The organism is Robertkochia solimangrovi, assembly GCF_007279655.1.
Classification (GTDB): Bacteria; Bacteroidota; Bacteroidia; order Flavobacteriales; family Flavobacteriaceae; genus Robertkochia; species Robertkochia solimangrovi.
The window spans coordinates 230687-288357 of the sequence record NZ_QKWN01000007.1; the positions used below are offsets into that span (position 1 = coordinate 230687).

The window sequence follows — 57671 nt, forward strand, 5'->3', positions numbered from 1 at the left end:
TTAATCACCGGAAACTGAAAAATCTACAACCATGAGCAATAATTATTATGATCCTTCTGATTTACGAAAATTTTCCAGCATCACTGAATGGAGTGAAGAACTCGGAAATAAGTTCTTTGAATACTATGGAAAGGTTTTTGAAGAAGGTGCACTGACAGCAAGAGAAAAATCACTAATCGCTCTGGCAGTGGCACATGTGGTAAAATGTCCGTATTGTATCGATGCTTATACTAAAGATGGCATGCAAAGAGGAATTACCAAAGAAGAGATGATGGAAGCCGTACATGCCGGCGCTGCAATTGAAAGCGGCGCAACCCTGGTTCACGGAGTTCAAATGATGAATAAGTACAATAAACTATCGATGTAATCACGAATGTCAGTAACACAATCTTTAAAAAAAAGAAACAATAAATTATCAGAAACGGCAAATCAGCTTGAATTGCTTTCAGGAGGTATTTTTACAAATGGGGAACTTCCTACCTTTAGAAAGAAGCTGGAATCCCATGGTAGCTTCCCTCTAAAACCTAAGCAACTTGAGATTCTGCAGATCAATGTAGGCTATATGTGTAATCAGGTCTGCGAACACTGCCATGTTGATGCTGGTCCGGACCGGAAAGAAATCATGACACGCGAAACCATGGAAATGTGCCTTGAAGTCATAAAATCGACAGGCGCCCATACGCTGGATCTGACCGGAGGTGCTCCTGAAATGAATCCTGATTTCCGTTGGTTTGTGGAACAAGCGTCTGCTATTGGAGTAAAAGACCTCATTGTACGCAGTAATCTTACGATTATACTGGCAAATAAAAAGTATCACGATCTTCCTGATTTCTTCAAGGAACATAATATACATGTGGTTTCTTCCCTTCCGCACTGGACCAAAGACCGAACCGATAAACAACGAGGCGAAGGGGTCTTCGACAAATCTATAGAAGCTTTGAAACTTTTGAATCATGTCGGATATGGTGATCCGGAAAGCGGGTTGATCCTCGATCTGGTTTATAATCCTTCCGGTGCGTTTTTACCCTCAGACCAGAAAGCTATGGAACAGGATTTCAAAAAAATTCTGGCTGAAAAGTTCGGGGTGCATTTCAATAACCTGTTTGCACTTACGAATCTTCCGATATCGAGGTTTCTTGATTTTCTGATCGCTTCAGAAAACTATGAAGATTATATGTATGCGCTGGTAGACGCCTATAATCCGGCAGCAACTGAGCATGTGATGTGCACAAACACACTATCTGTTGGATGGGATGGCTCCCTTTACGATTGTGATTTCAACCAAATGCTCGACCTTAAGGTCAAAGCGCCCATAACCCATATCCGTGATTACAATGAAGCGATATTGCAGAATCGGGAAATAATTATCTCACAGCATTGCTTCGGATGTACCGCCGGTGCAGGAAGCAGTTGCCAGGGATCAGTAACTTAAGCTCGGAAAATGAACAAACGTTTACTGATGATTTTCGTTCGCAATCCGGAATATGGAAAGGTAAAATCCCGAATTGCCCGGGACACCGGGCCCGATATTGCGCTGAAAATTTATAATCGACTACTGGAATACACCAGGCAAACAACCATTCAACTGCCGGTCACGAAAGAGATCCATTATTCAGAACACGTTGCATCCCCGGACCTTTGGAACGAGCGCCTGTTCCATAAAACCATCCAACAGGGAGAAGATCTGGGAATACGAATGGAGCATGCATTTCGGGATGCTTTCGAAAGAGGATTCCGTGAAGTGATCCTTATCGGATCTGACTGCTATGAACTTACGGAACAAATCTTGACAGACGCTTTTGAAAAACTAAGCAAACATGATATATGTATCGGACCGGCAAAAGACGGTGGCTATTATCTCATCGGACTTAAGCAGGTTCCGAATGGAATATTTAAAAATAAAATCTGGGGTGAGTCTAAGGTTTTATCAGACACATTAAAGGATTTAGATTCTTATGATGTAGCTTTGTTAAAGGAACTGAATGATATAGATACGATCGAAGATGTACGCTCTCATCCAGATCTGAAACTTTATTTAAATCGATAATTATGATCAATGCACTGAAGGAAACAACAGCGTATTTAAAGAACAAAGGATTTGAAGATCCTGAAATAGGGATCGTACTGGGTACCGGACTCGGTAAAATCGTTGATGATATTGAAAATCAAATAGTAGCACATTACAATCATATCCCTCATTTTCCGCTGGCAACGGTTGAGTTTCACAAGGGAAAACTGATCTATGGTGATCTCTATGGAAAAAAGGTAGTGGTGATGCAGGGTCGTTTTCATCATTATGAAGGATATGATTTTATCGACATCACCTATCCGATACGGGCAATGGAAGCTTTGGGCATAAAAAAATTACTCGTTTCGAATGCTGCCGGTGCCATCAACCTGGAATTCAAAAGAGGAGAATTAATGCTGATCGAAGACCATATTAACCTTCAGGGAGGGTCCCCGCTGGCATTTAAGGAAGTATCTGCCTTCGGAGAAAGATTTGTCGACATGAGTGACCCTTATGACAAGGAGATGTGCGATCAGGCGAAGGCTATCGCAAAGGAACACAATCTTCCGATGAATACAGGAGTGTATGCCTCTGTGGTTGGGCCGCAACTCGAAACCAAAGCAGAATATCGATATCTGAAGATCATCGGTGCCGATGCTGTAGGCATGAGCACCGTACCGGAAGTGATTGTTGCAAACCATCTCAAACTACCGGTATTTGCCATCAGCGTACTGACGGATGAATGTGATCCCGATAATCTGAAACCGGTAAACGTACAGGAGATCATTGAAGTTGCCGGCAAGGCTGAACCGATCATGATCAAACTGTTCAGGGAGCTCATACAACTCCAATAGTCGGCTTTCCTTTTGAATCAGGAATAAACATAAAATGGAAAAGTATTTTGAAATATTTAAAAACTCCTATTCGGGTTATTTCAATTACCTGATCAGTGAGATCACCACCTTCCACTGGAGTAATTATTTCTATGGATTGATCGTGATATCATTACTGGTATGGGGTCTGGAGATACTTTTTCCATGGCGCAAAGATCAAAAGATCTTCCGAAAAGACTTCTTTCTGGACACTTTCTACATGTTCTTTAATTTTTTCCTGTTGAATCTGATTGTACTCATCATGCTGTCAAATACTGCAGCTCAGATCTTTGATGATTTCCTCGGGTTGTTCGGCCTAAAACTGGATGATTTACAACTTCTGGACATCGGCAGTCTGCCCTACGGACTCGGACTGCTGGTTTTCTTTCTCATCTCTGATTTCGTACAATGGAACACCCATCGATTATTACACAGAGTACCTTGGTTATGGAACTTTCATAAAGTACATCATTCGGTAAAGGAAATGGGATTTGCTGCACACTTGCGTTACCATTGGATGGAACCTGTTGTCTACAAATCGATGCTCTATCTGCCCATCGCCATCATCGGAGGTTTTGAAGCAAATGATGTTGCCCTAATTCATTTCTTCAATATTACCATCGGTCATCTAAATCATGCAAACCTGGGCTGGGATTATGGCCCTTTAAAATATATACTCAATAACCCTAAGATGCATATCTGGCATCACAGTCGGAAGTTGCCGAACCGGTACGGAGTCAATTTTGGAATCACACTGAGTCTTTGGGATTATCTTTTCAGAACCAACCACATACCTTATAACGGACGTGATATTGAACTTGGCTTTGAAGGTGACGAGGAGTTTCCGGTAGATTTTGTAGGCCAGGAACTATATCCTGCGGATATCGGACACAATCCAAAAGATTAGCTTTAACCCGACCTAAAGTTAGCTGAGAATATGGCTGATCTAAATCCAAAATATTTATATTTGATAAGTTTAAAATTTCAAAGGAATGGCGAGTAATAAAATTCAGGATAAAATTGATGCTACCTTGCTTGAAGAACGCAAGGTATTTTTATGGGGACAGGTAGATGATAAATCGGCGAAACATGTGATCGACCGCCTTCTCTATCTCGACGCATTGAGTAACAAAGAGATCAAACTGATCATAAACAGTCCGGGCGGCTATGTTACTTCCGGATTTGCGATCCATGACACCATGAAATCATTAAAAAGTCCTGTGTCTACGATTTGTACAGGATTGGCTGCATCGATGGGTTCTATTCTGCTCTCAGCCGGTGAAAAAGGGAAGCGATTTATTTACCCTTATGCACGTGTCATGATCCACCAACCCAGTGGGGGTGCTCAGGGTCAGGCTTCTAATATTGAGATCCAGGCGAGAGAGATCATCAAAACTAAAGAAATCGGCGCTAAAATTCTTGCCGATAATTGTGGTCAGACCGTTGAAAAGATCATGAAGGATTTCAACCGTGATTACTGGATGGATGCTGAGGAATCTTTAGAATACGGAATCGTTGACGGAATATTAAAATAGTAGCATTCCGGCTATTCATAAAATCAAAGGTGGGCAACAGCTCACCTTTTTTTATACAATGATTTTATCACCATTTCAGCAGGCTTGTTCTGTACGGTAAATCGATTGTCTGCAAGTCCGCCGACACGGCTGCGATCCGGAAACCATTTCCACAGGAATCCACCGGCAAACCAGTTTTCATTCCAGAACGATTCATGTATAGCCTCTAAAGCCACCGATTGAGCGGTATGATTGACCCTTCCGGTAATGCGTTTCGCGTACCAGGGTTCCCGGGTTGAATGATCCATACTGCGATAACCATATTCGGTAAACAAAACCGGTTTCTCCTCTTTATAGCTCAGATGCTTCAATTTTTTCTTATAATTCTTCCAGGAATCGAACAATTCCTCCTTTAACGGAGTTTGATTCTGTGATAATGGATAATATGCATTCACACCGATATAATCGAGATCTTCCCAGAAATCCACAGACTCAAAACTGTCCCAATTCTCCGCATAGGTAATCTTTCCTGAATACAGTACTCTCACGGAGGCGATCAGCGTTTTAAAATACTCACTACGCTGCACAGCAAACTTATTCAATTCGTTCCCGATACAGAAGACTTCTACTCCTTCATCTTCCGCCACTCTAGCAAAATCGAGAATGTATTTGGTATATTCATCTTCCAGTTTTTGCCAGGCCTTTTCAGAATCCGGCTCCATATCTCCGGTAAAAATTCCATGCTGCACCCATACATGAGGCTTCAACATGACCTTGAGACCGCCCTTCTTTAAACACTGAATATATTGTCGAATCCCTATTTTTCGTTCCCCGAACCATTGGCGGTTGGTATCATAGTATACCTGAGGATCTTTCACATCTGCAATAAAAGCATAAGGCATCACCGCTACATAATTAGCGTTGATATTCTTTATATCAAGGGCTTGCTGATCTGCCAGTGAATCACGCGTCGATACAAGACTGATACCATTCATCTTCTCTTCTATCCTGAATTCAGGAGTACAACCAAAAACGAAGCAGCAAATCAAAAAAACCACGCTCAATAACCTGAGGTACATATATCTGAAATTTAGCCAGTTAATATAATGAATTCCGAACAATTCCTATCCTATTAATTTATCGGTGTCTTCTAAATTATGGTCTTGATTTAAGTTCTTATCTTGTGGTTCGACAAAAAGAAGCAACCTCTACCCGCAAATGAAACATATCGTTATCATAGGCAATGGCATAGCCGGTATAACCGCAGCCAGACATATCAGAAAACGAAGTGACAACCGCATTTCGGTTATCTCTTCCGAAAATAAATACTTCTTTTCAAGAACAGCATTGATGTATGTCTATATGGGGCATATGAAGTTCGAACATACGCAACCCTATGAAAACAACTTTTGGGAATCTAACAGGATAGAATTAGTAGAGGATCATGTCAACTCAGTGACTCCTTCTGAAAACAAACTAGTGCTTCGTAAAGGAAAAAGTCTGGATTACGATGTGCTGATCATAGCAACAGGATCTAAACCCAATCGGTTCGGCTGGCCCGGTCAGAACCTGAAAGGGGTTCAGGGACTTTATTCAAAACAGGACCTCGAACTGCTGGAGAAAAATGCCCCTAACGCAAAAGTTTGTAAACATGCCGTGATCACCGGCGGTGGACTAATCGGCATTGAACTTGCAGAAATGCTGCATTCAAGAAAGATCCCCGTTACCTTTCTGGTGCGTGAAAGCGGATTCTGGAGAAATGTTCTTCCCAAACCGGAATCGGAGATGATTAACAGACATATCCGTAAACACGGTATCGATCTGCGACTAAATACGGAATTGAGTTCGATAACCGGCGACGAGAACTCATGTGTCGCTTCTGTAATTACCAATCACGAGGAAAGAATACCTTGTGATCTTGTAGGGCTAACTGCTGGTGTTTCCCCGTCCATAGAATTTCTAAAGGATTCAGGTATTGAAACTAACAAAGGTATATTGGTGGATAGCCACCTCAGAACAACTATTGAAAACATATTTGCTATCGGTGATTGTGCGGAACTCAGAGAACCACTCCCTCACCGAAAAGCCGTGGAAGCCGTTTGGTATGCCGGAAGAATGATGGGTGAAACCGTTGCCTGTACCGTGTGTGACCAACCCGTTGCATACCGGCCCGGTCATTGGTTCAATTCGGCTAAGTTCTTTGATATTGAATACCAGACCTATGGAAAGATCCACGCGGAGAAGACCGCTCAGGAAGAACAGCTTTACTGGGAATCGGAAGATGGCAATAAATGTATTCGCATAGCTTTCGAAAAAGAAACCGGTGTCTTTATCGGAATGCATGCTCTAGGGGTACGCCTAAGTCATATGACCATAGACCGATGGCTTACCGAAAAACTGATGATCAACGATCTGCTACCACAACTGGAAAAGGCAGCCTTCGATCCGGAGTTGTTTGATAAATCTCTGAAAAAGGCCAAAGCACATTTTCAGCAAAAAATGATAAAACTCCAATTCTGAAATGATGAATTACGGAACACAAAAAAATATGGCACTGACCGGGGAACCTCCGGTTCAATTGAACAAAACTCAAAAATTAGGCACCCTGACCGGACTCACCGGATTGTTTATTCTTTTACTGGCAACGTTTAATGTTCAATTTCCTGAACGCACTTTCTGGCTAAGTGGATCACTGGTCCTTCTTTCAGCCGGAATACTGATCTTTTCAATTGCTGCGTACAAGGATAAAACAGCCGGAATCAAGAATGACGGAGTATGGTTCAAAAGCCTGACCTCCAGAGGCTACCTTGCCTGGTGTCTTGGAATATTTCTGACGCTCTTTTATATTGTACTCTATTTTTACCCATCACTCCTCGGGCTTCGCGAGAACGGTGTGAATACCGGACTTATCGGATTTTTCGACCCGCTTAGTAAATTTCTCAGCGGGAATCCTGCCAGTCAATGGTTTGTTTATGGAGTTCTGTATACCCTCGCAATCCTCACCTTCGGAATAAAATTTATATTAAAATACAGACATAATCGGTATGAAATGATCAGAACGATTAGCGTAATGTTCTTCCAAACCTGTTTTGCTTTTATCATTCCGGAATTGATGGCAAGGTTGAATTCACCTGATTTTTCACTACCGTATTATGATCTTAAAAATATTTGGCCACTCAATTATTATAACTTTGATCAATACAGGATCGACAGTTTTATCAGTTCCGGTGATATCGGACTGGCCTTACTCATCTTCGGGATAATTTCCATTCTGATCATCACCCCGGTACTTACTTATTTCTACGGAAAGCGATGGTATTGTTCGTGGGTCTGTGGTTGCGGCGGACTGGCAGAAACCATCGGGGATCCTTTTCGCCAGTTATCAGACAAAAGTATGTTCGCCTGGAAAGTAGAACGATGGGTGATCCATAGTGTGTTGGTATTCGTGGTACTAACGACCACGGCAACTATTTATTCCTATCTCAGCTATGATGCTCAAAAATACTGGCTTAACAAGGATGTTTTTCTGATCGGCACCGGTGTAACACTTACCTTATTGTTCCTGCTCATCTGGATTTATAAACGAGAAGAACTTAGAAAGGATGCCCGATATGGTGCCCTGGCATACCTGAGCATAATGATCGGCCTGATCCTGATCCATTACCTCAGCGGCATGAATGTATTTATCTTTGATGCAGGAACGCTGAGAACCTGGTATGGATTCATGATAGGTTCGATCTTTTCCGGTGTGATCGGAACTGGATTTTACCCTATCTTTGGCAGTCGGGTCTGGTGTCGTTTCGGATGTCCGATGGCAGCAATTTTAGGTCTGCAACAACGTTTGTTCTCACGTTTCAGAATAACGACCAACGGAGGTCAATGTATCTCTTGTGGAAATTGCTCCGTTTATTGCGAAATGGGAATCGATGTACGTTCCTACGCCCAGAAAGGAGAAAACATCCTAAGAGCCTCTTGTGTTGGCTGTGGGATTTGTTCAGCCGTATGCCCCAGAGGAGTGCTTAAATTGGAGAACACTAAAAAAAGTGATCAACGGATCGATCCGGATGCCGTTTTAACCGGAAATAATCCGGATCTGCTGGATCTGCTTAAAAAAAACCAGTAATAACCTATTAAGTTATGGGAGGAAATCCCGACGAATACCAAACGGGTATAATGATCGATGTGATCATACCGGCTTTTAATGAGGAGAATGCTATAGGAAAAGTCATTCAGGATATCCCGAATGTAGTCAGAGAGATCGTGGTGGTTGACAATAACAGCACGGACAGTACTTTTGAAACTGCTCGTGTGGCAGGTGCTACAGTACTGAAGGAAGCGCGAAAAGGATATGGGTATGCCTGCCTGAAAGGAATAGAACATCTCATCCAAAAGCCACAACGACCTGATATCATCGTTTTTCTTGATGGTGATTACTCTGATTACCCGGAAGAGTTACCCCTGCTGACCGAACCTATAATAAAAGAGAAATTCGATATGGTAATCGGAGCGAGAAATGCTGCATATCGCACCAAGGGTGCCATGACCCCACAACAGGTTTTTGGTAATTGGTTGGCGTGTACCCTGATGCGAATGTTCTATAATGCGCACTATACAGATCTGGGACCATTCCGGGCTATTCGAACCGACCGGTTACTGGATATGAAAATGGAAGATAAGACCTATGGCTGGACGGTTGAGATGCAATTAAAAGCTCTGAAACATCGTTTAAAATATACCGAAGTACCGGTTCGCTATCGCGCTCGAATCGGTGAATCTAAAGTATCAGGAACTGTGAAAGGAACAATCATGGCCGGATATAAGATTCTGGGATGGATTTTTAAATACAGTATACAATAAAATGGAAGTAGTTCTGGTCTATATAGTAGTGGTCATATATATCATCGCGCTATTGATGATCTTTATCTATAGTATTGCTCAGCTGAACCTATTGCTGAACTATCTAAGCGCTACGACGAACCGATTAAAGGATTCATATCCTGAAATAAAGTCTACTCAATATCCCAATGTAACCATCCAGTTACCAGTTTATAATGAACTTTATGTTATAGATCGATTACTGGATTGTATCGCAGCAATCGACTATCCTCACGAACGGTTACAGATTCAGGTATTGGATGATTCCACCGATGAATCGCTGGAACAAACCCGTTTAAAGATCGAAAAACTTAGGATCACAGGTCTGGACATCGTGCACGTTACCAGAACAGACCGAAATGGTTTTAAGGCAGGTGCGCTTAAAGAAGGATTAAAATTTGCTACCGGAGATCTAATTGCAATTTTCGATGCAGATTTTATGCCTGCAAGTGATTGGCTAAAAAAAACCGTTCCGTTTTTTGTCGACCCGGAAATCGGAGTCGTACAGACACGTTGGGGGCACCTGAACAGAAACTATTCTTTTCTCACCAAAGTTCAGGCATTTGCACTTGATGCCCATTTTACCATTGAACAGGTGGGAAGAAATTCAAAAGGCCATTTCATCAATTTCAACGGCACTGCCGGCATCTGGCGAAAGGAATGTATTATCGATGCAGGTAATTGGGAAGGAGATACTTTAACCGAAGATCTTGACCTGAGCTACCGTGCTCAGTTAAGAAACTGGAAATTCAAATATTTAGAAGAAGTTGAAACACCCGCTGAACTTCCCGTACTGATCAGTGCCGCCAGATCGCAACAGTTCCGCTGGAATAAAGGAGGTGCAGAAAATTTCAGAAAAACTGCAGCCAGTGTGGTACGGGCCAGAAATATCGACTGGAGATCTAGGGTACATGGTATATTACATCTGCTCAACAGTTCGATGTTCCTTTTCGCATTCATTATCGCCATTCTAAGTATCCCTGTGATGTTCATTCAACATTATTATCCGGAGTTTAAGCCCGTATTAAAACTTACAGGCTTTTTTCTTGTCAGCTCTGTCATTCTATTCCTTACCTACTGGATAACTTTTAAAAGGATAAAGGGAGGTGGATTCCTAAGTTTTCTTAGCTATATTCCAATGTTCTTCGGGTTCTTTGCAGTAGCTCTGGGCTTTTCACTGAACAACAGCATCGCGGTTATTCAGGGACATCTGGGCAAGCGCAGTAGTTTTGTCAGAACTCCTAAATTTAATCTATCCGGTAAAAAAGATACTCCGGTAAAGAACAAATATATATCAAGAAGACTTCCAGGAATCAGTATTCCGGAAATGATCCTGACCGCTTATTTTCTATTTGGAATTCTGGGAGCCTGGCAACTCAGTAATTATGGCATGATGTTCTTTTCGGGAATGTTGTGTTTTGGTTTTGGTTTTGTAACTTACCTAACCATAAAAAATGCTTCGTGATCCTAACACTACTGCGTAAAAACACCATTACCTATGTATTTCTTGGGTTTAGCCTGTTATTTTATGCAGCATTTGCTTATGACCTCGACAGAACAGACCTCCCTAAACTATTCGGACTTTACGGAGCGTTATTCTATTTTTTCTATCAGATCTATGGTAAAATTGCAGATGACAATAGGCTGGCTACTGGCTTCGGAATACTCAGTCGACTCATATTCCTGATTGCGATCCCCAACCTTTCTCAGGATTTTTACAGATTCCTGTGGGATGGTCATCTCCTCATAAAAGGGATGAACCCCTATACGGCCACCCCGGAAGCGCTGATCTCGAATACGGACCTGAACCTTGAGACTGCACAACGTCTGATCCAAGGAATGGGATCACTGAATGCAAGTCATTACAGCAATTATCCTCCATTAAATCAACTTTTCTTTGCTATCGCAGCCTTTTTAGGCGGGTCGAACATTTCATTATCTGTGTTCATCCTCAGGTTATTTATCATAGGTGGCGACATCGTATTGCTTCACTTTGGGAAGAAAGTTTTAAAACTACTCGGCAAACCTGCCAAAACCATCTATCTGTATTTTTTAAACCCGTTCGTCATAATCGAACTCACCGGAAACCTTCATTTTGAAGGTGTCATGATGGCCTTAGCTGTAATCTCGATCTATTTCCTGTTGACCAGCTCTCCGGTAAGATCAGCCCTGTTTTTAGGACTGTCGATTCTTGTCAAACTGATACCGTTGATGTTTCTTCCTTTGTATTTCAGTTACTTCAATGGGAAGATAAGTGCTTTAAAAGGGAAAGCTATCGGAAAAGCAACAGGATACTTGATTATAACATCAGGGGTGGTCATACTTGGATTCCTTCCCTTCTATTCGATCACAGATCTTTCCCATTTCAGTGAATCGATAATGCTTTGGTTCGGGAAGTTTGAATTCAATGCAAGTTTCTATTATATATTACGTGGAATCGGGTATATTATAAAAGGCTATAATACGATTGAAACGTTGAGCAAATCGATCGCTTTGGTTGTATTCGTCTCCATCTGCTGGCTAGCACTATTCAATGACAATCGCGAGGTTAAGAAGCTTCTGACTGCGATGTTATTTGCTGTAAGCCTGTACCTGTTTACCGCAACTACAGTGCATCCTTGGTATATAACTGTACCGCTGATTCTTTGTCTTTTCACTGAATATCGATTCCCGGTCGTATGGTCAGGAGTAGTGATTCTTAGCTACCACGCTTATGCCAGTGCACCCTACAATGAAAACTTCATTGTATTGGCACTGGAATATCTCGTGTTATATGGTTATTTGATCTATGAAGTACGAAGACTGCTTAAAGCATCTTTAGGTTGATGACTTCCTGAGCGGTTAGTTTTCTCCAGGTTCCACGCGGAAGGTCCTTTTTGGTAAGTCCGGCAAACACTACTCTGTCAAGTGAAACCACCTGATACCCGAGGTGTTCGAATATTCTGCGGACGATACGGTTACGTCCACTATGTATTTTCACACCGACTTCATTTTTTGATGCATTAGGAATATAGGAAACATCATCTACCAGAATCTCTCCATCTTCGAGTTGTAACCCATTCGCGATCTTATGAAGATCGGAACCACTCAATTTCTTATCCAATACTACATGGTAGATCTTTCGTATACCGTGTTTCGGATGTGTCAGTTTCTTAGCCAGATCACCGTCATTGGTAAATAGTAACAGTCCTGTAGTACCTCTATCCAGCCGTCCCACAGGCAAGATCCTTGAATTCGTTGCATTACTCACAAGTTCCATTACGGTAGACCTTCCTTTTTCATCACTTGTAGTGGTGATAAATCCTTTGGGCTTGTTGAGCAGAATATATTCAGGCTTTTCCGGCTTGATCGACTTGCCATCGAACTTCACCTCATCGGAAATCTTTACTTTATAACCCATCTCGGTGACCACCTTTCCATTGACCATCACATTTCCTGCTGCGATATAGACATCGGCATCTCTTCTGGAACAAATTCCGCTGTGAGCGAGAAATTTATTGAGACGAACTTCATTTTTACCCAACTGATCAGCCTTATCTACCGGATTCTTAGACAGCGGAGAGTTCCCACGTGAATAACTACCCCTCAGCAAATTACCTCCCTGACGTCCACTGTACTTTTTCTTATTTCCACCCTGACGTCCGGATTGCTTTCCTCCATCACTTTTATCCTGTCTGCTCATCTCAAAAATTTTTAGCAAAGATATGGGTTTAGTTTGAAGTTGTTAAATTATTGCGAGTATGTAATCTATTTTTGATCTGCCAACACCATTCATAGTTACGATACTGATCAGATGATCCTGTTCAGCACGAGATCGATATCGATCAGGAGAATACTGAACACCCCCGCAACAATAATGACTTTAAGGATATTATGCAGGAGCAAATAATCTTTCTTATCTCCCGACCTCCATAACAGGATGAGAAAAAACAATAATGCTACCATGCAGAAATAGAAGAAATAAGTCATATGCCCAACTTCGAAATATCGAATCAAGGAATAAGCAGGCACCAGCGTCAACACTACCAGGAGGGTGATGGTGATCTTTGACACCCGTTCTCCATAAAGAACGGGCAGGGTATTGTAGTCGTATACGATATCTCCTTTCATATTCTCAAGGTCCTTGACCATTTCCCTTATGAGTATAATGAGAAAGAGGAAGATCGCATGGACGAATATCACCGGTTCGAAATTCCTATAAAAGATAAAGACCGCAAAGAAAGGAGTGATCGCCAATATGGCTGAAGTGATGTTGCCAACGATCGCAATCCTCTTGAGTTTATGAGAATAGAACCAGATTCCGAAAATATAGAGTGAGAAAAAGATCACTGCCCTAAAAGACACGTAGCTTGCAAAGATCACCGAGATAAAATTCAAAATAAAATAGGTGGATAATTTGAATTGCTGACTTATCTGCTGATCCAGCAAGGTCTTTCTCGGCCTGTTAATAAGATCTTTTTCAGCATCATAGAAGCTATTAATAATATAACCCGATGCGATGGCTACGGCGGATGCTGCTACGATCGCAAAAAGATTTGGATCGAATAAAACCGCTCTCAGTGGTAAATGAGGTGCGAGTATGTAAATGGAAGCCAGGTATTGCGCCAGTACGATGACAAGGACATTATATCCCCGAACTACTGAAAACAGTCCCAATAATTTGAGTATGATCAGTTTTTGCCTTCGGCTGAACATGCAATGGATTTAGAAGTTATAGACAACTTCCAGCTTATAATCCTTCAGAGCATTTTTTGCTTTTTCAATATCTTCGGTAAACCCGAGAATATAACCTCCACCTCCGGATCCACAAAGCTTTAGATAGTAGTCATTAGTTTCGATACCCTTCGCCCAAAGCTTGTGAAACTGAGCCGGAATCATCGGTTTAAAGTGATCCAGAACAACATGTGAAAGCTGTTTGATATTCCCGAAGAGTGACTTTACGTCTCCTTTCAGAAAATCTTCAACACAAGCATCGGTATGTTTAACGAATTGATCCTTGATCATTTTACGGAAACCTTCCTGCTTCATGTTCTCCATAAAGATCTGCACCATCGGGGCAGTCTCTCCTGTAATACCACTGTCGATTAAAAATACCGCCCCCTTTCCATGAGTGGTCTGAGAAGGTATTCCCGTTGGTTCGATATTATCCTTCGAATTGATAAGAATCGGCAAGCTGAGATAACTGTTCAATGGATCGAGCCCTGAAGACTTACCGTGAAAGAAAGATTCCATTTCAGAAAAAATCTGTTTCAGGACCAAAAGTTTTTCCCGGGTCAGATTTTCCAGAACGGTGATCTTGTCATAGGCATACTGATCATAAATAGCCGCTACCAGTGCCCCACTGCTACCCACTCCGTATCCCTGAGGAATAGAACTGTCGAAATACATCCCGTTCTCAATATCCTTCTTCAATTTTGCTATATCGAAACGTACAGGAGTGTCTTCCCGTAATTGAAGCTCTTCGAGAAAAGCTACAAAACGCTTGAGACTTTGATTTGATTTTTCAGCGGTCTCATCGAGTTCTGAGGAGGTTTTCAATGCTCCGTTATAGAAATTATAAGGTATGGAAAGTCCTTTGGAATCTTTAATGATCCCGTATTCTCCGAACAGGAGGATCTTAGAATAAAACAATGGTCCTTTCATAGGCTTGTAACCCCAAAGGGTTATAGATTATTTTGGCGGCACTAATTTTAACAGACTAAAGATAATCAAATTAATCTTCGTTTTCAACAAACTACGTTCCTGAATAAGATAAAACGTACATTTCCACGATAAATTATCAGATCATCGGAGATCTATTTTAACATTTCGGCCCCTTTTCCAACACCGTCGCAAATATACTGCCCATTTTGACAATAACCAACCAGATCGGATTTGATAAATTCCATCACCCTGTCATTCTCCTCATCCGGGAACAGCAGGTGAACATTTGCTCCGGCATCTAGTGTGAAACATAACGCTGAGCCGGTCTCCTTTCTGTATTCCCATACTTTCTCGATAACTTGTAGCGTATTGGGTTTCATCAGGATATAGGAAGGAGTAGATGCCAGCATTACCGCATGTAATGACAACGCCTCACTTTCCACCAATGCCGTAAAAGCACTTAGATCGCCACTTTGGAAGATTGTCTGCAGCAGATCCATATTATTTCGGGCCTGATCAAATCGGGCTTCCGCATACGGATGTCCGCTCATAAGATTATGACCTACAGTACTACTTACTTTCTTAACACCTTTATCCACCAGTAAAATAACATCCCTGTACGTGGTGAACACCTCAGCTACCGGATGCGGATATGGTACCCCGAAAAGATCGGAACTACCCGGAATCGTAACATGCTCCCCCCATTCGATCAATGGACCATCAATACTGCGACAGGCACTGCCTGACCCCAGCCTTGACAAGAAGGATGCCTTTCTCTTAAATTCCCGCTTATCGATGACTCCTGTCAATTCTTCTTCAAGACTCATAAGCGCCAGGGACAGCGCAGACATACCACTCGCCGAAGACGCGATTCCACTCGAATGCGGAAAACTGTTGGAAGTTTCAATTTTAAAATGGAAATCTTCGAGGAATCCAAGGTATGGCTGAACACGTTCCAAAAACTTCTCAATCTTACCGTAGAATGCTATTTTCTTTTCTCCTTCAAAAAAAAGATCAAAGGAAAATCCTTCCGAATCTTTGGGCTGCCATGACAGTTTTGTCGTGGTCGCACATTCTGAAAGAGTAAAACTCACCGAAGGATTCATCGGTAATTGTTGCCCATGTTTACCCCAATATTTCACTAAAGCGATATTACTAGGTGAACGCCAGGTTACAGATCCTGATGTGACCTGCTTCTCATAAACCGAGGGTAAAAAGTCGTTTACGGTCATCTTAACATTTCAATTTGTGCAAATATACTTGAATTGTAAATGGTGAGCAGTATGGTTTTCCAGTGAATACAGATAATTCAATATCCGAATTCTCAACCCGTCAACAATGATTTTCATTTAAAGTCTATTTATCCTTTACTTTGCAATAATCTTCAAGATAACTCATGAACCAATTCGATGTGATCATTGCCGGCGGTGGAGCTGCGGGATTTTTTGCGGCTATCCAGATTGCAGAAAACAATCCTGAGCTGCAGATCGTAATACTCGAGAAAGGCAAAGAAGTACTTTCAAAAGTTAGGATCTCAGGAGGTGGGCGTTGTAATGTTACGCACGCCGAATTTTCACCCGATCTTCTGGCAGGTTATTACCCTAGGGGTGAAAAAGAGTTAATAGGGCCTTTCCATAAATTCTGTAGCGGAGACACCATGGCATTCTTTGAAGAAAGAGGGGTTCCCTTGAAAATCGAAGCGGACGGCAGGATATTTCCTCAATCCGATTCCTCAACCTCTATTATCTCCTGTTTCCTCGATTGTTGTCACGCTTTAGGCATAAAGATCATAACGAGTTGCGGAGTACAGTCATTCAACAAACCCGATAAAAACTGGCTGCTCGAAACAACTTGTGGAAAATTCGAGGCGCCAGATCTGATGATCTGTACAGGCAGCAGCAATAAGACCTGGAAATTATTGAGTTCTCTCGGCCATTCCATCGTGAGTCCGGTTCCCTCCTTATTCACCTTCAATTGCAAGGATCCCCGTATCAATGGTCTCATGGGGTTAAGCTCAGAAGTAAGTATAGATATACCCGGAAGCAGTCTTCAGGCTTACGGCCCCTTACTCATCACACACTGGGGTTTTAGCGGACCTGCCATTCTTCGTCTTTCTGCCTGGGGTGCCCGGGAACTGCACGAAAGGAATTATGAGTTTCGCATCCGTATCAGCTGGACACAAAACATGGATGCCGAAGACGTCTTTACGGAACTCCTCGAACTAAAGAAACAACATCCAAAACAAAGGCCCGCGAACAGCAGAATCGGAGCTATCCCAAAAAGACTTTACCTAAGCTTGCTGGAATATTGCGATCTGCATCAGATCGAACGATGGGCTGATGCTTCGAATAAACAGATTCGTAAGTTAGCAGACGAACTAACCGGTGGTACTTTTGCTATAAAAGGAAAAAGTACCTTCAAAGAGGAATTCGTAACCGCAGGCGGGGTCGACCTTAAGGAAGTGGACATGCGAACTTTTGAAAGCAAACTTCATGACCGACTCTATTTTGCCGGTGAGGTTTTGAATATCGATGCCATCACCGGAGGTTTTAATTTTCAAAATGCGTGGACCGGTGCATTTATAGCCGCGAGGACGATTCTGGACAAAAGACAGGTTAATTCATAACCCAGATACTGCAATTCAGAATAGAAGCAAAACAAACCCAAAGAAAATAGGGCACCAGTAAATAAGCTGCCGTTCTGTTGACCACTTTAAACCACTTTATGGTAAGCCCAATAAGTATCAGTAAAGCGATAATAACCAGCATCGCCCAGAATGGTTTTTGAAATCCAAAAAATACAATGCTCCATAAAGCATTCAACAACAATTGAAATACAAAGTGATACAATGCTGTCTTCACCCACTTATGGTAAAAGCCACGAGCCCATACCATTCCTGCCGCCACCCCCATCAATATATAAAGAAGGGTCCAAACAGGGGCAAATATCCAGTTCGGAGGATTGAAGGAGGGCTTATTCAGAGTAGTATACCAGGTATCAACCGATGATTGTGTGGCAAATCCACTCAAAAAGCCGACCGCAAGACAGATCGCAACTGAAATTATGATTCTGGTAGTAGTTTTTGACATAAATGGCGGATGTGCTCACTAAAATAATAATTTTTTTAACAGGTGTCAGGTAAAATATTTTTGTCTGCAGGCAGATTGAGAAACGTGATCATGCCCGAAGTCATCTAGTGTCGTAGCATACATAAACCTGTTAAAAGGAAGTAGTTATACTTTTAGAATAATTTCTTCTAAGACTCCATTGCATATAATTGCACCAATTCCGGATAGTCAGAAATGATACCATCAACTCCTAAACTCAACATTCGTTTTATCTCATTTGGCTCATTAACGGTCCATGGATAAATTCTGAAACCTAACTGCTTTAATAAGGCAGCATTCCCGGTGATCAGGTTACGGTAATAAGGATGAATGGAAACGGCATCTAAACTCTTTGCAAAATCGATGATCAGTAAGGGATCTTCCTCCGTAAGTACACCGATCGCAATGCCGGGATCCAACTTTCTGAGATCAGCGAGTTCGTCATGAAGGAAACTGGAAACAACCAAATTTGAAGGATTCCAATGGAAAGCATGAGTCTTGCAGTTCAGGAGCACATGTAAAGGCAAAGCAGTGTCAGCTCCTTTTAACTCAATATTCAGGAACACTTTTCCCTGTAACAGAGAAAGCACTTCGGAAAGCAACGGTATACGATAAGTTTTCTGAACCAGAAGTTGACTGAGTTCAGCGTAAGAATGTTCCTCTACTAATCCAACACCATTGGTCAACCGCTCAAGCGTATGGTCATGGAAGACCACAAGTTCACCACTTTTGCAACGGAAAACATCAATTTCGATAGCATCGGCACCTAAGGAAAGGGCAGCACTGATCGATTCCAGCGTATTTTCAGCGATATGACCTTTAGCACCCCGGTGCCCGATCATCAGAGTCGAATTTTTTACGACTCCTTGCAAAAATCTATCCGTCATTCAGCACGTATTAAATCAGGATAATTAACCACATTTTCAATGCAAACGTAAGCTTATTTTTTGATTTCCAGAGTACTAAATTGTGTAGTTAATCTAAAAAAAAAGGATTAAGTGTAGTTATAACAATATTTTTACTACATTAGGACTCCTTTGTCAAGAATATGGTTTCTATGAAAGCAAACTTAAGAAGTAAAAAAACGAACGTAATATTAAGTCTTCTACTGACTTCATTTCTTATTGCATCTGTTTTTATCTTTGATCTACTGCAAGTGAGAGCGAACCATTTTCTGAACATTTTCATCCCCTCATCTTTTTACATAATTCTATCGATCATTAGCACCTATGCATTTACAACGATCCAAAAAAAGCTGGTCACCGTTCGTGTGAAAAAGCACTGATCAATTATTGCATACTTAAGAAACCGATAGAATAACTGAAAATTGCACCCGTAAGGGTTCAATATATTTTGTATATAAAACAAACACAACCTTCAACTAATAACCAACCACTCGAAAAGGGCTCATAAATCATTATGTGCCCTTTTCTATTTTTGCGGTTATCTCTTTAGTTCAAGAATAAGTGACTCAAGACCTTCCAGTGACACATGTAAATCACCGACTCCTTCATTGACATTCAATTCCAGGCTTCTTTTACCATAAAGTTGATCTGTCATCACATATGAACCATCATGGAGCTGCCATTCTTTAAGAAGTTGCGCAGGTATGAGAAGTCTGAAATCTCTTGCAGAAGTATCAAAATTGGTAAGGATTAACAGTTGCTGTTCCTCGTCCCATCGGGCAAAAGAAAATAACTTATCATCATAATTTGCGGTTCCAGTTTCGATATTTGGCCAGTGAACATCCATATATGCTCCGGTGAGAGCAGAACTACTGATGGTAAAGTTCAACAGGTTCCTGTAAAACTCCCGTAATGATCGTTCCTTTTCAGAAAGTTGACCGCCATCGAATTTACCGTTATTCATCCAACGCTGATGATGAGGAACACCGATATAATCAAAGATGGAAGTCCGGGTAGGATCTCCAAATCCGGCATCCTCAGCTCCCGGCTCACCTACTTCCTGTCCGAAATAGATCATGGTCGGGGAAGTGGTCAATGTAGCGGAAACCACCATAGCCGGTTTTCCTTTCTCGGCATTCCCTGCAAAATCAGGGCTTGCAATACGTTGTTCATCATGGTTTTCCAGAAAATGCAACATATGATGTTCGATATCCCGTAAGCCCATTTCAATTGCCCCGATATGTCGCGTTTGTCCATGACCTTGCATAATATGCTTCAATGTGTCATAAAGCTCTACTTTATCATAGAGATAATCCATTTTACCTTTATGGATGTATTCCCGGTAAAGATGTGGCTGATATACCTCTGCGAGCAAAAATGCATCCGGATTTTTCATTTTGATCGCAGAATTCATAAATGACCAGAATTCCACCGGCACCATTTCCGCCATATCGAAACGGAATCCATCCACTCCTTTTTCCGTCCAGTACAATGCAATATCTCTGAACTTTTTCCAGGAATCCGGCACTTCCCTTTCTTTCCAGAAATCGAAATGTGCTTTATAATCCTTTTGATCGAAGTCAGCAGGCAATGAATCAAAATCCTTATTTCCTTCCGGACTCACCCCATAATTGATCTTTACGGTTTCATACCAGTCGTTGAAATGGGGCTTAGCCAGCCTTGAACCATTACCGGTCCATTTCGCAGGATCTTCATTAAACTTATGATCAGCATCCGCTTTCTTTTCACCCCCTAACGGAAGATATCCATTTTCCCATTCAGGCACCTGAAAGGCTTCTCCCGGGATATAATAAAAATTATTGTCTCGCTCATAAACCACCGAATTATCATCAGCTGCTCCAAAATCTGAAATTCCTTCAGGGTTGGTCATCCCTTCATAATTTCGGGCAACGTGGTTTGGCACGATATCTATAATGAGTTTCAATCCGTTATCATGGGTACGATTGATCAGCGCTTCAAATTCTTCGAGCCGCTTTGCGGGATCTGTAGCCAGATCCGGATCAACATTATAATAATCTTTAACCGCATAAGGAGAACCTGCCCTACCTTTTACAACATCCGGATCATCATTGGAGATTCCATAGGCGGTATAATCGGTGATAACTGCATGATGTGGCACGCCCGTATACCAGACATAAGTAACGCCAAGATCCTTAATCGCCTTCAATGCTGTATCATTGAAATCGCCAAATTTCCCAACTCCGTTCTCCTCGATGGTTCCCCATGGTTTATTGGTGGTATTGGTATTACCGAATAATCGAGTGAATACCTGATATACTACTTCTTTTCTTTTCACATCTTTCATGGATACATCCTGATCTTTCTCTTTCGCTTGCTTTTCCTGACAGCCAGCAATGGTTAACACACTAAATATCAGCAATAAATATGAAACTCTTCCCAGCATACGCTTAATTTTTAATGATTAGGGTATAGTCAAATGGCCCCACTTCAACAGGGACACCGAATACTTTCGTTTTAAAAAGGGTATCTTTCTTATTGAAGACCGCCACCACTTCGTTCTCTAAATATTTTCTTCGAATGGCCAGTACTTTTTCTTCAGGAACTTCTATTTCTGTGGTTCCATAAAGCAATGCCATATTTGACCGTCTGATCTCTATCAATTCTGAAACCCTGTTTCTCAGTTCCATTTCAGAACTGGAAAGGCCATCGAATTTCATCTGCCTCCTGTTATCAGGATCATTTCCACCTGGCACTCCATATTCATCTCCATAATAGATACAGGGCACCCCCGGAATAACAAGGTTAAAGGCATGAAGCATTTCAAGATTTCCATAAGCGGTTGAATCAGAGATTTCAACATCCCTGGTCCATCCGGCAATCTTAGCATCTTCATCAAAGGCGATATCTCCGGACGCATAACTTATAAATCTGGCCCTATCCTGATTCCCGGTAATATTCCCCATGAGATGATGGCTTCCATAATAGGCCATACTTTGTTCAATCGCAGCTGCAAGACCTTCAAAACCGGAATTCTTGTCTGCGAAAGCCGGGATAGAGGCATCATACATATTAAAATCGAATTGGGCATCAAGCATACCCGCATTCACATAACTTCTGATCAGATCGTAACTTCCATAGGTTTCACCGATCTGATATACTGGTCTGCTTGTTCTCTTTCTGATCTTTTCCGTCAGGGTTCTCCAGAATTCGGTTTGAATATGCTTGGTTGCATCATGTCTGAAACCATCAAAATCATATTCCGTCATCCAGTACGCTGCAGAATCTGTCATACTTTCCAGCACTTCGGGTTTGGAAAAATCAAGGGTTGGCAGGAAGGTATCGAACCAGGTGGTTAATCGGTGATCGTCCCAGCGTTCTGTATTCATTGTTCCGTCTTCAAGATATAGAGAAGTTGCCCAATCCGGATGCTCTTTGTATACAGGATGTAGCTTATGCACATGATTTGCCACATAATCAAGTATAACGTTCATCCCATTAGAATGAGCCTTACTGATCAACTCTTTCAGAATTTCAGGATCGCCAAACCGGTCATCAACCTTTGTACTGGAAACCGGCCAGTAACCGTGATATCCGGAAAATTTAGTATAAGGCTCTTTCCATAGACCGTAAGCACCTTCAGGATTCTGCGTAATCGGTGATAACCAGATGGTATTAATACCCAGATCGGAAAAATAACCATCCTCTATTTTATCAAGAACTCCTTTCAAATCTCCTCCAAAATAATTGGCGATCGGAAGAACCGTGTCATTTTCAACTTTTCTATTGTTATTGGGATCTCCATCCCGGAAACGATCGACCATAAGGAAATAGAGCACCTGGCTATGAAAGTCGGATCGATCCAGATCCGTGGCCGCGGTTACGACCTTGCCTTGTTTCACCGGCAATAAAAGATCGTTCACGACCCCATCCTGATCATAACCATAGATTCTCAGAAAAGAAGTCTTTGTCGCTTCACCTTTAACTTCAGGAACCTTGAATTCATACATATTATCCCTGTAGCTGATCGCAGTATCTGCTAACAGCCGATCATTCAAATACACAAATAATTTCAGCAAAGGTTGTTCCGATCTCAGGGTAACTCGTTCTTCCTGTATTCCAGCCGGAAATAAGGTATTCTTTCCCCTTTCCTTCCCTACTTTCACGTACGAATTTGTACCTCCCATACCATTACTTACGGTATTAGGATTAGAAGGATCGGTGGTTTCCACCCCATCGACCAACATCAGATATTGATGATTCCCCGGATAAAAAATTGCGCTATAGATCCAATTTCCATCGTTGAATTCCATTACCGATCTGTCAGCCACCCAACCATTGAATGCACCCCTGATCTTGACGGAACGATATTTCCTGTCCGGATCGGGAAGGATAAAATCAACCCTTTCAGCGGTGCTTCTAAATACCGGTATATCGGAAACTTTGCCCGCATCATGATAGACACTCATATTCGTTAAGGGCGGCATTTCATCAAAGCCTCCCCACTTAAATGCTTTCCGGTCATCTGAGATATCAAAACTTCTTCCTTCAGATGAAACAACAGAATCAGCGGTAACCGGAAAAGACAAATGATCTCCGATTAGGATCGTATCTGTTTCCGGAGAAAGGTATATCGGAGTAACCTGATTCAATACTACCGATTGATCCGATTCCTGTGTTTTAGGCGCACATGACACCACTCCAATTACCAGTATCAGGCTGCTTATTATCGATAACTTCATTTTCTAAATTTAAATTTGCAGATCTATGATCATAGAAGACTTCCCTTCAATACTGAGTTGCCCTTCCAGCGGAACTGTCTCCCCTTCGAGTATATTAATTCCTGTATTAACAGCATCGAGCTGTTCTTTATAACGAAGAAGATCCAGCGTAACTTCATCTGTATTGTTATTGATTACGACCATGATCTTTTGAGTCCCGTTGAAGCGAAAAAAAACGTAGACATCATTTACCGGGAGGAAATGAACGGTCTTACCGTTATGGATCGCCGTGGCATTCTTTCTCCAATTAAACAGTTTTGAAGTAAAATCAAAATATGCCTGCTGTTCAGATGTTCTCCCTTCTTTCAAAAAGGCATTGTTCGTATCTCCTTTCCATCCACCGGGAAAATCTCTTCGAATATCTGCATCACCTTTGCCTTTGTCACCTTGCATCCCAATCTCTGATCCGTAATATAACTGTGGAATTCCGCGAACGGTAGCCAGTAAGGTCATAATGAGTTTGTAGTTTTTCAGGTCGGGATAACGTTCGTTGATACGTTGCGTATCATGATTCTCTGCAAAAACCAGAATATTATTGATATCCGGATAGAGATAATCATTGGTGAAATTCTCATAGACCTGAATCATTCCGCGATTCCATGCGGGTTCCTCAACATTAAATGCACTTTCAATGGCATCATGAAGGGTAAAATCCATAACAGAAGGCAAATAGGAATTATAATTCTGAATTTCAGCTAACTTACTATCCTTCTGCCAGAATGCCATTTGAGACTGGTCATGCATCCATACCTCACCTACGATGTTGAAATTTGGATATTCATCCATAATCGCCTTCGTCCATGTGGCGATACCGTTACGGTCATTATACGAATAGGTATCGACACGAAATCCGTCGAGATCTGCATATTCTATCCACCAGATAGCATTTTGAGTGATATAGTTTAATACAAGAGGATTCGATTGATTGAGATCCGGCATCGTAGGAACGAACCACCCATCCATACAATAGCGCTTATCCCATTCAGAAGCATTGGGATCCATTTGAGTGGTCATTCTGTAATTCGATTGTGCATATCCGGGGAACTGATGGATCCAGTTATAATCGGGCAGGTCCTGAATTAACCAATGTTCCATACCCCAATGATTGGTCACGTAATCCATGATCAGCTTCATATCCTTTTTGTGAAGTTCGGAGGCGAGTTCACGGTAATCTTCATTCGTACCATATCGCGGGTCTATCTTATACAAATCGCTTTGCGCATAGGTATGATAAGAATAATGTTCATCATCATCTTCACAAAGTGGAGTACTCCATAACGCGGTAGCACCCAACTCTTTGATATAATCCAGATTATTGATAACTCCTCTGATGTCACCTCCATGACGCCCGCCGGGATTGGCCCGATCTCCTTTTTCCTTAAGTTCTTTCACCGTATCATTAGAAGGATCGCCATTTGCGAAGCGGTCAGGCATGATCAGGTAGATCATATCCGAAGCATCAAATCCAATGCGATCAGCCGAGCCTTTCTTTCTTTCTTTCAACACATAATTAACGATCAGTGGCCTGCCGCGTTTCTTCCCGAATTCGATTTTATATTCGCCCGGCATCAGGTCCCTGGTATCCAGCGTCACAAAGAGATAATTGGGATTTTCAGTTCGGGTCACCTCCATTACAGGAATCTCTTCGGAAGAAGGCTCCAACGAAGCGATATCTTCTCCATAGAACAGCACTTGAATAGTACTGTATTTCATGCCGGACCACCAGAATTCCGGTTCGATCTTTTCGATCTGTCCGAATGTTAGATTTAGGGTAAGACATCCCAGTACAAAGAATATTTTCTTCATATACGTTTATTTTAAATATGTGAATTTCTATCTTATGCAGTGATCAGCACATCCGGCTCCAGGGAGATCTTCTTACCGTGCACCAGTAATTCGATTCCTTCTCCACTTTCGATGTGCAATTCCGTTTTTGATCCGGCAACCCTTACTTTAAGCACGGTTCCTCTGAAATTAACTTTAAAAGAATAGGCACTCCATTGTTCCGGTATCCTTGGCTCGAGAGAGATCTTATCTTCCCTGATCCTCATTCCACCAAATCCTTCAACGATACTCATCCAGGTTCCGGCCATAGATGTGATATGCAGGCCTTCATGCACCTCTTTGTTATAATCATCAAGATCCAGTCGGGAGGTTCTCAAATAGAAGGTATATGCCTGTTCCATACGATCCAGAACAGCCGCCTGAATACTATGAACACACGGAGACAATGATGATTCATGCACTGTGAATGGCTCATAGAAATCAAAATGTTTTTCGAGTTCTTCTTTACTGAAATGATCTTCGAAGAAATAGAATCCCTGAAGTGTATCCGCCTGCTTGATATAAGGGGAACGTAGAATGCGATCCCATGACCAATGTTGATTGATCGGGCGTTGCGTCTTATCCAGGTCACTTACTTTAACCAAATCTTTATCAAGGAAGCCGTCTTGCTGCAAAAACACGCCGTGCTCTTCAGAATAGGGGAAATACATATTATCGGCAACTTTCACCCATTTCTCAATTTCCTGATCCGTCAATTTGGCAACTCCAAATATTCTTGAATGATCTTCAGGGAAGCCTTCCTTCACCTTTTTGATCTGATCTGCCGTATATTTTATACACCATTTTGCAATATAATTGGTGTACCAGTTATTGTTTACGTTATTTTCATATTCATTCGGACCGGTAACCCCGAGGATCACAAATTTATTTCTTGCCGTTGAATAGGTCGCTCTCTGATACCAGAATCTGGCGATTCCGATCAGAACTTCTAGTCCCATTTCCGGAATGTAACTATAATCTCCGGTATAGCGAACATAGTTGAAAATCGCAAAAGCGATCGCCCCGTTTCTATGGATCTCCTCAAAGGTGATTTCCCATTCATTATGACACTCCTCCCCATTCATGGTCACCATAGGATATAGGGCTGCTCCATTGGTGAATCCAAGTTTAGCAGCATTCTCAATAGCCTTTTCCAGATGATGATATCGATAGGTCAACAGGTTTCTTGCAACTTCCTGATCTTTTGTAGCCATATAAAACGGAATACAATAGGCTTCTGTATCCCAATAGGTACTTCCTCCATATTTTTCACCGGTAAATCCTTTAGGCCCGATATTTAAGCGAGCATCCTTTCCGAGGTAGGTCTGATTTAATTGAAAAATATTAAATCGGATTCCCTGTTGTGCTTTCACATCACCTTCAATCGTGATATCGGCCATCTCCCAGATAGCAGCCCAGCTGGCGATCTGTTTTTCAAGTAAAGCCTCGTATCCTAATACCATCGCCTCGGTCAGCACCTTTTCAGACGCTGTAACCAGTTCATCTGCATTGTGGTTCATCGAAGTCACATATCCAGCCATCTTTATCAGCGTAGCCGTAGCTCCTTCACCGAGATTAACGGAATAAGACAGTTTACTTACTGAATCGTTGGTTTCAACAGCACCGGTAATGTCCGACGATTTCCCATCAACCAATAATTCAGAACGCATACCGGTACAAACCTGGAATCCTGTCTTCATAGTTTTGGAAAGTACATATCCGAAATCTGCATGTCCTGCCACACCATAAATATCCCAGAATTTATCATCCCAGTTAGAGTCTTCATTCTTGATACCTCCATCTACATAGGGTGTGAACTTTATATTTGCCGAGCCCTTGATCAGGGTAACATCATATTTAATAGCACCTACTTCATCGAGGTCGAGGCTGAGGAATCTACGGGAAGTAACTTTCACCTGAATTCCATTTTTAAGGGTTGCCTTGAACGATCGCTCATACCATCCTTCCTTCATATTGAGTTCACGGTAGTAGCCGTCAACTTCTGTACAAGTATTGAGGTCGAGGATTTCATCGTTGATCACAACATCGATCCCGATCCAATTGGGAGCATTGAGTACTTTGGCAAAATATTCGGGATAACCATTCTTCCACCATCCCACTCGGGTCTTGTCAGGATAATAAACACCAGCGATATAACTCCCCTGAAAGGTAGGGCCGCTGTATGCTTCTTCAAAATTAGCACGCTGACCCATAGCGCCGTTTCCTATACTAAATAAACTTTCGGAAGATTTAACCCGGTCCTTTTCAAATCCTTTTTCGATCAGGGACCATTCATTCGGTACGATATAATTCTGATTCATTAGTGCTTAGGTTGAAGGTTTAGTATAAAATCTGTCGTTATTAATGTAAAATCTGAAAATACATGATCGGCATGACTCAGGTTGTCCGGACTTCCGATTCCGATGGAGATCATACCGGCATTGTTAGCCGCTTCCACCCCGGCTTCTGCGTCCTCAAAAACCACACAGGCTTCCGGCGCAGTCACGATAGACTTTGCAGCTACAAGGAAAACTTCAGGATCCGGTTTAGCTTTCTTTACACTATTACCATCGGCAATGGCATCGAAATATTCCAGCATCCCGATCTTTTCCAGAATACGGGGTGCATTCTTGGAAGCAGAACCTAATGCAATCGGCAGTCCTTTAGCTTTTAATTCAAGAATAAAATCCTTTACTCCCGGAAGGATGTCTGCAGGAGTCATCTGTTCCACATAGTTGAGGTAATCTTCATTCTTTTCATCCATAAGGCGGTTGAACTTTTCTTCAGAGATCTCTACTCCGGCCCAACCTAATATCTTGTTCAGGGAGTCAACGCGACTCACCCCTTTTAGTTTCTCATTCTGTTCGATCGACAACTCAAACCCGAGTTCTTCCCCCGTCTTCTTCCAGGCGAGATAGTGATAACGGGCTGTATCAACAATAACACCATCAAGATCGAATATAAATCCTTTCATCATATATTTTTTTTTGACGACCACCTATACGGCAGTCGTAGTTTCTTTTTCTGTTTTATCATTTACTTTCAAGGCAAGAATACCTGAGATAATCATGGAAACACCACCGATAAGCATGGCGTAAATAGGCTCATTATTGAAAAATGTAGACATCAGGAATCCAAGGATGGATGCCGCTACCAATTGAGGGATCACGATAAAGAAATTGAACACCCCCATGAAATAACCCATTTTAGCTGCCGGCAGCGAACCAGACAGGATCGCATAGGGAACGGCAAGAATACTGGCCCAGGCTATACCTACTCCGATCATCGGCAACCACTCCAGATTAAAACTGGTCGGATTATCGATAAAATAAATGGAGATGAGCCCGGCTCCTCCACACAACAAGGCTATAAAATGCGTCACCTTTCTGCTGGTCACCTTGGCGATCATCGGCAATAAAAAAGCAGCGATCGCTGCGATCAGGCTATAATTCGCGAACATTTCCCCAACCCGATTAGCTCCGATATTATAAGCTTCGGAGGTGGTATCTGTAGTATGGTAAATATGTTCGGTCACCGCTCCTGTGGTATAGATCCACATAGAGAACAGGGCAAACCAGGAAAAGAACTGGACAACGGCTAGTTGCTTCATCACCTTCGGCATAACCTGGAAGTCATTCATGATATTGATGAAGCCATTATCATACTTTCCTTTTTGTTGCATATAACCGGAAATGATCAGTGCAAGACCACCCACTCCGATGAGTCCGAGTGTCAACACATACAATTCCTTTTTGAGCGCGAAGAAATAGATCCCGTACGATAACACAATCCCGATGATCATCGCTATCCAACCGATCTTGCTGTGAACCTTCCCATTCCTCTGGAACCAGGAAGCCTCATGATCTTCCTGTTCATAGGCCTCGTCATGACTCTCATCAAAGGAGGCAAGCTCCTCCGGGGAATATTCCTTTGAGGTAAAAACGGTCCATAAAACAGTTAGCAGAAAAATAGCTCCCACGATATAGAAAGAATACTTCACAGCATCGGGAATCACCATTTCCGGAGCGGTATTGGAAACTCCGAAGTAGACCAGAATTGAGGGCAACTTCGACCCCAGATAACCTCCGAGTCCTATAAAGAAACTTTGCATGGCAAATCCCATGGTTCGTTGCCGATTCGGAAGGTTATCCCCCACAAAAGCACGAAAAGGTTCCATAGACACATTGATGGAAGCATCCATTATCCAGAGCATTCCAGCCGCAAACCAGAGGTACGGAGAATTCGGCATGACGAACAAAGCCATGGAAGCCAAAATGGCTCCTACCAGAAAATAAGGCCTTCTTCTCCCCAGACGGGTCCAGGTATTATCACTGAAATAACCGATTATAGGCTGAACGATGAGTCCGGTCAACGGAGCTGCAACCCAAAGAATGGGAATATCATCTATCGACGCACCTAATGTTTGAAAAATTCTACTGACATTGGCATTCTGAAGTGAGAATCCCATTTGTATCCCTAGAAAACCGAAACTCATGTTCCAGATTTCCCAGAAACCTAATGTACGCTTTTTCATTATCGTAACATGTTTTTAAAAATTACGATAAGCGCTATGACTTATCAAAACTTATTTAAGGTGAGAAGTAAATGTATAAGTTTTGAGAGGCAAATATATTAATTTTTAATCAGATGCAATTATTTGGTTAAAGATTTTGTGCTTTCCCTTAAATTCAGTGAAGTCTTGATAACTTCCGTCGTAAAATGATCATCTGGTTCTTGTTCTTCAAGCTTAGCGATCAACTTCATCGCAGCATGCTGCCCGATGTCATAACCATGCTGAACCACTGTGGTTAGTGGCGGATTGGCATACTTGGAAATATTCCCATCTGTAAAGCCGATAAAGGAAATATCATCGGGAATTCGGAATTGTTTTCGTTGTGCTTCCCTCATGGCGATCACTGCGAAAATTTCATTAACGGCAAAAATACCGTCAACCACCCTGTATTTTAGCATTTTACGAACTCCTTCCTCACATTCTTCATCCGAATTCGCTTTTACTACAAGGTTTTCGTTAAACTCGATTCCGGCATCCTGAAGGGCATTCATATACCCAAGTGTACGCAGTTTACCGACGCTTACATGATCAGGGGTAGATAGCAGCGCAATTCGACTGCAACCCGTTGATATCAGGTATCTTACTGCATTATATGCTGCTTGTGCATCGTCTACAACTACTTTATCACAATAGATCTCTTCCGAAACGCGATCAAACATGACCAGCGGCATACCCTGGTTGATCACCTCCCGAAGGTGATGAAAGTCACGTTTCAATTGAGTTTCCTTGGAAATGGCGATGATAAACCCATCGATACTGCCATTAGCGAGCATTTCCATATTGATAACTTCTTTTTGAAAAGACTCATTGGATACACAGATAATAACATTATAGGCATTTGCATTTGCTATATTCTCGATACCGCTGATCACCTGGGTAAAGAACATATGCGACAATTCGGGTACGATCACACCAATATTCTTGGATCTGCGGTTCTTAAGGCTAATAGCGATGTTATTCGGTCGATAATTATAAAGTTTAGCGAAGGCCTGGACCTTATCTATGGTATCCTGACTAATTTCTTTACTGTTACGAAGTGCCTTAGAGACCGTAGAAACGGATACATCCAGTTCTCGAGCAATCTCTTTTAATGTTACTTTTCTTTTCATCGATGAAATTCTATATGCCATGCTAAAATTACTCGGAACCTGTTAAACCTCGCCAGTAAGTTAGCTTAAAGATTCGTTATCAGACTCTAATATTGTATTATTAATAAAAAAGTCGCTTCTAAAATGTTGAAACACCAATTAAATACCGCGATTTTTATCATCCTGATCAAAAATAGTTATTAACACGAAAACGGTTTCGTAACTCAAATATGACAATTCTCACCTTTTTGACCTCGATGTTTACATAATTTTAACGTCCGAGAAGTATTTGTATAATATTAACAAGTATAACACTATTTAAACTATTCTAAAATTATATGAGAACATTACACAGATATGCCTTACTGTTAATGCTCATGATTCCGATTGGGATCTTTGCGCAACAAACAGTCACAGGTATTGTTACTGAAGCGGAAACGGGTTATCCGATGCCGGGTGTAAATGTTGTGATCAAGGGCACAACAACCGGAACCGCGACAGATTTTGATGGTAACTTTAGCATAGAAGCGAATACAGGAGACATTCTTGTGTTCACTTATATCGGTTTTGTCGAGCAGGAGATCACTGTTTCCGGCTCTACCGTAAATGTTGCCATGCAGGAAGATGCAGAACAATTGGATGAGGTAGTAGTGATCGGTTATGGTACCGTTTCCAAAAAAGATGCTACCGGAGCCGTGAACACGGTGAGTGCAGAAGATTTCCAGAAAGGACCTATCGTTTCTGCTCAGCAATTGATCCAGGGTAAAGTAGCGGGTGTTTCCGTAGTGAGTGGAAGTGGTGCTCCGGGTGAGGGCCAAACCGTTCGAATCCGTGGAAACAGCTCACTGACCTTAAATTCTGATCCGTTATACGTTATCGATGGAATTCCATTGGATAATGGAGGTGTCGGCGGTAGCCGTAACCCATTGAACACGATCAACCCGAACGATATCGAATCGATGACCGTATTAAAGGATGCTTCTGCAACCTCTATCTACGGAGCACGTGCCGCAAACGGTGTAGTTATGATTACCACGAAAAAAGGTAAGGTGGGAGATCTTAAATTCAACTACCGGGTAAACACTTCCGTTTACGAACCTACGAATTACATCGATGTACTATCTGCCGGTGAATTCAGAGCGTTGACCATGTCAACGGGCAATCAGAACTACATCAATCGGTTAGGAAATGCTTCTACCGACTGGCAGGATCTGATCTATACCACGGCGTACGGATCGGATCATAGTTTAAGTGCCACTGGAGGAATCAAGGGCATTCCATTCCGTGCATCTTTAGGATATACAGATCAGGGTGGTATTTTAAAAGATGATTCTTTTGAACGTATCACCGGAAATTTAAACCTGACTCCACGTCTGTTGGATGACGCTTTGAAATTAGAGATCAACGCACGTTTCTCTAATACCAAGAATAATTTTGCCAACAGAGATGCGATCGGCGCTGCCGTATCAATGGATCCAACCCATGGTGTATATGATGCTGATTCACCTTTCTATGCCTATACCGGTCAGGATGGTGTTGATTACGGATACTTTTCATGGCTGACCAATGATGGTCTTCAAAACAGCAATGCGACTACAAACCCTATCGCATTATTAAACCTTAAACAAGACCAGGCGACCATCAATCGTTTTATCGGTAACATCAAGGCAGATTACAAGGTTCCTTTCCTCGAAGGGTTAACCGCAACGATCAATGCCGGATATGACGTTTCCGACAGTGAAGGTAAAACGATCACCGCCTCCAATATGCCAACTGCATTGGATGGATATGACGGAGCTCGTACAGACTACACTCAGAATACAAAAAACTACCTTTTAGATGCTTATCTTAATTATAAAAAGAGTTTTAATGAAGAAAAGCATACGATAGATGCTACCGTGGGTTATTCTTATCAGCGTTTCGAATATGACAACTGGTCCAGAAACGTAACCCGTATTTTGAATAACGATGGTAGTTTAAATGATGACCCTGCCTATAATCAGGAATTCATCGATAAATCCAGAAATGTATTGCTTTCCTATTTCGGTAGGGTAAATTATGATTACAATAATAAATATCTGGTTACTGCTACTTTAAGAGCAGATGCTTCCTCTAAACTGAACCCGGATGACCGTTGGGGATTCTTCCCTTCCGTGGCACTTGCCTGGAATGTACACAACGAGAATTTCCTTAAAGATGGTTTCTTTGAGCAATTAAAGCTCAGATTCGGATACGGAGAGGTTGGTAATGTCAGCGGACTTGGAGACTATCGATTCCTAACCCAGTATATCGCCAGTACTTCCACTGCAAGATATCAGTTCGGTGATTCTTTTTATCAAACCTATCGCCCACAGCCGATCAATGAAGATCTGAGATGGGAGGTGGGTAATACTATCAATGCCGGTCTTGATTATACCATTTTCGATGGTAAGGTCTATGGTGCATTCAATGCTTACATCAAAACGACCAAAGATCTGATCGCAACCACACTTGTCGATCCGTTTACCAACTTCAGTAACCGTATTGATGCGAACATTGGAGATATGGAAAATAAAGGTATTGAAATCGAAGTCGGGTACAAACCGGTAGATACCGATGACCTGACCATCAATATCAATTACAACGTCTCCTTCAATGAAAATAAGATTACACGTCTTCCGGATACTCAACCGGTAGGGGGAATTTCAGGAGGAACCGGGAATACCATACAGCAACACGAAGTAGGAGTTGCTCCTTACAGCTTCCTGGTTTATAAGCAGATCTATGATGACGCAGGCAACCCTATTGAGGGAGCTGTCGCAGATCTGAACGGTGATGGAATCATCAATTCAGATGACCGTTATTATTACAAAGATCCTTATGCAGATATCATCATGGGGCTAAATCTGAACATGCGTTATAAGCGTTTCGATTTTACTGCAACCAGCAGAGCGAACTTTGGAAATTACGCATATAACAACACCAAAAGTAATTCATCGGTTCTGGGGCTGTATCAAAATGAAGTATTGTACAATACACATTCCAATATCCTGAGCACCGATTTCCAAAACATTTCCGACAGAACACTTTTAAGTGATTATTATGTAGAGAACGCTTCCTTCTTCAGAATGGATAACATAACCTTAGGTTATACCCTTCCTGAAGCCATCAAGGACAATCCATTACGCGTTTATGTATCTGCTAATAACTTATTCGTGATCACGAACTATAGCGGAATTGACCCGGAGATCACCGGAGGTATCGACAACAATTTCTATCCGAGACCGAAAGTTTTTGTACTTGGATTAGATATTAATTTTTAAACTGGAATAGACTATGAAATATATATCTAAAATCTTATTGGGAGTTAGTTTTCTCGGGATTGTTGCCTGTCACAGTGATCTGGACCAATCACCGATCGATCCTGATTCACTCACAGAAGAAGATGTGTACGCTTCAACAGAGGAAGCAAAGAGTGCGCTGGCAAAAGTTTATGCCGGACTCTCATTAACAGGTCAGCAGGGCCCTAGTGGTCAGGCGGATATCTCAGATATCGATGAAGGAACCTCACAATTCACGAGGATGCTCTTCAGCCTTAATGAACTTACCACCGATCATGCTGTTGTAGGATGGGGTGACCCTGGTCTGCCAAACCTGCACAACCTCAATTGGGGAGCCGGAAATGACTTTACGCAGGCGATGTACTACCGGTTAGCACAGGTGGTTACTTTTAGTAACTCATTCATCGCACAGGCATCTTCACTCGCCGACGATGCAGAGGTACAAGCCTATATCGCTGAAGCGCGTTTTCTTCGCGCCTATGCCTACTATAATCTGATCGACCTGTATGCGAATGTACCGCTCGTTACAGAGATAACCACAGTTCTGCCTGAACAAAGTGACAGGGCTACGATCTTCGCTTTTATCGAAAGTGAACTGCTGGAGATCCAGGATCAACTATATCCTGCAAGATCGAATGAATACGGACGTGTTGATGAAGCAGCGGCCTGGGCCCTACTTTCAAGATTGTATCTGAATGCAGAGGTATATACAGGAACGAATCGTTATGCGGATTGTATGACGTATTCAGAAAAGGTGGTCAATAGCGGATATACACTGAACACCAATGATGCGAATGGAAATGGAAGTGCCTATGACGAACTATTCCTTGCAGACAATGACACGAATGGAGCTCAGAATGAATTTATTTTCGCTTTGAATTTTGACGGACAGAGTTCACAAACTTATGGTGGTTCAACCTATCTTATTAAAGCAGCCATCGGAGGTGATATGACACCATCACAATGGGGCGTAAATGGCGGATGGGCTGGAAACAGATCTACCAAATCTCTGGTTCAGAAATTCGATCAATCGATCAACGGAACCGATGAGGACGGGTATCCGATATCCTGGGGTGATGCGAGAGCAAAGTTCTATACTGACGGGCAAACTTATGAGATCGAAACCGTTGCGAATACCTTTGGTGAAGGCTACGCACTGACCAAATTCAGCAACGTTAAAAGTGACGGATCCGGAGGAAATGACACTACCGGTGAATTTACAGACACAGACATTCCATTGATCAGAACGGCTGAGATCTATCTGAATTATGCAGAAGCCGCAGTACGTTCCGGAGGAAACATGGCTACTGCGCTTGATCTCATCAATCAGATCCGTTTAAGAGCCAATGCTGCTCCTGTATCTCAATCGGTGCTGACACCACAATTTGTGCTGGATGAGCGTTCCAGAGAGTTACATTGGGAAGGATTGAGAAGAACAGACCTCATTCGTTTCGGACAATTTACCTCAGCTAACTATTTGTGGCCATTCAAAGGAGGGGTTACCAACGGACGCGGAGTGGAATCTTTCAGAACCATTTTCCCAATTCCGGAAAACGTATTGAACATCAACAAGAATCTAACACAAAATCCAGGTTACTAAAATTAACTATTGACAACAATGAATACGACGATTAAAAACTTAAAGATATGGGCTCTGGCAATCGTTGTCGGAGCCGGATTCACATCCTGCGACAATGAAGATTATCTGGAAATCACGGCTCAGGAGCCTACCGATCAGGTAATGTTTACAAATTCGACCTCATCAGCTTATTTACTGTCTGCACAGACCGCCGATAACGTAGCTGAAAGATTTGTTTGGAATGAGCCATCTTTCGATGCACCAACTCCCGTAAATTATAAACTGGAAGGATCGATCACCGAAACCTTCGATGCTGTTTCTTATGATTCAGGAACGATTCAATTGAACAATCAGGCTGTTCTTGTAAGTGACCTTATGGACATGGCTGAAGAACTCGGACTCGACAATGATCCTGAGACTACAGATGAAGAAGGTAACCCGAACAATAGCGGAACCGTGTATTTCAGAGTAACTGCTTTTGTGGGTGAAGATGGAGCTACCAATGGAGTTAGTTCTGTATCAGAGACGGTTTCACTGAACATCACTCTTCTTGAAAGCGGAGAGGCAGAAGAAATATTGACAAACCTGTATCTCGTTGGAAATGCTACGGCAGCAGGTTGGAATCCTGACAACAACAATACCCCTTTGTTCAGAGATCCTGAAATGACCAGTGTTTACTATTTCACAGGATATTTTGCTTATCCCGGAGGAGACAATACCCAGTTTAAAATGGTGGAAGTACCTGGAATGTGGCAACCACAGTGGGGACTTACTGAGGACGGAACTGCTTTGGCAGTAAATGACGGTACTACTTCTGACCCTGCAGCATTTGAAGTTTCTGCTGACGGATATTATTCTCTTATGCTGAACCTTGAAGACAACACCTATACTTACGAAGCATATGACGCATCAGGAGCGGTGGATTATACTACTCCTGGTATTGGAATCATCGGTGATGCCACTGCCGGAGCATGGGATTCAGATACTGAAATGACACAATCTGTATTTGATCCACATATCTGGTATCTCAATGATCAGGAACTCGGAGATGGTGAAATGAAATTCAGAACTGTTGGTGACTGGGGAATGAACTGGGGTGGTTCAACCGCTCTTAGCGGTCTTGCCGTTAAAGATGGTGCGAACATTCCGATCACTGCAGGAATCTATAATATCTGGTTCAATGATATCGACGGAAGATATATCCTTATCCCGGCCGAATAAGAACCTGTAAAGAAGCTAGTTTGAATTAAGCCGGTCGGTATGGGAGATCTTCTCCTGACCGGACCGGCTTTTCTTTTGCATTACAACCAATACCAAAATGCATGCTTATGAAAAAATCATTACTCTTTCTCTATCTACTCATTTCTCCGTTAATTTTACTGGCGCAACAGCAAACAGCCACTCTGGAGGTCAGCCCGACCTTTTTCGGAGAGAATGAAGAAATAAAACTGACCTTCAGTGACATCAACCCATCTGAATGGGGAGTTACCGACCTCTACCTTTGGGGTTGGTCTTACGATCTTAACGGAGCGAACAGTCAGGACGCACCCGGAAACGGAATCTGGAATGACAGTGGCTCCGGGCAACAACTAACCGACAATAACGACGGCACTTACAGTTATTCACTGACCCCCTCTACATTCTTCAACCGGGAAAACATCGGAAGTATCGGTTTCCTGGTAAAAGCAAAGGACGGAACAGGTGATAAAAAAACTCAGGATTTTATTCTGGAAGTGGGCGGTTATACCATCAACCTGATAAATCCTTCACAGGAAGTAACTCTCACCGAGGCAGGAAGTATTATCAATATTGAAGCAGAAGTTGCAGCAGCCTCTGACTTTGAGTTACAGGCTAATGGTATAGTTATCGCATCTACTACTGGTAGTGCTACCTTCAGTTTTGGCTTTACAGCAAATACTACTACAAACTTTACCCTAACCGCAACCGACGGAGAATTTACTGCAACACATAGTTTCACGATTGCGGTAACTCCTACCGTCACACAGGAAGCGATGCCTGAGGGACTCCGAAACGGACTCAACAGTACAGGAGACGGACAGGCTGTATTCGTATTCCAGGCTCCCGGAAAATCATTTGCTCATATACTGGGTGATTTCAATAACTGGACGATAGATGACGCATACCTTATGAAGCAGGATCCTGCAAGTGGAAAGTTCTGGCTTGAAATAGACGGACTCAGCTCCATGACCGATCATACCTATCAATACCTGGTCGATTTTGACATCGCCGTGGCAGACCCCTTCTCCACGCTTATTCTGGATCCGTATAATGATGGCTATATCAACGAAGACACCTTTGAAAACATACCAGAGTACCCGACAGGAAAGACTACGGAAGCAGTGAGCTGGTTCAGGCTTGGCGACACGGAATTCAATTGGTCGGATGCAACGCTGAACTTCGAAAGACCCGAAAAAACGGACCTCGTCATCTACGAACTGTTAGTAAGAGATTTCGATGAAAAACACAGTTTCAACGCAATCGAGGAACGTCTGGATTATCTGGAGTCCCTCGGAGTTAATGCTATTGAATTAATGCCACTAAATGAATTTGACGGGAATGAAAGTTGGGGTTACAACCCGGCGTTCCATATGGCTCTAGATAAATATTACGGTTCCCCTGATAAATTCAAGTCTCTGGTAGACGAATGTCACAAGAGAGGTATGGCAGTGATTATCGATGTCGTATACAATCACGCCTCGGGACAAAACCCTTATGTGCGATTATGGAATTCTACCGGAGGAACAACCAGTGGCACACCCACTGAAGAGAATCCGTATTTTAATACCGAGGCTAAACATTCTTATAGCGTATTCAATGATTTCAACCACCAGTCCGAATACACTAAAGAATATGTGGATGAAACCCTGAGCTACTGGATCGAAACTTATAAAGTAGATGGATTCCGCTGGGATCTTACCAAAGGCTTCACACAAAATTGTACCGCTAACGATGAATCCTGTACCAATAGTTTACAACAAGACAGAATAGAGGTTTTGAAACACTATGCGGACACACAATGGGGCATCGATCCGGATTTCTATGTGATATTTGAACATTTAGGTACGATACAGGAAGAGAATCAATGGGCTGAATATCGGGCTGATGAAGGTAAAGGAATTATGTTATGGAATAAGTTGACAGCCCCTTACAATGAAGCAACAATGGGATACAATGAGTCAGGAGGCTCCGATTTTTCTTCGGTGTCCTGGATCAAAAAAGGTTTTAACAGACCTGCAGGCGTCTCTTTTATGGAAAGTCATGACGAGGAACGCCTTATGTTCAAGAATCTGGAATATGGAAACCTATCAGGCGATTATAGTGTAAAAGATCTGAACACCGCCTTACTAAGAATGCAAACAGCCGGAGCCTTCTTTTTTACCGTACCTGGACCAAAAATGATCTGGCAATTCGGCGAACTTGGGTATGATGTATCTATAGAATATAATGGCAGAACAGGCAATAAACCCATTCGTTGGGAATATTATGATGACCCGGACAGAAAGGCCCTCTATGACTCCTGGAGTGACCTTATCAAGCTCAGGAAAAGCGAACCCATCTTCAGAACTAACGACTTTACCATAAACACTGCTGCAACAAATGGATTGAAATCGATTCATCTGAATCTTTCAAGTGGAGAAGGTATTCAAAAAGTTACGATCATTGGAAACTTCGGAATGACTGCTCAAAGTATCGATCCGGAATTTCAGGAAACTGGTGTATGGTATGAACCCTTGAAAGAAAACCGAAAGTTCATCGTAACCGCAACTGACATGTCAGTTATGCTGGAACCGGGTGAATACAGAATCTTTACCGACGTACCTTCATCATTATTCCCAGACAGCAATCCACCTGACCAGGACAATGACGGAGTAACCGATGCGAACGACCTTTGTCCGGACACCCCATTGGGAGCCATAGTGAATACCGATGGATGCGAAATATACACATTACCACAAACGAATTACAAGATACTTGCAACCGGTTCAAGCTGCATTGGATCTGATGATGGCTATATTTCGGTAGCCATGGAAACCAACGCCGATTATAATATCTCATTAACCGGAGCTACAGGAACTTCAAATTTCAACATTTCAGGCACTGCATGGAGCATAGATGACCTTAGCCCGGACACCTATACGCTTTGCTTCACGGTTGAAGGGATCTCTGATTATGAAGAATGTTTTGAAATCGCAATAACTGAACCAGAATCCCTTGAGGTTCTGTCTAAAACGGACACCTCCGGAAAAACGGTAACGCTCGAACTAAGCGGTTCTGACCGATATTTCATCGAGGTGAACGGAATCACAGAAGAAACGACAGAGAATTCCTATCAGGTAACACTCAAAGCAGGTAGCAATCTGATCAATGTTCGCGGAGAAAAACTATGCCAGGGCTCCTATAGTGAAACTTTCTATAGTCTATCAGGTAATAAAGTCTTCCCTAATCCTGTAACGGACAGACTCAATATTGAGTTGATGGAACAGGATGGATTTAGTTATCAATTGATCTCCAGCGGAGGGAACGTGATACGATCAGGCAAGATCGATACGGGTGCTAATGACCTTAGACAACTGGACGTTTCCGAGCTGTCACCGGGGCTCTATATACTCATGGTCAAAGGCAATGAATTCCAACAATCTTTTAAAGTAGTTAAGCGATGAAGAAACTGAGATATTCTAAAACTGCAATGCTTCTGATGATCAATGCACTTTGGCTGATCGCCTGCGGAGGTGGCGATAATGGGACGGAAACCCCGGAACCCACCCCCACTCCGGGAATCGCAACGTTGGTTTTGCCGGCAAACAATGAGATCTGTTATGACGGTCAGATCGTCAGTGAAGCGTTAAGTGAGGTCATCTTTGAATGGGAAGCCTCTGAAAACACCGCTTCCTACCAGATTCTGATCAAAAATCTGAACACTCAAAAAGAAACAACGTATTCCGAATCGCAAACCAGCAGGGAGATCAGTCTGGAAAGAAGTACACCCTATTCCTGGAAAATCATATCACTTTCAGAGGATCAAAGTAAACAGACCACCAGTGCGACATGGAAATTCTATCTTTCGGGAACGGGAACCGAAAACTACGCTCCTTTTCCGGCCGACCTGATCAGTCCTAAAAGTGGACAAACCATTAATCCGGATGGTGGAAGTTATACTTTTGAATGGACTGTTTCCGATCCGGACAGTCAAATCCTTACGACAACATTATACCTGGATACAACTGACGGTAAATCAACTGCCATCGCTTCAGAACTGACCGAGGAGACCTATACTGTAGAGAATCTGGAGTCAAATACCCGCTACTTTTGGAGCATAGTTACCCGTGATCCTGAAGGCAATAGTTCGAGATCTGCGATCAGAGATTTCAGAACTGAATAATTTTCACTAAAATGTTGATAAAAAAACCGCTTTGTTGATTTCATTTCAAAGCGGTTTTTTTTCGTTAAATACCCCGGCTTCTTCCTATTTTTTTCTGCTGTTTATTCCTACGCAAATCTCGGTAAACCCCTGCCATTGCTTGTGTTTTTGAATTTTCCAAATATAAATGTACTTTTAACATTTATTCTACACATAATTATGATTATGCTATTTTTAGGCTTAATCAAATAATCATTTTTAATAATTATTCATTTTTTTTACTATATTCACATTGATTTAATATTCGTTAACATTTGTTTTAGAGACAGATTTTAAGAATATAGCTAACTATTTGAACTTAAAATTTTATTGTATGAAGAACTATTTACTTAAGGGCCTGGTCCTTTTGGGTGCATTTCTGTGCTACTCAATGACCCAGGCCCAATCTGTTAGCGGGGTCGTTTCCGATCCTAGCGGTCCGCTACCAGGTGCGAACGTTCTGGTAAAGGGGACAACCAACGGGACCCAAACTGATTTTGACGGTAATTATACATTGGAAAATGTAGATGCAAATGCTGTTCTGGTATTCAGTTATGTAGGTTTCGTAACTCAGGAGGTCCCTGTAAACGGAAGATCTGAGATCAGTATTACACTCCAGATCGATTCGCAATCACTTGAAGAGGTGGTGGTGATCGGTTATGGTACTCAGGCAGTTAAGGATGCAACCGGTGCAGTTGCAGTGGTTTCATCAGATGATTTCAACCAGGGTGTAATTTCTTCCCCGGAACAATTGATCCAGGGGAAAACAGCAGGGGTTCAGATCTCACAATCAAGTGGGGAACCGGGTGCAGGTATCAACATCAGGATCAGAGGTACTGCATCGGTTAGATCGAACAATAACCCATTATTCGTGGTTGATGGTATGCCACTTGCCGGTGACGATACACAAGGCGGGGGTTCTGACCTTGGGGTTGGAGCGACGAATACCAGAAACCCACTTAACTTCCTTAACCCAAATGACATTGAGAGTATGAGTATCCTGAAGGATGCATCTGCAACCGCTATCTATGGTTCCAGAGGTGCGAACGGGGTGGTTATCATTACTACAAAATCCGGTAGAGCCGGTGCTGGAGGGGTATGGAATTTTGATAGTAGTATCGCACATTCCACGCCATCCAAAACATTTGACCTTTTGAATCGCGAGCAGTATTTGCAGGCGATCGCTCAATATGGGAACAACCCATCTGATCGTGATTTCGGATATGATACCGATTGGCAGAATGTGGTTTTAAGAAATACACTTTCTCCTATTTCTAACCTCTCGTACTCCAACAATTACGGAAACGGATATGTAAGAGCTTCTCTGGGTTACCAGAAACAGTTCGGTATCATCCAGAACTCTTCACAGGAACGCCTTACCGGTCGTTTAAATGCCTCACACCGATTCTTCGACGAGCGCTTAAAACTAAACCTGAACGCTACCCTGTCAAGAGTAAATGATGAGGCACCACTGGTTACAAATACCGCAGGATCACAAGGAGACTTATTGGGGTCGGCCTATTTCGCCAACCCTACCTATCCAAATAATCCTTCTTTCGATCCGGGGGGTGGAGAACTCAACCCTGCGAATCTGATGCAAACCTATGAAGATGTCAGCCGCACCAACAGAACACTACTCAACTTTTCTGCGGAATATGAAATCGTAAAAGGCCTTTCAGCGAAGATCAATCTCGGATATGACAACTCTGAGTCGAAAAGAAACCAGTTACTGGATCCAAAAGTGATCGGACTTAACAACGGTACCGTTGGAAATGGTAGAGGAGCATACAGAAGACTGGATGCCACTACCAAACTGATGGATATCACCGTTAACTATAAGAAAGAATTTTCCAATTCGACCTTCGAAGCACTTCTCGGATATTCGTATCAGGAATTCCATCGTAAGGGGATCGATGTTTTAGGATGGGGTTATTCCACTTCCGATCATGGCCAGATGATGGACGACCTTAAGAATTCAGCAAATATTCTTGAAAGCGCGATCGACGGTAGTTATCAGCAATATGTGCTTGATGCTGGCGGACTTGAGATCAACCGTCTTTTCCCGGACATTGTAACAGAATCAATGGCCGTACCACGTGGTATAAGCGTAACTACGGTTGGCGGTGACAAATATGACTATACCGATGAATTACAATCTTATTTCGGTCGTTTGAACTATACCATAGCCGACAAATATTTATTTACCGCAACATTAAGGGTTGACGGATCTTCAAGATTTGGGCCGGATAACCAGTATGGTTGGTTCCCTTCCGGAGCTTTTGCATGGAAGATCAACGAAGAAGATTTTATCGGAGATAACGTTTCCACCCTTAAATTAAGATTGGGTTATGGTATTACCGGTAACCAGGACGGACTAGGGTATGGTAACTTTACCAGAAGACAGCGCTACGCCGGTATCGCAATCGGTAACGATGGATTGATTGCCACTCCGGGACTTGAAACTGTATCTCTGGCACAACCCGATCTAAAATGGGAAGAAACCAGTCAGGCCAACATCGGATTCGATTTCGGATTCAATCAGGACCGCTTGAACGGTAGTATCGATGTTTACTATAAAAAGACCAAAGATCTTCTTTTGAAAAGCGAGGTGGCGCAACCGTCTCCACAGCCTTTCAGCTTCCAGAACGTTGATGGAAAAGTGATCAATAAAGGTATTGAATTCGCTATCAACTATGACATCATCCAGCAGGAAGATATTTTCTGGAACATTGGATTCAACATCGCCTATAACGACAATATGGTAAAAGACCTGACCGGTCAGATTCAAACCGGGGATATCAATGGTAACGGTCTAACCGGAGCATATGCTCAGTTACTCGCTACAGATCAACCCCTGTTCTCCTTCTATCTTCGTGAATTCGGAGGGTTTGATGAAAATGGGATATCGATATATCCAAACGGGGATATCCAGCAATTCGTAGGTGCTTCTGCCTTACCGGATATCACTTCAGGACTATCAACCAGTTTCGGATATAAAAACTGGACATTGAACGCATTTTTTGCAGGACAGTTCGGTCAATATGTATATAACAATACCGCCAATGCCTTCTTTACCGCCGGTATCATCAATGGAGGTAAGAACGTGACCACCGATGTATTAACCAACGGTGAATCACCAGCGAATGCACCTGATGTTTCCACGAGATTCTTAGAGAAAGCTGATTTTGTCAGGTTGCAAAATGCAAGTATCACCTATGATGTACCGCTTAGCGGTGAAGGTACCTTTAAAAATCTGCGTCTATCCCTGATCGGACAAAACCTGTTCGTAATCACGGATTACAGCGGACTCGACCCTGAGGTTAACGTACCAGTGCCTCTTAATGATATTCCGTCTTTGGGAGTTGATTACTCAAGTTTCCCAAGACCACGAACTATTTCATTCGGATTAAATGCAACATTCTAAAAAACAGAAAAACATGAAAACAAATAAAATAAATATCGCATTATTCTGCTTTTCATTTTTGGGAGTTGTAAGCTGTACAGATCTTGAAATTGAACAAACAGATTCACGATTTACGAATCTCACGGGTGAATTTACGGGTGTAGACCCAGCTCAAACGCTCACCAACCTCTATAACAGTGTACGAAGCCAGGTTGAAAACCAGGAAAACATCTACGCACTGAACGAAGTGGCCACAGATGAATTCGTGGTTCCAACCAGAGGAACTGACTGGGGGGATAACGGGGTTTGGAGAACTTTACATTCCCATACCTGGGATGCCAATCACCAACGGGTAAAGAACACCTGGAATGACCAGAATCAGAACGTCTATAATGCGACTACCATTATCGACTCACGAAGTAACGGATCTCCCGCAGAGGTTGCGGAAGCTAAATTCTTAAGAGCTTACAGTATGTTCTGGCTGATCGATCTTTACGGACAGGTTCCCTTCCGAAATATCGATGATGCTCCAGACGTATTACCGATGGTAATGTCTCGTGCCGACGCTTTCGACTTTGCCGTTAAGGATCTCGAGGAAGCTATTCCGAATTTGGAAGACAAAGGACCTAATGGCGGTCTTGATCGTGCCGGTAAAGCGGCTGCAAGATTATTACTGGCTAAATACTATTTGAACAAACATATCTTTACAGGTTCAGGCTCTCCTGCCGCCGAAGATATGACGAAAGTGGTGCAGCTGGTTGACGACATTCAGGATCAGGGTTATGCACTTCATGATGGATACTTCGACATCTTTACCAGTGCCGCAGACAATGAAACGATCTTCTTTACAACAGGAAGTGTTGGAAACCGTATGTGGAATGGACTTCACTACAATCAGAACTCACCGGATAATACCGGAGGCGGATGGAATGGATTTTCCACCATCGCAGAGTTTTACGATCTGTTTGAAGGAGATCCTAATACGAATGTTCCAGGTTCCGGACAGGAAGAAAGAAGAGGTTTCGTACCAACCGATGGATCCCATCTGGGGATCGGATATGGATTCCTGATCGGACAGCAATATGACGCTAACGGAAATAAAATGAAAGACAGACCGGGTAACGACCTTATCTTCACCAAAGAATTACCGGGACTCCTCGGTAATGATGAAAGAGACGGTATCCGTGTTATCAAATGGCATCCTGAAAACGGAGCTTTTGCCGGCCATGAGATCGTTATGCGCTATGCCGATGCGCACCTCATGAAAGTTGAGGCCATCTTTAACGGAGGATCTTCTTCTGAAGATGCGCTTACACTCATGAATGAACTAAGAACAATCAGAAAGGCTACACCACTCTCTTCTTTGTCTGCACAAGACATCATCGATGAAAGAGGAAGAGAACTCTATGGTGAATCCTGGAGAAGAAATGACCTGATTAGATTCGGACAGTTTATCAGTCCGTGGTCTTATAAGGAAGTAACAGGAGACGAGACAAAAAACCTCTTCCCAATCCCTGCTACAGCTATCATTTCCAATCCGAATCTGATACAGAACCCCGGGTATTAATCCGGTTCTCAATTAATAGTGGTTAATTAATAAAAAGCCGCCCGGGAGACTGGGCGGCTTTTTTATTTTAAATATATTCTGAACAAAACCGATAAGTGATACAAAAATAACGCTGTCACCAATCGTGACACTAGCGCTCGACCCTCAAAATAAATCCCTGATTATGGATATTATCAATACTGATAGTTTTATCTTTCTCAAGGTATTTTCTAAGCCTGGAAATAAATACATTTAAGCTTTTCCGGTTAAAATAATCATTCTTCCCCCACAGGGCATTCAGAATGGTCTTATGGGTGCAAACCGTTCCTATATGGGTAACCAACAGGTTCAACAACTCATTTTCCCGGGAAGTAAGTTGTTGCCGATGATCACCATATTTAAGTTCAAGATTCTTATAATCATACTCATAATCCCCTATCTTATGAACCACTACTTTTTCAGGCTCTTTTTCTCTGGGGTGCAGGTTTTTCAACAAGGTCTGAATACGTACCACTAATTCCTCCTCATCGATTGGTTTTTTAAGGTAATCCACCGCTCCCAATGCAAACCCTTTAAGTACATCGATTTTCAATGACCGGGCTGTGAGAAATAAAAATGGTAGTTCAGGTCTGAGTTCTTTCAAATGACCTGCCAGAGTAAATCCATCCATCTCAGGCATCATCAGGTCCAGCACCGCGAGATCGAAATACTGATGTCCTAACGTTTCAAGAGCCTCCTTACCGTTCTTATTCCAGACCACATCAAAATCCTTCATTCCGAGATACTCACTTAGGAGATACCCCAATGACTGATCATCTTCAACCAGTAATATCTTTTTATTGCTTTCCATAATATAACGGTATTCTTACTGTAAAACTACTTCCCTCTCCCGGGGTACTTACCAGGCTAACATTTCCTTTATTTAATTGCACCACTTCTTTCACATAACTCAGCCCAATACCAAATCCTTTAACTTCATGTCGGTCGCCTTCAGAGATCCTGTAGTATTTTTCAAAAATCTTTTGTTGTTCCTCCGGAGCGATTCCGATTCCGTTATCACTGACCTCCACGACCAGCATCTTCTTTTCTGAATGTACTTCTAAAACTACTTTAGCATTGCCATTACTATACTTAACCGCATTATCCAACAGGGTATTGATCGCATTTTCCAACAGATCCGGTTCGCAATTCAACATACAAGACTCCACATCATTCTTATAATGAAATCTAAAATGCTGAATTTGTGAAAGTTCCTGATAGTTATTCGCCAACCTATCCAGATTAGGCCTGAAATCTATCTTTTTTCGACGGAACAAGGCCTTGCCTTTTTCCAAGGTAGCCAGCTCCAGTACTTTATCGATTTGCAATTTCAACCGATCTACCTGAGTACGTATAATACCGATCACCTCCTTATTCTTTTCTTCTCCTTTTTCTTCGAGGATTCGGGTTGCCACGCCAATAGAAAAGACGGGGGTTTTTAGCTCATGGGTTAAATTATTGATGAATTCATTAGTGGTCGTGATCACATTTCTTTGCCAGTACAACGATCGGAGTACCCAGACCACTACAAAAATTATAGCAACCAAAAAGATCAGACTGGGTATGGTCAGTCCGTTCAACTGAAAAAGGAAGTATTGGTTAAGATCTTTGAATTGCAGTTCCAGTATTACATCTTTACCCACGCGATCTTCAAGATATCCTGTAAGTTCAAAAGGATATTTCAACAAAACATCATCTTCTTCAAAACTGAATGGAGCTCTGAGATACGTAATCGTATCTCTCCCTTTCAAAACATAGGAATATTCCGTATTTATGCCATTTACAGTAAGCTTCTCATTGAGGAAATCATTCAAAAAAAACCGTGAGGCATCCTGAACACTATCGATGCTAAGATTAAAAAACTGCTTTTCTTTGGTTATTGCGGTACCTACCAGAAAACTCAAGTCGTTTCTGTCAGCCAGGCCTTCCCGAATATCAGCGATCGCCAATGCGATCTTTTGATTGAACTGTACTTTGGCAAGATTTAATCCCACCCTGAGATACTGATACTGAATAAAGGCTAGTCCGATCACCGAGATGATGAACACTATGATATACCAACGTTTTACTGACATTATCCGCTAATTTCCATAAAATTGTGAATCACCTCTTTTATTTTATCTTTTATTAATCGTATTTACTTTTCATTAACCTTTTTGAACTCTTATTAACCTTAAACAAAGGCTAAAGGGCATAATTTAGCAATAGTTCAAATAACAGTTCAAATTTTCATACAATTTAATTTTACAATTATAAAAAAGCTAACCGAATCAGTTAGCTTTTTTATATCCGACCAACACTAGCTTGATTTTAGACATAAACTAACTTAATGAAATTTACTACAACTAACTTAAACCTGAGTAATTTGATTATTCTGTGTTTACTCCTGGCCTCCGGCTTCCAAACGATAAAGGCTCAGGGATGTGTGGCCATACGTCACTTTTCATCCTGCCACGGAAGCCAGCTTGAAAATAATCTACTTGGCAAGGGAAACTGGATGGCCGGGGTAAACTACAGATATTTTAAATCCTTCCGTCATTTCAGAGGCACGGAAGAGGAACCCGATCGTCTCGCAAATAACACGGAGGTGATCAACCATGCGCATGCCTGGGATTATAATATCAGCTATGGGATTTCAGACAGGTTCTTTGCCATCTTAACCATACCTACCGTAATTAACACGCGTTCATCTTTGTATGAGCATGGCCGAGAAGAACGTCACATGACCTTCTCCAGAGGTCTTGCTGATATAAGAATCGGTGGCGGATACTGGATTTTCGATCCTGCCACACATCTAAAAGGAAATCTTGCGATCGGTGCCGGTATCAAATTACCTACGGGTAATTTCAATGCTTCCGACATATTTTACAATGTAGGTGTAGATGGCCATCCTGAAACCCGCCCTGTTGACCAATCGATTCAACCGGGAGATGGTGGATTCGGTATCACACTCGATTTCCAACTCTATCAGCAGATCGTTGAAAACCTGTTCTTTTACACCAATGGATTCTATTTATTAAATCCAAGAGAGACCAATGGCACACGAACATTTCGCGAAACCCTGAGTCCGATCCTCCAGAATGAGGCCATTATGTCGGTACCTGATCAGTTCGCAATTAGAGGAGGATTCAGCTATTCACTGTCTCCGGCTTTTTCTTCATCGCTCGGAATGGCGTATGAAGGAGTTCCCGTTGAAGACATTATCGGGGGTAGTGAAGGTTTCAGAAGACCTGGAAATGTATTATCAGTGGATCCGGGGATCACGTTTATGACAGGAAACTTCGGAATAAACCTTAACGTACCTGTTGCCGTAAGACGTGAGCGCCCACAAAGTGTCACTGACAAGGAAACAGAAGCCGCTACCGGAAATCCCAGAAACGGAGATGCCGCATTTGCTGATTACCTGATCAATTTTGGAATCACTTACAGATTTAACAAAAAACAAACGGTAAATTTAGAAGATTCTAAATTTGATGCCTTTAATTAATTGCATATATCAAAATAAATTTCAAATATTGTGATAGCGTCAATTCCATAAACTTATTCACAATAAAGCTATGCTCAGATTCGTAAACATATTCGGATTCTTTGTATTCATGTTGGTTCTTTCCGCATGTCAGAGAGAAGAACTGCGATTTAAAGAGCTTGACCCTGAAATTACCGGAATAGATTTCGTCAATGAAATTAAAGACACACCAGAACTGAATATTCTCAATTATCTGTATTTCTACAATGGCGGCGGAGTTGCCGCTGCCGACTTTAACAATGACGGACTTACGGACCTTTATTTCACTTCCAATATGGGAGATGACAAACTTTACCTCAACGAAGGAGATTTGAAGTTCCGGGATATAACTCAAGCCAGCAGGATCAACAGCTCTGGCAAATGGAAAACGGGTGTAACCATTGCAGATGTCAATAATGATAACAAAATGGACCTCTACGTGTGCAGGCTTGGCGATTACAGAGATATTTCAGGCACCAATTCACTATTTATCAATGAAGGTAACGACCCTGATGGCATTCCTCAGTTCAGGGAAGCTGCAAAAGAATATGGCCTGGATTTCAAAGGCTTTTCAACGCAGGCAGCCTTCTTTGACTATGATAATGACGGAGATCTGGATATGTACCTGATGAACCATTCGGTACATCCGAACCGAACTTACGGAAATGGAAGATCCAGAAATGGTTATGATGCCCTCTCTGGGGACATACTCATGAGAAATGATAACGGACATTTCACTGATGTCAGCCAAGAAGCCGGTATCCATCAGGGCAAGATCGGATATGGTCTTGGCCTTACCGTTACCGATATTAATAATGACGGATATGCAGACATTTATGTCGGGAACGATTTCTTTGAAAATGATTATCTGTATATAAATCAGGGCAACGGCACTTTTAAGGAAGTAAATGACAATCCGGAAACCCTGGGACATACCTCTCATTACTCTATGGGTAATGATATCGCTGACTTGAACAATGACCTTCTTCCCGATATCATTTCTGTAGATATGCAACCCGAAGATCTCAAGACTTATAAAACCGCTGGAGTTGAATACAATTACCAGATCTATCAGCAATACCTGAAGAATGGTTACAACCCTCAGTATATGCAGAACACCCTCCATTTTAACCGGGGAACCTCAGCATTCAGTGAAACTGCTTATCTCAGCGGAATTCCGGCTACGGAATGGTCCTGGTCACCTCTCATCGCAGATTTCGATAACGACGGAAACAAGGACATCTATATCACCAATGGGATTTTGGGAGCCACCAATGACATGGACTTCGTAAACTTCATCGCTCATGACAAAATCCAGTCAAAAGTAGACAGCGGACTCAGCAAAGATGACCTCAGTTTTATTCATGAACTTCCCGCGATCAAGGTATCCAACTATTTTTTTCGAAATAAAGGAGATCGGGAATTTGAGAACACCAGTGAAGCCTGGATCAATCCGCATGAATCATTCAGCAATGGAGCCGTTTATGCCGATTTGGACAACGATGGTGATCTGGATCTGGTGGTCAACAACGTCAACGATCCGGCTTTTATCCTAGAGAACCGAACAAATTCCTATAATCCGGAAGCGAACTTTCTTCAAGTACAATTCAGCGGGCCCGAAAAGAACCCTTTTGGAATCGGCACCAACGTAACGGTTTACACCAAAGACCGCACTCAGAATCTTCAAAATTATAGTACTCGCGGGTATCTTTCCGCTACCTTACCCGAGCTTCATTTCGGGATCGGAATTGAAAATACCATCGACTCACTTCGCGTAGTCTGGCCAGGAGGTAAACAACAGGTATTAAAAAACATTAAAACCGGACAAAAGCTCACTCTGGAATACCAGAAAGCAGACAACCACCTAACTTCAGAAACGGATCTGGTTACAGTGATCAGAAATTGTGATTCCCTGTTCTCCTACAAACATAAGGACCAGGCATCGATCGAATTCAACCGAGATCCGCTTATTCCTTTTGCAAGCACTAATCTTGGACCCGCAACTGCAGTTGCAGATATCGATGGAAACGGACTTGAAGATATCTTTATAGGAGGTGGCAAATCACAATCAGGGGCCCTATTTTTACAGCAACATAACGGTTCCTTTACCAAACGAACAATTCCCTTTGAAACGGATGCTCTTGCCGAAGATACCGATGCCATATTTGCTGATTTCAACGGGGACAGCACTCCTGATCTTCTCGTCGTAAGCGGTGGGAATGAATTCAGATCGGGTAAAGCCCTACAACCCCGTCTATATTTGAATTACCAGGGTACATTGAAAAAAGACAGCCTCGTCTTCTCAAACATAGAACTCAATGCTTCCTCTGTAAGTGTTACCGATCTGGATCTCGATGGAGATGCAGATGTTCTCATCACATCAAACCTGATTCCCTGGGAATTTGGAAAATCACCCCATCAGTTTTTGTTCCTTAACAACGGTGATGCCGGTTTCACCGAAGTCACAGAAACCTTAGCCCCTGAACTCGCAACGATTGGTAACGTTACCGATGCTGTTTGGAAAGACATTAACCATGACGATCGCCCTGACCTCATTCTTTGTGGCCACTGGATGCCAGTGACGATCTTCATAAATACACCGGACGGGCTTAAACAGGATAAAACGAAGGCCGGTCAGTTTCCAAAGGGGTGGTGGAATAGTATTATTGTCGAAGATTTCGACGCTGACGGCGACATGGATTTCGTTGCCGGGAACTGGGGACTTAATAGCCGTTTGAGGCCTACTGCAGCACAACCGGTGACGCTATACAGTAATGATTATGATGACAACGGGAGTATTGAACCGGTGATCACCTATTACTACAAAGGGGTAGAAACCACTTTTTCATCCAAGGAGGAACTCACCAAGCAAATGCCTTTTCTGAACAAACGCTTTCTTTCTTATAAAGATTTTGCCAATACAGCATTCAAAGACCTGCTACCGGAAGAAAAACTAAAGAATGCTCATATCAAAAAAGCAGAAGAATTCGCCACCAGCTACTTTGAAAATCTGGGCAACGGTGAATACAAAAGAACAACCCTTCCTTTTGAAGCGCAGATCTCACCGGTATTGGACATACTCTGTGACGATTTTAATAATGATGGATTAAAAGATCTGTTACTCACTGGAAACCTATATGAGATCAGCACTCAACTCAGCCGACTGGATGCATCCAGAGGATGCCTATTGCTTAACAACGGCAAAGGCGGTTTCACAAGCGACCAAAATCCGCATTTCACAGTGAAAGGCCCGGCTCGAAGATCTGCGATTCTAAATCACAGAACCGGAAAGATCTACATAATAACAATCAATAACGAACAACCCGTTTTTTTAGAAAAAACAGAAAATACAGCGACCAATGTACAGACCAACTCTTAAGATAGGTATGATCCTGATGACATCCATAGCGATGTTCACAGGATGTAAAAAGGAGAAAGAACTCGCGATGAACATGTATGACATGAACAGGGAAACGCTATTCACGCTGATGGATCCTGATTCGACCGGGTTTGACTTTCAGAACAAAGTCGAGAATCAGAAGAATTTCAATATATTCAAATACCGTAATTTCTATAATGGAGGTGGTGTTGCCATTGGAGATATCAACAATGATGGATTGCCTGACATCTATATGACTGCCAACATGGGGCAAAATAAATTATTCCTCAACAAAGGGAATATGAAGTTTGAAGATATCACGATACAAGCCGGAGTTGCTGGTCACAAACCCTGGTCTACAGGTGTGAACATGATCGACATTAATCAGGATGGGCTCCTGGATATTTACGTAAGTAATGCCGGGAACATGGAAGGAAATAACCATGATAATGATCTTTATATAAACAATGGCGACCTTACTTTTACCGAAATGGCCGAAAAATATAATCTGGCTAAATCAGGATTCAGTACGCATGCAACCTTTTTTGACTATGATAAAGACGGAGACCTGGATGCATACATCCTCAATAACAGTAATATTCCGGTCAGTAGTCTCGGATATGCCGAACAACGTGAGGTAAGAGCCCAGGATTGGGAAGGAGTTCCCGAAATCTTCCGCGGTGTCGGAGACATGCTGTTAAGAAACGACAACGGAACCTTTACCGATGTCAGTGAGGAAGCCGGAATCTATGGAAGTCTCATAGGTTTCGGGCTTGGTGTTATGGTTACCGACATCAATAAGGATAATTATCCTGACATCTATGTTTCCAATGACTTTTATGAACGAGATTATCTCTACATAAATAATCAGGACGGAACCTTCACCGAAGATATCAAGAACTGGACCTCGCATCTGTGTTTGTCTGCAATGGGCGTAGACATCGCTGACATCAATAATGATGGTAATAATGACATCTTTATAACCGACATGCTTCCGGAAGAAGATCAGCGAACCAAATCGGTAATGACCTTTGAAGGCTACAATGTCTTTAAATTAAAACAGAAAAAAGACTTCTATCAGCAATATATTCAAAACACTCTGCAACTGAACAATGGTAATCAAAGCTTTTCGGAAGTAGCGTATTTCAGTGGAATCGCAAAGACCGATTGGAGTTGGGCCGGATTGATGTTCGATATGGACAACGACGGCTTCAGGGATATCTTCGTTACCAATGGGATCAATCATGATCTTACGGACCTTGACTTTGTTGATTTCTTTGCAAATGACATTATTCAGAATATGGCACTGACCGGCCGAAAGGAATCCATCGACTCCATCATCGCAAAAATGCCGATCACCCCCATTCCAAATTATGCATTCCGTAATAATCATGACCTAACCTTTGATAACGTCGCAGAAAATTGGGGTCTGGAACAACCCAGTCTTTCGAACGGATGTGCGTACGGAGATCTGGATAACGATGGTGATCTCGATCTTGTTGTTAACAATGTAAACATGCCTTCTTTCCTTTACCGAAATAACTCAGATCGAATAAACGGTAATCATTTTATCAAATTACAACTCGAAGGAGTGGCGCCTAATCTCAATGCGATCGGAAGCACTGTAAATGTATATTTTGAGGATCAGGTGATCACGCAGGAAGTGATCCCGGCAAGAGGTTTCCAGTCTTCCATGGAATACAATCTGACCATCGGAATCGGAAAGACCGAAATGATCGATTCAATTCGTGTGATCTGGCCGGATGATCGCACTGATCTGCTCACCGGAATTAAAGCTAATTCCAGCATAAAGCTTACCCAAGGCAACTCTCAGATCAAATACAACCTGCCGAATCCAAAAACTAATAAGACCCTTCTTAAGGAGATCCCTACTACAGAATTGCTCGCTCACAAGGAGAATATGTACAATGACTTTGACCATGAAGGGCTACTCTATAAAATGCTTTCCCAGGAAGGACCTGCAATGGCTACCGGTGACTTTGACAATGACGGTAATGACGATCTTTATATAGGTGGGGCAGCAGGAAGTCCAGGAGCTGTCTATATGCATTATGGCAACGGAAAATTAAAACAATTACCTCAGGAAGTCCTTAAGAAGGATGCATTCTTTGAAGACACCGCCGCTGCTATATTCGATGCTGATGGCGATGGAGATCTCGATCTCATGGTTGGTTCGGGCGGAAATGAAACCACTGATGCCAGAAGTTACCTTCCCCGACTCTACCTTAACGACGGTAAAGGAAATCTAAGTGCTGCACCAGAAAGACTACCCTCGCTATTCCATAATATATCCGTCATAGCTCCGTGTGATTTTGACAAGGATGGCGACCTTGATGTAATGATAGGTTCCAGAAGTGTTGTGGGAACCTACGGCATGAATCCGGAACATCTGTTCCTCGTCAATACCGGAAACGGAAAATTCGAAAACAAGACCAGTGAGGTTGCCTTTGACCTGAACAAAGCCGGAATGATCACTAACGCCACCTGGGCGGATATCGACGGTAATGGCACAGAAGACCTGATAACTGTTTCAGACTGGGGAGCACCCATGGTTTTTACCAATACAGGCCAACAACTGGAATCAACAAAGGGAGATCTGGATAAGATACCGGGGTGGTGGAATGCAGTTAAAACTGCCGATGTTAATAATGATGGTAAAACCGACCTTATTCTCGGTAATATGGGGCTTAATATCCCCTATCGACCCACTATGGAATCTCCTATGAAGATCTGGGTCAATGATTTTGATAACAACGGAAGTATAGAACAGGTTGTCACCCGAACTATCAATGGGAAAGATTATCCCGTACATATGCAAAAAGAACTGACGGCACAGCTCGTATCCCTTAAAAAACAAAATCTGAAGGCTTCTGAATATTCTAACCGATCTATGGAAGAACTATTTTCTGAGGATGTTCTGGGTAAGGCTTTGGTGAAAAAAGTCACACAATCGGCATCAATTGTGGCTCTAAATCAGGGCAACGGGAACTACGAATTCATCGAATTACCTTCAAGGGTTCAACTCTCCTGTGTTTGTGATATCAATTGTCAGGACCTCAATAACGATGGTGCCTTAGACCTCATCATGGCAGGAAATAATTATGAGTTCAAACCTCAAATGAGTCGTCTTGATGCAAATTATGGTAGTGTCCTGATCAATAATGGAAAAGGTGATTTCACCTGGCAGGACTATAACAAAAGTGGATTCTTTGTGAAAGATGAAGTAAAATACCTGAGAACGCTCAACGATCAGTATGGAAATTCATTTTTGGTAGTTGCGATCAACAACAATGAACCTAAAATTTTCATGATCGATAAAGAGACAAAACCTGACAACCTGTAACACCTGGTATTTAATAAATAGTAAACCGGTAAGGACTACCCGATGAAGTATAAACCATTCATAACGGCACTAATTCTGTTACTTTTCACTTCTTGTGAGGAGGAGGACAGACTGTTCAGTACTCCGGATCCCAAAGCTTGCGGAATCGACTTTGAGAACATCCTGACGGAAACGGATGAACTGAATATTCTGGACTACCTTTATTTTTACAATGGGGGTGGTGTTGCTGTGGGAGACATAAACAACGACGGACTTCCGGATATCTACCTTACCGGAAACCAGGTAAAGAATAAGTTATATCTCAATAAGGGAAACCTTCAATTCGAAGATATTACAGAGCAAGCGGGAGTTCAGGGGAATAGTTCCTGGAATACCGCCGCAGTTATGGGAGATCTTAACAACGATGGTTTTCTCGACATATATACCTGTGCGGTTGTAGGTATTAATGATTTTACCGGTCACAATGAACTTTTCATCAACAATGGTGACCTTACTTTCACAGAAGCTTCCAAGGAATACGGACTCGATCATGATTCTTTTTCATCCTCTGCTGCCTTCTTAGACTATGATGGTGACAATGACCTGGATATCTACTTACTTAATCATGCGGTTCACACGCAGGAATCCTATGGCAGTTCCGATCTTAGAACTAAAAGAAATTATGCCACAGGAGATAAATTGCTGCGTAATGATGGTGGACATTTCACGGATGTAAGTGAAGAGGCAGGTATCTTCGGAGGCGTGAACGGTTTCGGACTTGGAGTCTCCATAGCCGATTTCAATCAGGATGGTTACCCTGACATCTACGTCGGCAACGATTTCCATGAAGATGATTATTATTATCTGAATCAGGGAGATGGCACCTTCAAAGAATGTCTGAAGGATGCCTTTGCACATATCAGCAGATTCTCAATGGGCAATGACGCAGCAGATCTGAATCATGATGGC

General features: G+C 42.3%; 39 protein-coding genes (1 of these 39 cut by a window edge). 23 read left to right on the forward strand and 16 right to left on the reverse strand.

The genetic code is table 11. From position 1 onward, the window contains the following. Window positions 1-31 precede the first annotated feature (31 nt). The 6 genes from DMZ48_RS11300 (at window position 32) to DMZ48_RS11325 (ending at window position 4415) form a co-directional block, all read left to right on the forward strand. The gene (locus DMZ48_RS11300; RefSeq protein WP_143955254.1) at window positions 32-367 is read left to right on the forward strand and encodes an arsenosugar biosynthesis-associated peroxidase-like protein; all 336 of its coding nucleotides are present in this window, start codon (window positions 32-34) and stop codon (window positions 365-367) included. Between the two features lie 6 nt (window positions 368-373). Beyond that, window positions 374-1432, forward strand: a complete 1059-nt coding sequence (arsS, locus tag DMZ48_RS11305) for an arsenosugar biosynthesis radical SAM (seleno)protein ArsS (protein ID WP_143955255.1) — start codon at window positions 374-376, stop codon at window positions 1430-1432. A gap of 9 nt (window positions 1433-1441) precedes the next feature. After that, window positions 1442-2047 (forward strand): TIGR04282 family arsenosugar biosynthesis glycosyltransferase, encoded by a 606-nt coding sequence (locus tag DMZ48_RS11310; RefSeq protein WP_143955256.1) that lies wholly within the window; start codon window positions 1442-1444, stop codon window positions 2045-2047. 2 nt (window positions 2048-2049) lie between these two features. Further along, window positions 2050-2862: a purine-nucleoside phosphorylase gene (locus DMZ48_RS11315; protein WP_143955257.1), complete on the forward strand. Its 813-nt coding sequence runs from the start codon at window positions 2050-2052 to the stop codon at window positions 2860-2862. 34 nt (window positions 2863-2896) lie between these two features. Further along, window positions 2897-3787 carry a sterol desaturase family protein gene (locus tag DMZ48_RS11320; protein ID WP_143955258.1) on the forward strand — a complete coding sequence of 297 codons (891 nt, stop codon included), beginning with the start codon at window positions 2897-2899 and terminating at the stop codon, window positions 3785-3787. 85 nt (window positions 3788-3872) lie between these two features. Then, window positions 3873-4415: a ClpP family protease gene (locus tag DMZ48_RS11325; RefSeq protein ID WP_143955259.1), complete on the forward strand. Its 543-nt coding sequence runs from the start codon at window positions 3873-3875 to the stop codon at window positions 4413-4415. 41 nt (window positions 4416-4456) lie between these two features. Here the strand turns inward: DMZ48_RS11325 and DMZ48_RS11330 are convergent, their stop codons facing one another. Next, window positions 4457-5473, reverse strand: a complete 1017-nt coding sequence (locus tag DMZ48_RS11330) for a glycoside hydrolase family 113 (protein WP_143955260.1) — start codon at window positions 5471-5473, stop codon at window positions 4457-4459. Between the two features lie 139 nt (window positions 5474-5612). Between DMZ48_RS11330 and DMZ48_RS11335 the strand changes: the two genes are divergently transcribed. From DMZ48_RS11335 to mptB, 5 genes are read left to right on the forward strand one after another with little or no spacing between them, the layout of a single operon-like run. Further along, on the forward strand, window positions 5613-6914 hold the full coding sequence (locus DMZ48_RS11335) for an NAD(P)/FAD-dependent oxidoreductase (protein ID WP_143955261.1): 1302 nt from the start codon (window positions 5613-5615) through the stop codon (window positions 6912-6914). Window positions 6915-6918: 4 nt separating this feature from the next. Continuing rightward, window positions 6919-8517 (forward strand): 4Fe-4S binding protein, encoded by a 1599-nt coding sequence (locus DMZ48_RS11340; protein ID WP_143955311.1) that lies wholly within the window; start codon window positions 6919-6921, stop codon window positions 8515-8517. 14 nt (window positions 8518-8531) lie between these two features. Further along, window positions 8532-9251 (forward strand): glycosyltransferase family 2 protein, encoded by a 720-nt coding sequence (locus tag DMZ48_RS11345; protein WP_242009183.1) that lies wholly within the window; start codon window positions 8532-8534, stop codon window positions 9249-9251. A 1-nt stretch (window position 9252) separates the two neighbouring features. Continuing rightward, window positions 9253-10734, forward strand: a complete 1482-nt coding sequence (locus DMZ48_RS11350; protein ID WP_143955262.1) for a cellulose synthase family protein — start codon at window positions 9253-9255, stop codon at window positions 10732-10734. Next, window positions 10731-12095, forward strand: a complete 1365-nt coding sequence (mptB, locus tag DMZ48_RS11355; protein WP_242009184.1) for a polyprenol phosphomannose-dependent alpha 1,6 mannosyltransferase MptB — start codon at window positions 10731-10733, stop codon at window positions 12093-12095. Before DMZ48_RS11350 ends, mptB begins: the two co-directional genes overlap by 4 nt. On the opposite strand, the gene DMZ48_RS11360 is transcribed toward mptB, so the two are convergent. The 4 genes from DMZ48_RS11360 to DMZ48_RS11375 form a co-directional block, all read right to left on the reverse strand. After that, window positions 12076-12951, reverse strand: a complete 876-nt coding sequence (locus tag DMZ48_RS11360) for a pseudouridine synthase (RefSeq protein ID WP_143955263.1) — start codon at window positions 12949-12951, stop codon at window positions 12076-12078. The two genes, mptB and DMZ48_RS11360, sit on opposite strands and share 20 nt — an antisense overlap. A gap of 107 nt (window positions 12952-13058) precedes the next feature. Further along, window positions 13059-13964, reverse strand: coding sequence for a geranylgeranylglycerol-phosphate geranylgeranyltransferase (locus DMZ48_RS11365; protein ID WP_143955264.1), 906 nt, complete (start codon window positions 13962-13964; stop codon window positions 13059-13061). A 9-nt stretch (window positions 13965-13973) separates the two neighbouring features. Next, window positions 13974-14912, reverse strand: a complete 939-nt coding sequence (locus DMZ48_RS11370) for a mevalonate kinase family protein (protein ID WP_143955265.1) — start codon at window positions 14910-14912, stop codon at window positions 13974-13976. A 152-nt stretch (window positions 14913-15064) separates the two neighbouring features. Then, window positions 15065-16144, reverse strand: coding sequence for a diphosphomevalonate decarboxylase (locus DMZ48_RS11375; protein WP_143955266.1), 1080 nt, complete (start codon window positions 16142-16144; stop codon window positions 15065-15067). 164 nt (window positions 16145-16308) lie between these two features. Between DMZ48_RS11375 and DMZ48_RS11380 the strand changes: the two genes are divergently transcribed. Next, a complete protein-coding gene (locus DMZ48_RS11380) occupies window positions 16309-17538 on the forward strand; it encodes a BaiN/RdsA family NAD(P)/FAD-dependent oxidoreductase (protein WP_143955267.1) in 1230 nt (409 codons plus the stop codon). Here the strand turns inward: DMZ48_RS11380 and DMZ48_RS11385 are convergent. The 9 genes from DMZ48_RS11385 to DMZ48_RS11425 form a co-directional block, all read right to left on the reverse strand. Beyond that, entirely contained in the window at window positions 17528-18001 is a 474-nt protein-coding gene (locus DMZ48_RS11385; protein ID WP_143955268.1) for a TspO/MBR family protein, read from the reverse strand. The genes DMZ48_RS11380 and DMZ48_RS11385 overlap by 11 nt on opposite strands. A gap of 167 nt (window positions 18002-18168) precedes the next feature. Continuing rightward, entirely contained in the window at window positions 18169-18906 is a 738-nt protein-coding gene (locus tag DMZ48_RS11390) for a glycerophosphodiester phosphodiesterase (protein WP_143955269.1), read from the reverse strand. A gap of 556 nt (window positions 18907-19462) precedes the next feature. After that, window positions 19463-21349 carry an alpha-amylase family protein gene (locus tag DMZ48_RS11395; protein WP_143955270.1) on the reverse strand — a complete coding sequence of 629 codons (1887 nt, stop codon included), beginning with the start codon at window positions 21347-21349 and terminating at the stop codon, window positions 19463-19465. 4 nt (window positions 21350-21353) lie between these two features. Next, a complete protein-coding gene (locus DMZ48_RS11400; protein WP_143955271.1) occupies window positions 21354-23645 on the reverse strand; it encodes an alpha-amylase family glycosyl hydrolase in 2292 nt (763 codons plus the stop codon). A 9-nt stretch (window positions 23646-23654) separates the two neighbouring features. Beyond that, the gene (locus DMZ48_RS11405; RefSeq protein WP_143955272.1) at window positions 23655-25490 is read right to left on the reverse strand and encodes a glycoside hydrolase family 13 protein; all 1836 of its coding nucleotides are present in this window, start codon (window positions 25488-25490) and stop codon (window positions 23655-23657) included. Window positions 25491-25522: 32 nt separating this feature from the next. Next, window positions 25523-27829, reverse strand: coding sequence for a glycoside hydrolase family 65 protein (locus DMZ48_RS11410; RefSeq protein ID WP_143955273.1), 2307 nt, complete (start codon window positions 27827-27829; stop codon window positions 25523-25525). Further along, window positions 27829-28482: a beta-phosphoglucomutase gene (gene pgmB, locus DMZ48_RS11415; protein WP_143955314.1), complete on the reverse strand. Its 654-nt coding sequence runs from the start codon at window positions 28480-28482 to the stop codon at window positions 27829-27831. Before pgmB ends, DMZ48_RS11410 begins: the two co-directional genes overlap by 1 nt. Before the next feature lie 24 nt (window positions 28483-28506). Continuing rightward, the gene (locus tag DMZ48_RS11420) at window positions 28507-30042 is read right to left on the reverse strand and encodes an MFS transporter (RefSeq protein ID WP_143955274.1); all 1536 of its coding nucleotides are present in this window, start codon (window positions 30040-30042) and stop codon (window positions 28507-28509) included. Between the two features lie 119 nt (window positions 30043-30161). Next, the gene (locus DMZ48_RS11425; protein ID WP_143955275.1) at window positions 30162-31190 is read right to left on the reverse strand and encodes a LacI family DNA-binding transcriptional regulator; all 1029 of its coding nucleotides are present in this window, start codon (window positions 31188-31190) and stop codon (window positions 30162-30164) included. A 317-nt stretch (window positions 31191-31507) separates the two neighbouring features. On the opposite strand from DMZ48_RS11425, the gene DMZ48_RS11430 reads away from it, so the two are divergent. The 7 genes from DMZ48_RS11430 to DMZ48_RS11460 all read left to right on the forward strand — a co-directional run bounded on the left by DMZ48_RS11430 (window position 31508) and on the right by DMZ48_RS11460 (window position 46457). Next, the gene (locus DMZ48_RS11430; protein ID WP_143955276.1) at window positions 31508-34471 is read left to right on the forward strand and encodes a SusC/RagA family TonB-linked outer membrane protein; all 2964 of its coding nucleotides are present in this window, start codon (window positions 31508-31510) and stop codon (window positions 34469-34471) included. Between the two features lie 13 nt (window positions 34472-34484). Beyond that, window positions 34485-36089, forward strand: a complete 1605-nt coding sequence (locus DMZ48_RS11435) for a RagB/SusD family nutrient uptake outer membrane protein (protein ID WP_143955277.1) — start codon at window positions 34485-34487, stop codon at window positions 36087-36089. An 18-nt stretch (window positions 36090-36107) separates the two neighbouring features. After that, window positions 36108-37289 (forward strand): SusE domain-containing protein, encoded by a 1182-nt coding sequence (locus tag DMZ48_RS11440; RefSeq protein WP_143955278.1) that lies wholly within the window; start codon window positions 36108-36110, stop codon window positions 37287-37289. Between the two features lie 107 nt (window positions 37290-37396). Further along, window positions 37397-40750, forward strand: coding sequence for an alpha-amylase family glycosyl hydrolase (locus tag DMZ48_RS11445; protein WP_143955279.1), 3354 nt, complete (start codon window positions 37397-37399; stop codon window positions 40748-40750). Next, entirely contained in the window at window positions 40747-41469 is a 723-nt protein-coding gene (locus DMZ48_RS11450) for a hypothetical protein (protein WP_143955280.1), read from the forward strand. Before DMZ48_RS11445 ends, DMZ48_RS11450 begins: the two co-directional genes overlap by 4 nt. 352 nt (window positions 41470-41821) lie before the next feature. Beyond that, window positions 41822-44911 carry a SusC/RagA family TonB-linked outer membrane protein gene (locus DMZ48_RS11455; RefSeq protein WP_143955281.1) on the forward strand — a complete coding sequence of 1030 codons (3090 nt, stop codon included), beginning with the start codon at window positions 41822-41824 and terminating at the stop codon, window positions 44909-44911. Window positions 44912-44924: 13 nt separating this feature from the next. Further along, on the forward strand, window positions 44925-46457 hold the full coding sequence (locus DMZ48_RS11460) for a RagB/SusD family nutrient uptake outer membrane protein (protein ID WP_242009185.1): 1533 nt from the start codon (window positions 44925-44927) through the stop codon (window positions 46455-46457). Window positions 46458-46587: 130 nt separating this feature from the next. Here DMZ48_RS11460 and DMZ48_RS11465 read toward each other — a convergent pair whose 3' ends face one another. Together DMZ48_RS11465 and DMZ48_RS11470 are read right to left on the reverse strand one after the other, a co-directional pair. Beyond that, on the reverse strand, window positions 46588-47286 hold the full coding sequence (locus DMZ48_RS11465) for a response regulator transcription factor (protein WP_143955283.1): 699 nt from the start codon (window positions 47284-47286) through the stop codon (window positions 46588-46590). Next, window positions 47273-48550, reverse strand: a complete 1278-nt coding sequence (locus DMZ48_RS11470) for a sensor histidine kinase (protein WP_143955284.1) — start codon at window positions 48548-48550, stop codon at window positions 47273-47275. Before DMZ48_RS11470 ends, DMZ48_RS11465 begins: the two co-directional genes overlap by 14 nt. Window positions 48551-48804: 254 nt before the next feature. On the opposite strand from DMZ48_RS11470, the gene DMZ48_RS11475 reads away from it, so the two are divergent. From DMZ48_RS11475 to DMZ48_RS11490, 4 genes are all read left to right on the forward strand, one after another. Further along, window positions 48805-49962 carry a hypothetical protein gene (locus DMZ48_RS11475; protein ID WP_143955285.1) on the forward strand — a complete coding sequence of 386 codons (1158 nt, stop codon included), beginning with the start codon at window positions 48805-48807 and terminating at the stop codon, window positions 49960-49962. Window positions 49963-50032: 70 nt separating this feature from the next. After that, window positions 50033-53359: a VCBS repeat-containing protein gene (locus DMZ48_RS11480; RefSeq protein WP_143955286.1), complete on the forward strand. Its 3327-nt coding sequence runs from the start codon at window positions 50033-50035 to the stop codon at window positions 53357-53359. Further along, the gene (locus tag DMZ48_RS11485) at window positions 53340-56723 is read left to right on the forward strand and encodes a VCBS repeat-containing protein (protein WP_242009186.1); all 3384 of its coding nucleotides are present in this window, start codon (window positions 53340-53342) and stop codon (window positions 56721-56723) included. Before DMZ48_RS11480 ends, DMZ48_RS11485 begins: the two co-directional genes overlap by 20 nt. 42 nt (window positions 56724-56765) lie before the next feature. After that, window positions 56766-57671, forward strand: partial view of a VCBS repeat-containing protein gene (locus DMZ48_RS11490; protein WP_143955287.1) — the 5' end (the start) only. Its footprint extends 2358 nt past the window's final position; the window shows 906 of its 3264 coding nt (coding positions 1-906); the start codon lies at window positions 56766-56768; the stop codon falls past the right edge of the window.

What these genes read in the sequence shown, in the direction of transcription:
- DMZ48_RS11310 (WP_143955256.1), top strand. Translation starts at nt 1,442, where the DNA reads ATGAACAAACGTTTACTGATGATTTTCGTTCGCAATCCGGAATATGGA.
- DMZ48_RS11425 (WP_143955275.1), bottom strand. Translation starts at nt 31,190, where the DNA reads ATGAAAAGAAAAGTAACATTAAAAGAGATTGCTCGAGAACTGGATGTA.
- DMZ48_RS11430 (WP_143955276.1), top strand. Translation starts at nt 31,508, where the DNA reads ATGAGAACATTACACAGATATGCCTTACTGTTAATGCTCATGATTCCG.
- DMZ48_RS11350 (WP_143955262.1), top strand. Translation starts at nt 9,253, where the DNA reads ATGGAAGTAGTTCTGGTCTATATAGTAGTGGTCATATATATCATCGCG.
- DMZ48_RS11335 (WP_143955261.1), top strand. Translation starts at nt 5,613, where the DNA reads ATGAAACATATCGTTATCATAGGCAATGGCATAGCCGGTATAACCGCA.
- DMZ48_RS11315 (WP_143955257.1), top strand. Translation starts at nt 2,050, where the DNA reads ATGATCAATGCACTGAAGGAAACAACAGCGTATTTAAAGAACAAAGGA.
- DMZ48_RS11395 (WP_143955270.1), bottom strand. Translation starts at nt 21,349, where the DNA reads ATGCTGGGAAGAGTTTCATATTTATTGCTGATATTTAGTGTGTTAACC.
- DMZ48_RS11360 (WP_143955263.1), bottom strand. Translation starts at nt 12,951, where the DNA reads ATGAGCAGACAGGATAAAAGTGATGGAGGAAAGCAATCCGGACGTCAG.
- DMZ48_RS11445 (WP_143955279.1), top strand. Translation starts at nt 37,397, where the DNA reads ATGAAAAAATCATTACTCTTTCTCTATCTACTCATTTCTCCGTTAATT.
- DMZ48_RS11465 (WP_143955283.1), bottom strand. Translation starts at nt 47,286, where the DNA reads ATGGAAAGCAATAAAAAGATATTACTGGTTGAAGATGATCAGTCATTG.
- DMZ48_RS11370 (WP_143955265.1), bottom strand. Translation starts at nt 14,912, where the DNA reads ATGAAAGGACCATTGTTTTATTCTAAGATCCTCCTGTTCGGAGAATAC.
- DMZ48_RS11375 (WP_143955266.1), bottom strand. Translation starts at nt 16,144, where the DNA reads ATGACCGTAAACGACTTTTTACCCTCGGTTTATGAGAAGCAGGTCACA.
- DMZ48_RS11325 (WP_143955259.1), top strand. Translation starts at nt 3,873, where the DNA reads ATGGCGAGTAATAAAATTCAGGATAAAATTGATGCTACCTTGCTTGAA.
- DMZ48_RS11405 (WP_143955272.1), bottom strand. Translation starts at nt 25,490, where the DNA reads ATGAAGAAAATATTCTTTGTACTGGGATGTCTTACCCTAAATCTAACA.
- DMZ48_RS11460 (WP_242009185.1), top strand. Translation starts at nt 44,925, where the DNA reads ATGAAAACAAATAAAATAAATATCGCATTATTCTGCTTTTCATTTTTG.
- DMZ48_RS11300 (WP_143955254.1), top strand. Translation starts at nt 32, where the DNA reads ATGAGCAATAATTATTATGATCCTTCTGATTTACGAAAATTTTCCAGC.
- DMZ48_RS11420 (WP_143955274.1), bottom strand. Translation starts at nt 30,042, where the DNA reads ATGAAAAAGCGTACATTAGGTTTCTGGGAAATCTGGAACATGAGTTTC.
- DMZ48_RS11400 (WP_143955271.1), bottom strand. Translation starts at nt 23,645, where the DNA reads ATGAAGTTATCGATAATAAGCAGCCTGATACTGGTAATTGGAGTGGTG.
- DMZ48_RS11385 (WP_143955268.1), bottom strand. Translation starts at nt 18,001, where the DNA reads ATGTCAAAAACTACTACCAGAATCATAATTTCAGTTGCGATCTGTCTT.
- DMZ48_RS11470 (WP_143955284.1), bottom strand. Translation starts at nt 48,550, where the DNA reads ATGTCAGTAAAACGTTGGTATATCATAGTGTTCATCATCTCGGTGATC.
- DMZ48_RS11320 (WP_143955258.1), top strand. Translation starts at nt 2,897, where the DNA reads ATGGAAAAGTATTTTGAAATATTTAAAAACTCCTATTCGGGTTATTTC.
- DMZ48_RS11480 (WP_143955286.1), top strand. Translation starts at nt 50,033, where the DNA reads ATGCTCAGATTCGTAAACATATTCGGATTCTTTGTATTCATGTTGGTT.
- DMZ48_RS11485 (WP_242009186.1), top strand. Translation starts at nt 53,340, where the DNA reads ATGTACAGACCAACTCTTAAGATAGGTATGATCCTGATGACATCCATA.
- DMZ48_RS11330 (WP_143955260.1), bottom strand. Translation starts at nt 5,473, where the DNA reads ATGTACCTCAGGTTATTGAGCGTGGTTTTTTTGATTTGCTGCTTCGTT.
- DMZ48_RS11455 (WP_143955281.1), top strand. Translation starts at nt 41,822, where the DNA reads ATGAAGAACTATTTACTTAAGGGCCTGGTCCTTTTGGGTGCATTTCTG.
- DMZ48_RS11380 (WP_143955267.1), top strand. Translation starts at nt 16,309, where the DNA reads ATGAACCAATTCGATGTGATCATTGCCGGCGGTGGAGCTGCGGGATTT.
- DMZ48_RS11475 (WP_143955285.1), top strand. Translation starts at nt 48,805, where the DNA reads ATGAAATTTACTACAACTAACTTAAACCTGAGTAATTTGATTATTCTG.
- pgmB (WP_143955314.1), bottom strand. Translation starts at nt 28,482, where the DNA reads ATGAAAGGATTTATATTCGATCTTGATGGTGTTATTGTTGATACAGCC.
- DMZ48_RS11450 (WP_143955280.1), top strand. Translation starts at nt 40,747, where the DNA reads ATGAAGAAACTGAGATATTCTAAAACTGCAATGCTTCTGATGATCAAT.
- DMZ48_RS11340 (WP_143955311.1), top strand. Translation starts at nt 6,919, where the DNA reads ATGAATTACGGAACACAAAAAAATATGGCACTGACCGGGGAACCTCCG.
- DMZ48_RS11365 (WP_143955264.1), bottom strand. Translation starts at nt 13,964, where the DNA reads ATGTTCAGCCGAAGGCAAAAACTGATCATACTCAAATTATTGGGACTG.
- DMZ48_RS11435 (WP_143955277.1), top strand. Translation starts at nt 34,485, where the DNA reads ATGAAATATATATCTAAAATCTTATTGGGAGTTAGTTTTCTCGGGATT.
- DMZ48_RS11390 (WP_143955269.1), bottom strand. Translation starts at nt 18,906, where the DNA reads ATGACGGATAGATTTTTGCAAGGAGTCGTAAAAAATTCGACTCTGATG.
- DMZ48_RS11345 (WP_242009183.1), top strand. Translation starts at nt 8,532, where the DNA reads ATGGGAGGAAATCCCGACGAATACCAAACGGGTATAATGATCGATGTG.
- DMZ48_RS11440 (WP_143955278.1), top strand. Translation starts at nt 36,108, where the DNA reads ATGAATACGACGATTAAAAACTTAAAGATATGGGCTCTGGCAATCGTT.
- arsS (WP_143955255.1), top strand. Translation starts at nt 374, where the DNA reads ATGTCAGTAACACAATCTTTAAAAAAAAGAAACAATAAATTATCAGAA.
- DMZ48_RS11410 (WP_143955273.1), bottom strand. Translation starts at nt 27,829, where the DNA reads ATGAATCAGAATTATATCGTACCGAATGAATGGTCCCTGATCGAAAAA.